Below are 56,464 nucleotides of genomic sequence, written 5' to 3'. Positions count from 1 at the left end.
CCAGGGCGAGCACGGCCAGGGCGAGCACGGCCAGGGCGAGCACGGCCAGGGCGAGCACGGCCAGGGCGAGCACGGCCAGGGCGAGCACGGCCAGGGCGAGCACGGCCAGGGTGATATGCCGATGCCGGGCCTTCCAGCCGCGCACCGGATACCCGCGCTCTTCACCAGGGCCATCAGCGGCCGCGCTGCGGTCGGTCCCGCCCAGATTCACCCGCCGGTTGCCCGCGATCGCCAGCACGTAGCTGATCCCGCGCTGCTCCAGCAGACCGCGCAGGCGCGGGGCTTGGCCGGAGACCTCATCACCGCTCACCCACTGCGCCGGCAGCCCGGCATCCAACGCAGCGTCGATCATCGCTGCGGCCAGGGCGGGTTTGGTGGCGAACGCGGCTCCCTCGGGCACACCTGCGCCACGGCGGGGTTCGGGTTCGGCCAGCCATGAATGCTCGGGCAGGTACAGCCGTCGGTCCACCACGCCGTTACCACGCAGGCCCAGGCGCCCTTGGGTGGACTTCGAAGGCCCGATCGAGATCAGGTGCTGGCCGCGAGCTGGGTGCCGACTACGGGGCCGGGCTGAACGACTGCACTACAGCGGGGCGTAGAGCGAGCTGGGTGTCCTGCGCACTGCCGGCGGTGCGCAGGATGGTGCTCGGTGACCGTCAGAACCGGTTGGCGGCGGGGCCTCAGGACTCCACGGTCCGGCGGCGGTAGACCGTGAGCAGGGTGCTGTCGCCGTACACCGTCGCCTCGCTGAGCGTCCACGCGGTCTTGTCCGGTGTCTGGGCCCAGAGCCGGCGGCCGTGGCCGAGGACGAGTGGTGAGGCCATCAGGTGGATCTCGTCGATGAGGTCGAGGGCCAGGAGGCTCTGGGCGAGCTGGATGCTTCCGGCCACGGAGATCTCACCGTCGACCTCCTGCTTGAGGCGCGTCACGTCCTCGGCCAGGTCGCCGCTCAGCACGGTGGTGTTCGACCATTTGGGGTCGGTGAGGGTGCGGGAGACGACGTACTTGGGCATGGTGTTGTACTTGTCGGCGAGTTCGCCCTCGTACTGGGGCCAGGCCGCGGCGAAGCCCTCGTAGGTCTTGCGTCCCAGCAGGAGCGCCGCGGCCTGGAGCGATTCGGTCTCCTTGTAGCGTTCGCCGTCGGGTCCGCGGTCGAACTCGAAGGTCCAGTTGGGGTATGTGAAGTCCTCTCCGCCGGGCGCCTCCACGATGCCGTCGATGGAGATGAACTCGGTGAGCACGATCTTTCCCATGTCAGTTCTCCCTGATGAAGGCGCGCAGGGCGGCGGCCAGCACGTCGGCGGTGGTGGAGTGCTGCTCACCGGGCACCGGCGCGAGGGTGGCGGTGGGCAGGTGGGCGGCGATGGCGCGGGAGCCGGCGGCCAGGGCCGGCCAGGTGTCGATCCCGTGCATCACCAGGACCGGGACGTCGATGCGCTTCCACAGTTCGGGGCGCAGCGGCCTGCCGGAGAGGGTGTCGCCGACCTGGCGGCCGTCGTAGGCGATCGTGGGCGCGATGGCCTCGAGCCCGGCCCAGAAGTCCTGCCCGCGCATCCCGGCGACTGCCTCTTCTGGCATCATCGCCGCGGCGGTCAGGAACAGGGCGACCGCGTCGCCAGGCCGTCCGGCGGCGATGGCCGCGTCGAGGCGCTCGACGTAGTCGCCGGGCAGCGGGGGGCGGGCGTCGTCGACGGCCGCGTTCGGCTCGAACAGCGCCAGGCGGGCGATCGGCACGCCGTCCTGGGCGGCGTTGAGCGCGAGATTGCCGCCGGAGGACCAGCCGAACACGGTCGCCGGACGCCCCTGTCCGACCTGCTCGATGATCGCCTCAAGGTCCTCGAACTCGCGCTCGACGACATAGGGCGGGGTGTCGCCGCTCTCGCCGCGACCGCGCCGGTCGTAGGTGATGACCAGGAACTCGTCCGCGAGCAGTTCCGCCGTCTCCTGGTCCAACGGGTTCGCGGCGCGGTAGGCGGTCGCGCCGTCGATGATGACGATCGGGTCGCCCGCACCCCACGCCGAGTAGGCGATGGTGGTGCCGTCAGCAGAGGTAACGATGCCTTCTGGCATGAGAATCGGCCCTTCATAGTGTGCGCGGTGGCGGTCACCGCACGCACACGACGTTAGGAGCCGGCCGGGTCGTCCGGCTTGTACAGAAGCGACAGGGGATCGGCGGCGGGATCCGGCTGCCGCAGTTGTGTGGCGGTCCGGCCGATGAACCGTTGCAGGGAACGGGCCAGGTGCGGCTGGTCGTAGAAGCCGAGCCTGTGCACGACGTCCAGGGCCGGGACCCCCGCCCCGAGCAGCACCGCCGCCTCCCGCGCGCGTTCGATCTGGCGGATCGCGCCCTGGGTGAGCCCGGTGGTGGCGGCCACGCGGCGCTGCACCGCCCGCGACCCGACCGGGGCGGCGCCGCCCCGCACCACCTCGTCCACCAGCGGATCACGTACCAGCACGCCGGCGCGCACGAGCTTGCCGACGAGCAGCTCCGCGTCGTCGAAGCCGGGGATCTGCCACTCCTCGCCGCGCAGGAGGAACGTCCGTTCGCTCACGTGCGGGCTGTCGCGGCCGCCGTCGACGAGCGGGCCGATCGGGAGGTGGGGCATGGAGGCGCCGTGCGCGAAGGTGATCCCGAACGACTCCGAATCGCCCACCGACTCGGCGATCGACGCCGTCGTCTCCGGGCCGCGCACGGCGGCGTGCATGACGCCTTGCTGCTCCCAGAAGACCAGCTCCCAGGTGGAGGTCGCGATCGAGGTCAGCTGGTCGACCCCGGAGGTACGGCCGCGCCAGACGCGTGCCACGTAGGGCGAGTCCGACGCGCGGTGGTCACTCTCGATCGGCATTGGTCCACCCCCGTGGCTGGTCGCCGTGCGCATGCGGTCGAAGGCCGCCCTCTCCGCGCGGGGCGTGTGCCTTCGCCGCCGTCGGCAGTGAGCGCTGTGCTCGTCCTGTACGAGGTCGATTCTGCCTCATGGGGCGAATGCCGTTCGCGGCCTCCGCGTTCTGGCGACGGTGGACGGCGGGTACGGCGAGCTCCGTGATCGTGACCAAGGGGCAGTTCCGGTCCCGCAACAGCCGACGTCCGGCATGCACGCCGCCGAACCCGCCGGCACGGCGATGCCCGTCACGTCATGACGAACTGCAACGCGGAGCCCGTCCGCGGCGATAGCCGTACAACAGCCCAAAACGGGGGGCACCATGTACGGCACGCGCCACATCGTCGCGAGCGTCATCACGTTGTCCGTGCTTTCCTGCGCGGCCGCCATCGCCATCGACCGGTCGATCCTTCCCGACGCCGAGTCCGGCATGCTCTGGCTGGGCATCATCCTGCTCATCCTGGTCCCGGGAGCCTGGCTCGTGCGCGGCCTGCTCCACCGCGCCGCCGGCTCCGCCCCGCCCAGCGAGTGGAGGGTCTCCGTCCGCATCGGCGTCAACCAGGCGGCCCGGGTGCCCTTCCTGGAGATGGTTCCTGTCGGGGAGCCCGAATCCTCCCGGTGGCAGCGGGTCATGTGGGCTCCCGCCTTCGCCGAGATCCCGCCCGGCACGGTCCTGACCGCCCGGGTGGGCGGCCCGCGCCCCTTCCGGCGCGCGGTCGTGGAACTGCCGGACGGCACTCGCCTGGCGCCCGCGGGCAAGCTGCGCCGGCGGATGTACACGGGTTTCGCCATCGAGCCGTACGTCCTGCGCCGGCCCAAGGGCTTTCCCCTGCCGCACCACCTGTACGTCGTCATTCCCGCGGGGCTGTGCGTGGTGAGCGCGTTCCTGCTCGAGGGAGACCTTTTGGCGGCGACGATCTTGCCCCTTCTGCTGTTCGGTTACCTCATCCACCTGTGGGGGTGGTACGGCGGGCTGCCCATCGGGGTCCTGGGCAAGGCGGCACCGGACTCGGAGGAGTAGCAGCGGTGGCTCGTCGGGTTCGCGTTCGAGCGTGTTCGAGGTTCTAGGGTTCGCTGTCAGGACGACGACACGGAACTGGATCATCACCGGATCCGCGCCCGTGTGGTCCAGTTCACACCCGCCCCGTGTCACAGCCGCCAGGTCACCGGCATCTCATGGTCGACCGGACACGAACGCGGACCACTGGAGCCCTTCATGAACGCACTCTTGGACATTCTTCGCCGTGACTTCGGCGGCGAGATCATCGAGCCCGGCGCCGACGGCTATGCCGACGCCGGCCGTACGATGCTGGTCGCGGGCAGCCCCGCCTGCGTCCTGCGTTCCGCCGGTGTGGCGGACGTGCGAGCCGCCGTGCGGTTCGCGGCCGAGGCCGGGCTGGTGTTGTCGGTGCGCGGCGGCGGGCACGCGTTCGCCGGCTTCGGCACCAACGACGGCGGCGTGGTGATCGACCTGGGACGGCTCGACGGCGTGGAGGTCCTTGACGGCGACGTCGTGCGGATCGGCGGCGGCGCCACGTGGGGTCAGGTCGCGGACGCCCTGGCCCCGCACGGGCTGGCGATCTCGTCGGGTGACACCAGGAGCGTCGGCGTCGGCGGGCTGACGCTGGGCGGCGGCATCGGGTGGAAGGTCAGGAAGTACGGCCTGGCCCTGGACAACCTGCTGGCCGCCGAGGTGGTGGTCGCCTCCGGCGAGGTGCTGCGGGCCGACGCGCGGGAGAATCCGGAGCTGTTCTGGGCGCTGCGGGGCGGCGGGGGCAACGTCGGTGTCGTGACCGCCTTCGAGTTCGCGGCGCACCCGACCACCCGTGTTTTTCATGGCACGATCGCCTTCCCCGCGGCCGAGCTGGCCGGGGTGCTGCAAGGGTGGGCGGCTCAGATGCGCGGGGCGCCGGAGGAGCTGACCTCCATTGTGAGCTTCGCCAACCCGTTCGCGGGCGGGCCCGTGGCGCCGGTGGAGATCCAGGTCGCCTTCGACGGTGACGACCCGGAGCTCGCGGCCAAGGCCGTCGACCCGATCCGCGCCCTGGGCACGGTGGTGAGCGACACCGTCGTGCTGCGGCCGTACGCGGACGTCCTCGTCGAGGGCGGCGCGGCGCCTGCCGGCATCCGGCTGCTCACCCGCAGCGCGTTTGTCGAGAGCGGATCGGTGCGCGAGGTCCTGGGCGTCCTGACCGAGGTCGGCTCGTCGCAGGGGTCGCCGTTCCTCGCGGTGCGCAGCGTCGGCGGCGCGGTCTCCCGGGTGCCCGTCGACGCCACGGCCTACGCCCACCGGCGGGCGGAGCTGATGGTGGTGACCACCGTCGCGGGTCCGGCCCCGGTCGTCGAGGCGGCGCGTGCGGGCCTGGAGGCGGTCTGGGCCAGGCTCGCTCCTCATGTCAGCGGCGCCTACGCCAACTTCCTCGCCTCGGCGTCGGAGGACGACATCGCCGCCGTCTACCCGCCGCGCACCCACCGGCGGCTCGCGGCGATCAAGCACAGGTACGACCCCGCCAACCTGTTCTCCCAGAACCACAACGTGCGACCGGCGGGAGCCGATCATGAGTGAGGGCACCGGCCGGATGGACGCGGCGACCCAGGGGTTCGTCGCCCACCGCAACCTGCTGTTCACCGTCGCCTACGAGATGCTCGGCTCGGCCGCCGACGCCGAGGACGTGCTGCAGGAGACGTGGCTGAAATGGGCCGGCGTCGATCTCGGCGCGGTGCGGGGCCAGCGCGCCTACCTGGTGCGGATGGTCACGCGTCAGTCTCTGATGCGCCTGCGCACGCTCGGGCGGCGCAAGGAGTCGTACGTCGGGCCCTGGCTGCCGGAGCCGCTGCTCACCTCGCCCGACGTGGCGGAGGACGTGGAGCTGGCCGACAGCGTCTCGATGGCGATGCTGCTGGTGCTGGAGACGCTGTCGCCGACCGAGCGGGCGGTGTTCGTGCTGCGTGACGTGTTCGACCTGCCGTACGACGAGATCGCCGAGGCGGTCGGCAAGAGCGCGGCGGCGGTGCGCCAGATCGCCCACCGGGCGCGGTCGCACGTCACGGCGCGCCGGCCGCGCGCGGGGGTCTCCCAGGACGAGATCCGCGGCGCGCTCGAGGCCTTCCAGCGGGCGGCGGAGACCGGCGATCTGCAGGGGCTGCTCGGCATCCTCGCGCCCGACGTCGTCTTCCTGGGCGACGGCGGCGGGGCCGTCCAGGCGGCGCTCACTCCCCTCGTGGGCGCCGGCCACGTCGCCTGGCTGGCGGCGCGGTTGTCCAGGTACGGCGTCGCGGCGTTGCGGCCCGCGCAGATCAACGGGCATCCGGCGCTGGTGCTGCGGGTCGGCGGTGAGGTCGACACCGTGTTCGCGGCCAGGGTGGAGGGCGGGCTCATCACGGGGCTGTACGCGGTGCGCAATCCCGCGAAGTTGTCACGCGTGGACCACGAGACGACGGTCAGCCGCAGGTGAGCCCCGCCCGGACGGTCCCGGGAAAACGAGTTGAGCCCGGCATCGTGTCCGGCGCACAATCCCGCCCATGGATCGAGCGCGGCCGGCCCGCTTCTCCGAGATCTCCACCGCCCTGCAGCTCATGAGCGACGACCGCCTCGCCAAGGCGCTGACCACGGCACCGGTCAACGGCCGGGGCATCGGCGGCGCCACGTTCGTCCTCGAGGTCGGGGCGGCGGAGGTCTTCGTCAAGAAGATCCCGCTCACCGACCTGGAACTGGCCCACCCGAGAAGCACGGCGAACCTCTTCGACCTGCCCACCTTCTACCAGTACGGCCTCGGCTCCACGGGCTTCGGCGCCTGGCGCGAGCTGGCCACGCACGTGATGACCACCAACTGGGCCCTGGCAGGCGACTATCCGGGCTTCCCTCTCGCCTACCACTGGCGGGTGCTGCCCGGCCCGGCGGGCGGCGACTACGAGGACATCGACGAGACCGTCGCCTACTGGGACGGCGACGAGCGCATCCGCCGCAGGCTCCAGGCGATCGAGGCCTCGGACACCAGCCTGGTGATCTTCCTGGAGCACTTCCCCGCCCTGGCGGACCGCACGGCGGAGCGGCAGTTGCTGGAAGGGGCCGCGTTCATGCGCAGCCGGGGGCTGGTGCACTTCGACGCCCACTTCCACAACATCATGTCCGACGGCGAGCAGGTCTACTTCACCGACTTCGGGCTGGCGCTCAGCGAACGCTTCGACCTGTCACCCGAGGAGCGGGACTTCCTCGGCCGGCACTGGGACTACGACCGGCTGACCGTCGTCGCCCAGGTCGATGAGCGGGGCGACACCGCCCTGTTCATGAAGGACTTCCATCGCAGGCTCATCAGGGAGAGCAAGCGCACGCCCTTCACACCGCCACCGGAAGCAGGCCGGGGCCGCGAAGGTTGATGCGGCCGTTCCACGTGACCTCGCCGTCGAGGGCCAGCGCGGGGAAACGCTCGACGAGCCGCCCGATGGCGACCCGGCCTTCCAGCCGGGCCAGGGCGGCGCCCAGGCAGTGGTGGGGCCCGGCGCCGAAGGACAGCTGGCTCCTGGCCTCGGGCCGGTCGATGCGCAGCCGGTCGGCGTCGGGGCCGAAGACCCGCTCGTCGCGGTTGGCCGAGGCCAGGGCGGCGATGACGAACGCGCCGACCGGGATCTCCCGCCCTCCGGCGGTGTACGGCTCGCGGGTGATGCGGCGGGTCTGCTGCACGGGGCTGTCGTAGCGCAGGAACTCCTCGATCGCGTTGCCCGCCACGGAGGGGTCCGAGCGCAGCAGGGCGAGCTGGTCCGGGTTGCGCAGCAGGGCGACGACCCCGTTGCCGATCAGGTTGACCGTGGTCTCGTGTCCGGCGACGTACAGCAGCACGACCTGGGCGACGAGCTCTTCGTCGGTGAGCCTGTCGCCGTCGTTCTCGGCCGAGATCAGGGCGGTGAGCAGGTCGTCGGCGGGATGGTCGCGTTTCCAGGCGATCAGCTCGCGGGTGAGGGCGGCCAGTTCGGCGCCCGCCTTGGCGATGGCCGCGAGGGTCTCGTCGTCGGCGACGATCTCCAGCGAGCGCACGAGCAGCCCGCTGAGCTCGCGGATGCGGGCGTGGTCGGTGGGCGGCATGCCGAGCATCTGGGAGATGACGGCGAAGGGCAGCGGGAAGGCGAGGGTCTCGACCAGGTCGACGCGCTTGCTCTCGGCGATCTCGTCCAGGGCGGCGTCGACGAGTGCGGTGACCTCGGGTTCGAGCGCGGCGACCTTGCGCGGGGTGAAGACCTTGGCCACCAGGGAGCGCAGCCGGGTGTGGTCGGGCGGGTCGCGGTCGAGCATCGACAGGCGCAGCACCCGGCTGCCGAGCTGGTCCATCTGCTCCTGCTGGTCGCGGACCAGGCCCCCGGCGACCAGGCTGTCGTCGACCGACAGACTGGCGCGCAGGATGTCCGACACGTCGCCGTGGCGGGTGAGCAGCCAGAAGCCGAACGGGTGCTCGTGCACGGGATCGAGTTCCCGCATGCGCGCGTAGGCCGGATACGGGTCGTCGGCGAACCCCGGCTCGAGCGGATTGAACAACAGCTCCACAACGCTCACCTACTCAGTGTTGGAAACATACGCTGTGTATGTCGTATGCTCCGCGCATGCCCCATGTCAAGAGCAGGCGCGAGCAGTACTCCGACGCGACCAGGGCCGCACTGCTGGAAGCCGCGACCCGGCGCTTCGCCGAGCGCGGCTTCGCCGGCACCTCGCTCGAGGACGTGGCGGCCGACATCCAGGCCACGCGTGGCGCGGTCTACCACCACTTCGGCAGCAAACCGGCGCTCTTCGAGGCGGTCGCCGAGGCGCTGGAGAGCCGGGTCATGCGGGAGGTGGCCGAGGCCGCGGAGGGCGCGCGCGATCCGTGGAGCGCGGCGATCGCCGCCACCGAGAAGTTCCTCGACTGGTGCTGCGATCCGGTCTACAGCCGTGTGGTGTGGCAGGAGGCGCCGCTCGCGCTGGGCTGGGTGCGCTGGAAGGAGCTGGAGAAGGAGTACTCCTGCGGCCTGATCGAGCAGTTCATCCAGCTGCTCATCGACGCCGGGGAGATGCCGCCGCTGCCGCTGGAGCCGATGACGCGCATCACCTTCCACATGCTGGGCGCGGCGGGCATGGCCATCTCCGAGGTGCCCGAGCAGGACCGGTTCCGGGTGCGGGCGGAGTACGCGGAGACGATCGCCCACCTGCTCAAGGGAGCCCGGCGCTGAGCGACTCCCCCGCCGCAAGCGTGCCCGCGACGCGCCTGCCGTTGACGGTGCGGATGTCCATGCCGCCCGCCGTACAGACCACGTGCACGGCGTCGGCGTCGCGCACGACCTGACCCCAGCCGGACGGCAGCAGCAGCGGCCAGCGGCCGGGCCGGCGCACGGTCAGCGCGCCGGAGCGCGCGTCCCACGCCAGGCCGCCGAGCGCCTCGGCCACCGACCACCCGGCCATGGCGCGCACGTAGTGGTCGCCGCACTCGATCTGGTTGTAGGGGTTGCGGCGGCTGCCGTCGTAGCGGGCCCAGAGGCCGTCGAGGATCCGCCAGGCCTCCTCCTCCAGCCCTTCCCACAGGCAGTGCGCCGCGACCTGGTACTCGCTGCCGGTCCACACCTCGTCGCAGTAGCGCGTGGGGACGGCGGGGCGTCCGCCGCGCGGCCAGGTGCACATCAGCAGCCCGGTGTCGTCGCCGTCGGCGAACACCCGGTAGGGGTGCTCGAAGCCGTGGAAACCCTTGCGCAGGTTGTGCCGCACGATCGCGCGCAGGGCCGAGCGCACGTGCCCGGCGGGCAGCAGGTGGCCCAGGTCGAGCTGGTGCGCCCACCACTGCCCGATGAGCTGGTCCGACAGGCAGCCCTGGCCCCACTGGAAGTCGATCGGCTCGTCGAGCACCTGGACGAAGTACTCCCCGTTGAACATGGCCTCGTCGTAGGCGGCGCTCCCCCGCTCGAACAGCTCCCGCAGCTCGTCCGAGCCGGTCAGCTCGCCCGTGGCTCGCAGGGCCGCCAGCCACAGGGTGCCCATGAAGGGGTTGACGCCCGTCAGGTCGATGTCGTGGGTGGAGGGCTGGACGCCGCGCAGCACGCCGGTGCCGTCGGGGTCCCAGGTGCGGCGGATGTGGGTGAGCAGCCGTTCGATCTGCGGCAGGTAGGAGCGGTCGCTGCCGTGCCGTACCTCCCGGTAGGTCTTGAGGATGGCGCCGAGCATGCCGTCGAGGGCGGGTTCGCCGGGGCCGCCGATGGGCACGTCCCAGAGCTGGCGCAGGTACGTGGGGACGATCACGCGGTGCGGGAGGTAGCCCTGCGGCGCCTGCATGATCTCGAACTCGGTCGCCCGCATGCTGCGTTCCAGCGACGGGAAGAGCCTGGCCACGGCCTGGGCGTAGTTCCACACGTGGGTGCAGTTCAGCGGGCAGGAGCCGCCGTGGTCGCCCGACCACATGGTGGTGGAGGCGCCGAGCACGCCCTCGAAGCCGAAGAAGGCGCCGTCGGCGCTCTGGAAGCAGGAGGGACTGCGCAGGATGGAGGCCTGGGCGGCCAGGTGTTCCGCGGCGTGCGCGGGCAGGCTGCTGTCGTGCAGCGTGGCGACCCAGTCGAGGCTGGCCGAGCGCAGCTCGTGCCAGCCGGTGCGCACGGCGTCGGCGACGTCGAGCGCGTCGGCGAAGCGGGTGGCGTAGGCGTTGCCGAGCCAGAACCTCGTCGGGCCCCACCGCGGGTCGGGCGGGCCGAACTGCACGAAGTCGGCGTAGCGGTTGGGGAAGTACCAGGCCAGGCAGAGCCTGATCGTGGCGCTCGCGCCGGGCTCCAGCATGACGGGTACGGCCAGGCCGCCGCACGGGCCGCCGGGCGGGGCCGTACCCGAGGGCTGGTGGTCGGCGACCCAGCCCGCCCTGCCGGGAGCGCCGAGGAAGACCGCGCGGCTGTCGAGGAACCGCAGGAACTGCGCGGGCTCGCTCCACGACGGGAACACCGAGGTCAGCGGCGAGTCGGCGGCGAGCACCGCCTGACCGTTGCCGGCGGCTGCCTCGTCGAGGCCCGGCTCGTCCATGACCAGCGACGTCCACCTGTGCCGCCTGCGGACCAGGTTGCGTCCGCCGACGGGGTTGCGTACGGCGGCCGCCAGCCACGCGTGCACCGGGAAGCGGCCCGGATTGCGCAGGGTGAAGGTGAACAGGCCGGCCGGGAGGGAGCTGCGCTCCACGTCGAGCGGGATGAGCGGGTTGAACACCTCCATGCCCACCTCGACCGGCAGCCCGGGATCGAGGAAGTCGAGCTCGGCGAAGGGATAGAGGCCCCGGAAGCGGGTGCGCTCGACACCGGGGAATCGCCGCAGCAGCTCGCGCTGCCACTCGGGCACGTGGTCGTCGTTGATCAGCGGCGTCCCGGTCGGCTCCGCGGGCGGTCCCTGAAGGATGCGGGTGGTGTTCGACGGCGGCTCCCACTGCGCGGCGCGCACCGCGAAGAAGGTGCCGGGCAGCTCGCCGCGGTGGTCGCCGGTGTTGGCCAGCTGCCACTGCCGCAGCCCGCCGTCGGCGCAGACGGCGAAGTTGCCGGTGCCGATGCCGCCCACCGGCATCGCGAGGTGGGCCGTCATTTCAGCCCCGACAGCCGCACGCCGGCGATGATCTGCCGCTGGAAGATCAGGAAGAGCACGATGACCGGCAGGGCGGCCAGCGTCGAGCCCGCCATGAGCAGCGCCATCTCCGAGGTGCGGTCGGATCGGAAGGTCGCCAGGTACTGCTGCACCTGGAAGAGCGAGGGGTCGGTGATGGTGAGCACCGGCCAGATGTAGGAGTTCCAGAAGGCCAGGAAGGAGGTCGCGCCGACCACGACGAAGGCCCCTTTCGACAGCGGCACGAAGATGCGCGTGAAGATCTTCCAGGGTCCCGCGCCGTCGAGCTGCGCGGCCTCCTCCAGGGCGGTGGGCAGGCCCAGGTAGTACTGCCGCAGGAAGAACACCTGCGCGCCCGAGGCTGCGCCGGGGATGACCAGGACGGTGAGGGAGTCGAGCATGCCGAGCTGGGTGACCACGATGAAGGAGGTCAGCATGATCGCGATGGCCGGGACGAACATCGTCGTCAGCACGATCACCCACAGGGTGCGTTTGAAGGCGAACTCCAGCCGGGCGAAGACGTAGGCGCCCAGCGAGTTGACGACCAGGCTGAGCGCGGCGAACAGCACCGCGCCCGCGAACGTCACGCCGAGCGAGCGCAGGAACGCCTCGTCGGCGAGCATCCGGCTGTAGTTGTCCCACTGCCAGACCTCGGGGAAGAACTGGAACGGGGTGGCCACGACCTCGGTCTTGGACTTGAAGCCGGCCACCGCCGTCCAGGCCAGCGGGAAGAGCGTGGCCACCACGAACAGCGCGGCCAGCGGGTATCTGAGCATCAGCCGTCCACCGCCTTCTCCGACCGCACCAGCCGGAAGATGATCGCCGAGATCGCCCCCAGCACCACGAAGAGCAGCAGCGCGGCGGCGATCGAGTAGCCCACGTACAGGTCGTTGGTGAAGTGGCGGAAGATGAACAGGTTGGGCAGCATCGTGGAGTCGAGCGGCCCGCCCTGGGTCATCACCAGCGGCACGACGAGGAACTGCAGCGACGCGGCGAAGCCGGTGACCAGCAGGAACAGGATGATGTTCTTCATCAGCGGCAGCGTGATCCTCGTCATCTTCGTCCAGGCGCCCGCCCCGTCGAGGGAGGCGCACTCGTAGTAGACCTCGGGGATGTCGAGCAGCCCGGCCAGCATGATCAGCGAGGCCAGGCCGGTCCCGATCCAGATGGCGGGCACGGCCACGGCCGGCAGCGCCGTCGCGGTCTCACCCAGCCAGGCGGTGTCCTCCCCCGCCCCGAGCAGCCCGAGGAACCAGTTGAGCAGCCCGCCCTTGTAGGCGTAGATGAGGCTGAAGACGATCGCCGCGATCACCTCGGAGACCACGACCGGGATGTAGATGGTCACCTTCAGCACGGTGGCCACCCGCCCGCTGACCGACTTGACCAGGTTGGCGAAGACGAACGCGATGACCACCTGCGTCGGCACCACCATCGCCGAGAAGGCCAGGCCGCGCATGACCGAGGCGGAGAACTCCTCGTCGGTCAGGACGTTGACGTAGTTCTCCAGCCCGACGAAGACGGGCGCCTCGTAGAAGCTCCAGGTGGAGAAGCTGATCCAGACGGCGTGCAGCAGCGGCCAGAGGACGAAGATCCCGAGCAGGACGAGCAGGGGGCCGAGCATGAGCAGCGCGACCCCCGTGTCACGTCTCCTTCTCACGAGCCCTGCCCCGCCAGGTTGTTCTTGGCGATGACCGACTTGATCTCGGCGTCGGCCTCGCTCAGCGCGGTGTCGATGTCCTTGCCCTGCAGCGCCTTCTCGATCGCCTTGCCGAAGGCCAGGCTGATGGCGAAGTCGTAGGTCGGCTCCGGCTTGGCGTAGGCGACGATCTTGTCCTCGATGGTCTTGGCCCATACGTTCTCGGCGGCGGCCGGGTCGTTCTTGACCGCCTGGGCGACCACGTCACGCGGGGAGTACTTGGAGAACCTGGTGGTCTTGAAGAAGTCGACCAGGAGCGTGGTGTCGCCGGCCAGCAGCCAGGAGACGAAGTCGGCGGCCGGCTGCGGGCTCTTGGACTTGGCGTCGACCACCAGGGTCCAGCCGCCCAGCGTGGCGGTCGGCTTGGTGGCGTCGCCGTCGAAGGAGGGCAGCGGGGCGGCGGCGATGTCGGCGACCATCTTCGGGTAGTCCGACAGCAGGACGCCGGCCGCCCAGGAGCCGCAGACCATCATCGCGGCCTTGCCCTGGCCCATGGGGTTGGCGTCGGCGTAGGGGGCGAGCGGCTGCTTGGGCATGATGCCCTCCTTGTAGAGGGTCTGGTAGGCCTGCAGCAGCTGCTTGTACTGGGGATCGGCGGCCTGGGGGGCCGACCAGTCGTCGCTGATCGGCAGGTGGCCGGCGGCGTTCCACTGCAGGCCCCAGGTCGACCACGCCATGTCCACCGCCACTCCGGCGGTCACCAGGCCCGACACGTCCTTGGTGGTCAGCCGCTTGCCGTACTGGACGAGCTCGTCCCACGTGGCGGGCGGCCGGTTCGGGTCGAGTCCGGCCTTGGCGAACAGGTCCTTGCGGTAGAAGAGCACCGCCGACGGCTCGACCAGCATGGGGTAGGCGTATTTGGCGCCCTTGTACTCCACCGATCCGAGCACCTCCTTCTGCAGCCCCGCCCACCTGTCGGCGGCGATGAGCTTGTCGAGGGGCTGGATCTGGCCGGTGCGGGCGAAGCCGGGCACCTTGTTGTAGTTGAGCGTGTAGATGTCGGGCGCCTTGCCCGCGGCCTGGGCGGCCTTCATCTTCTGCTCCCACGCGTCGGCGGGGACGATGGTGTGCTTGAGCACGACCTTGTCCTGCGAGGCGTTGAAGGCCGAGACGGCCTTCTTGTACCAGGCGTCCTCCTGGTCGGTGAACTTCTGCTGCCACAGCTGGATCTCGGCCTTGCCGGCCGGTTTCTGGGTGGGGGTGCCTCCGCAGCCTGCCACCAGGACGAGGGTCAGGACTATGGGCCAGGTCTTCACGTGAGCTCCTTCAGAAGATCGGTAACCGGGCGCTGACCTCGGGCAGGCCGAAGGGCTGGTGCGGCAGCTCCTGGTACCAATAGGCCACCGAGGACAGGTCGTCGCTGCGGCGGTTGGCGTGGCCGTGCTCGATGCTCACCCTGATCGAGGTGGTGAAGGGCACCGGGTCCTCGACGTGGAAGCGGTACATGGAGATCTGCCCGCTCCAGTTCTCGCCGCCGGGCAGGGTGAGCCCGTGGTACGGCGCGTGGTACGGCTGGCTGGGGCACCAGGCGGTGTTGAAGTAGTCCTCGGTGCCGGTGCCGTGCAGGCTCGGCGGGAAGGCCTCGCCGTCGATGAAGATCATGTCGTCGCCCTCGCCGTACCAGTTCCAGTCGCTGGTCCGGCGCAGGTTCGTGACGTTGAGCACGCAGCCGACGTAGTGGCCGCGCCCCTGGGCCTCGAGGATGACGTAGTTGCCGTCACCGTCGCGGTTAACTCCCCCGAACAGCCACTCGGAGTTCGACATCCCGTCCTGCGGCAGGCCGTCGGCGGGGCTCTGCCGGTTCCACCGGGCGTGGAAGCGTCCCAGGCCGTCGCCCAGTTCCTCGAACTGGTCGTAGTCGATGTAGTAGTAGAACCACAGCACCTCGCTGTCGCACTCGCTGGTCAGCTCGAAGCGGGCGCGGCTGGCGAAGGGCATGTGGAAGAAGCAGTTGAACGCCTTGCCGTCCTGCGGGCTCATCTGCAGCGGCGCCGAGACGAAGTTGGCCGTACGGCCGTGGCCGACGCCGAAGAAGTCGCCCAGCGGCACCAGCACGCTCGGGTGCTCGCTGTCGTCCCAGTAGACGCGCAGCACCAGCTTGCGCAGGAAGTCGCGGTCGGCCGTCTCCGGCGTGCCGGGGTCGCGCGGGGCCACCGTCATCCAGATGTGGTTGACCGATCCGGCGCCGTGGATGTCGGCCAGAGTCACGGTCTGTCCCGGTTCGACGGTGACGCGGTCGTCGTTGCCGCCGGTGCGGTCCCAGCTGGATTCGCGGCGCCGGCGGTGGGTGCGCAGCCGGGGCAGGTCGCGCAGGCTGCTGCCGAAGGGGCCATAGGTCACGGAGGGCCTCCTGTGAGAAATCGATTACTGATCGGGTCCTACTCCTGCCCCGGCGGCGTCGTCAAGGGGCGGCGCGGACGATCGCGATGTCGTCGGCCTGCAGCCACATGTCGCCGTTGTCGGTCCAGATCCCCGCGAAGACCTGCACCGAGCTGCGGTTCCCGCTGTTGAAGGCGACCGTGAACCGGGTCCAGGAACCGATCGCGCGGAAGTTGACCTCCCTGATCGGCGCGCCGCCCGGGTTGCGCACGCCGAAGAAGCCGTTGTCGTTGTTGGCCGAGGTGCGCAGGAAGCCGGTCAGCACGTAGTCGGTGTTCGGGCTGACGGCGACACTCTGGTGCAGGTCGTGCCAGCCGCGGTTGTAGCGCACGAAGCCGTTGTGGTCGGCGGTGAAGCTCCAGGTGGCGTTGTCGACGCCGCAGTTGCCCGTGCACGTCCACGCGCCCTGGTCGCGCTCGAAGCTCGGGTCGGTGACCAGGTTGGGGTTGACGATCGCCGCGTTGCGGTCGAGCTGGATCCTGATCAGGTAGACGTTGTAGGGCGTCCACTCCGACAACGCCAGATACAGGTCGGGCCCGCTCGACCAGGGATGCATGAAGCCGCCGTACAGGCCCGGATAGTCGGCGAAGCTCGCCACGACCCGCGGCGCGCTCCACGGCCCGGTGGGCGCCGCGGCCGAGCGCAGGACCAGGTCCTCGCCCATCAGGTAGGTCATCAGCCACCTGTCGGTGTAGGCGTTGAACTGCACCGACAGCTCGGCGACCGGGGCCTGCACGATGGGGACGGCCAGGGTGTCCTGGCCCTGCTGCCAGGCGCTGCCGGTCCAGTAGCGGTAGGAGGACTTCACCAGGATCTGGTCCTCGGGCACCCTGGCCAGGTAGGCGGCGCCGTTGCGGCCGTTCGGCGTGCCGTACAGGTAGACGAAGCCGTCGCGCCTGGCCATGGCCGCCATCTGGAAGTGGTCGCCGCCCGTGGGGTTGTCCCATCGCGGGGTGCCGGCGGTCGTCCAGTTCTGGCCGTTGTCGTCGGAGTAGGCGATGCCGGCGTAGTTGGTGTCCCACTGTCCGGGCGGTCCCCAGTGCCTGACCGACATGTAGGCCAGGTACTGCCGCGATCCGACGGACACGCCGGCCGTGGGGATCACGGTGATCTCGTCGCCGTCGATCTTCCTGCTGGGGATGAGCTCCTTGGCGTGGCCCGGGGTGTCGGTGGCGGCGCTGTCGAACGACATGCCGTCGGACAGGCTGCGGTCGCGGCTTCTGAGCAGCACCTGGCTGCGCCAGTCGTTGCCGTTGGCCCCCGGAGGGGCCCAGGTGTCACCGAAGGTGTCGCCGAAGGCGGCGAGGATCTCGCCGGCCCCGTTGTCCCACATGACGCCCAGGTCCGTCGCCTTCACCTTCCACCGGGTGGCGGTGGAGCTCACGGAGTCGGGGCCGGTCATCTTGCTCACCACCACCGCCGGGGATCTGGCGGTGGAGGCGCCTGCCTCGTACGTGACGGTCAGCAGGGCGGTGGTCATGAGAAGCGCTCCCGATAAGCGCGCTGCGGATTTCATCGTCCGGCACCTCTTCCGGAAATCGATTTCTCCGCATTCTCGGAGCAGTGGCGACTCCCGTCAAGACGGAAGCGGGCTCAGTCGAGAGTGGCGCCCAGCACGACATGGCGGGGAGGGAAACGTTCGCCGGCGATCCTGCGCAGCAGGAGTTCGCAGGCCTGGCGGCCGATCTCGTAGGTCGGCTGCGAGATGAGCGTCATCGTGTCACTCAGCCCGAGAGTCCAGCTCATGTCGTCGAAGGCGGCGAGCTTGATGTCGGAGGGGTAGCTCAGCCCGAGGTCGCGCAGGGTCATCACGGCCCCGAGCGTCATCAGGTTGTTGGAGACGAACAGGGCGTCGGGCCGGGGGTCGAGCCGCATCAGGGTCGCGGCGGCGGCGCGGCCGCCCTCGATGCGGTAGTCGCCGCGCACGACCAGCTCGCGGGAGAAGGGCAGCCCGGAGGCGCGCAGCCCGTGCTTGTAGCCGGACAGGCGGTCGGCGGCGGTGGTGACCTCGGCGGGACCGGCGATGAAGCCGATGCGGCGGCAGCCCTGGTCGACCAGGCGGATGACCGCCTCCTGGGCGGCGCGCACGTTGTTGACGCCGACCCGGTCGACCTTGGCGGTCTGCAGGCGGCGGTCGACGGTGACCACGGGGACGCCGCGTTCGAGCAGCAGCTCGATGGAGGTGCGGGTGGCCGAGGCGGGCGACAGGATGACGCCGGCCATGTTCTCGGCGGCGGCGACCTCGATGTAGCGCCGCTCCTTGTCGAGGTCCTCGTCGGTGTTGGCGAGCACGACGGAGTAGCCCGCCTTGCTCGCGGCGTCCTCGGCGCCGCGGACCATCGAGGTGAAGAACGGGTTGGTGATGTCGGAGATGATCAGCCCGAGCACGGTGGTCGCACGGGTGCGCAGGAAGCGGGCCTGGCTGTTGGGGCGGTAGCCGAGCTGGCGGATCGCGGCCATGACCCGGTCGCGCAGGTCCTCGGCGACGGTGGGGCCGTGGTTGAGAACCCGGGAGACCGTGGCGGGCGAGACGTCCGCCAGCTCGGCCACATCCTTGATCGTGATTCTCGACACCACGCCTCCAAGCGTGCCATTGACACCATGCCACCGGGAGCCTACTTTATCGGAAATCGATTTCTAGCAACCGATTTCTCAAGGAGCTCTCGTGGCACGAATCGGACTGCTGAACATGTCGGACGGGCGCGACTACGTCGCCCGGGACCTGGTGGAGCACATCGATCAGGCGACGGCCACGCTCGCGCAGGAGTTACGCCGCGCGGGCCACGAGGTCGTCGTCGCCCCCGAGATCGTCTGGACCAACGAGCTGGCCACCAGCCAGGCCCGCTGGGTGGCCGACCGGCGGCCCGACCTCACCGTCTTCAACTACGCCGTCTGGGCCTTCCCGCACTTCACGATGCTCGCCGCGGAGGCCACCACGGGCCCGCTGCTGCTGATGGCCAACATCGACCCGGCCCAGCCCGGCATGGTGGGCATGCTCGCCGGGGGCGGCGCGCTCGACCAGATCGGCCGCCGCCACTCGCGCGCCTGGGGCGACATCACCGACCCCGCGGTGCTCGGCCGGGTGCTCACCCAGGTCCGCGCGGCGCGCGCCGTCCAGGGACTGCGCGGTTCCACCTTCGGCCGCATCGGCGGCCGGCCGATGGGCATGAACACCGCCGTCGCCAACACCGACCAGTGGATGCGCCAGTTCGGGGTCGACGTCGAGGAGATCGACCAGTGGGAGATCGTCCGGCGCAGCGACAACGCCGACTCCACCCGGGTCAAGCAGGCCCGCGAGTGGCTGGAGCGGCACGGCAACGTGCACTACGACGGCAGGCAGCTCACCCCCGAGCTCTTCGAGCGGCAGATCCGCGCCTACTACGCGATGCGCGAGCTCATCGACGAGTGGAACCTCGACTTCTCCGGCATCAAGGGCCAGCCCGAGCTGACCACCCACTTCTGCACGATGGACGTGGCCGAGGCGTTCCTCAACGACCCCTACGACTGGGAGGGCCGGAAGGAGACGCACGTGTGCGCCACCGAGGCCGACATGGACGGCGCGCTGACCATGCAGATCCTCAAGCTGCTCAGCGGCGACCCGGTGCTCTTCGCCGACGTGCGTCACTACCACGCCGACCGTGACGTGTGGGACCTGTGCAACTCCGGCCAGCACGCCACCTGGTACGCAGCCCGCTCTGACGACCCGGCCGAGAACCTGGCCAGGACCCACTTCTACCCCGAGGTCTTCTTCTTCCCCGCCGGCGGGGCCAGCGTCCACCACCTGGCGGCGCCCGGCGAGGCCACCTTCGCCCGGCTGACCCGCAGGGAGGGCCGCTACCGCATGCACGTGGCGCGCGGCGCCTTCGAGCTCTACGACGACGCCACCAACGAGGCCATGGCCCGCCAGTCGACCTTCGAGTGGCCGCACGCCTTCACCCGGCTGCACACCCCCGCGACCACCTTCCTGGAGCGCTTCGGCGCCAACCACATCCACGCCGTGCCCGGCGACCACCTGGCCGAGCTGCAGGCGGTCTGCCTCCAGCTCGACGTGGACTTCGAGGCGCTGTAGATGCTGCTCGGCGTCGACATCGGCACCTCCAGCTCCAAGGGGGTCCTGCTCTCCCCCGACGGTGCCGTGCTGGCCACGGCCACCCGCGAGCACCGCACCTCCACGCCCGGGCCCGGCTGGTTCGAGCACGACGCGGAGCAGGTCTGGTGGCGCGACTTCGCGCACATCGTCGCCGAGCTGGGCCGTCCCGGCCTCGCCGCGGTCGCCGTCAGCGGCATCGGGCCGTGCGTGCTGCCGGCCACCGCCGACGGCACGCCGCTGCGGCCGGCCATCCTGTACGGCGTCGACACCCGCGCCACCGAGCAGATCGAGGCGCAGAACCGCCGATACCTCGAGATCCTGCAACGTTGCGGCTCGCCGCTGACCTCCCAGGCGGTCGGGCCCAAGCTGGAGTGGCTGCGCGAGCACGAGCCCGACACGTGGGCGCGCACCAGGCGGCTGTTCATGGCGCACTCGTGGATCGTGCACGAGCTGACCGGCGCCTACGTGCTCGACCACCACTCGGCCAGCCAGTGCGCCCCGCTCTACGAGCCGCACCGGTGGATCGAGGACTGGGCCGCCGAGATCGCCCCCGGGCTCGAACTGCCGCGCCTGCTGTGGAGCGGCGAGGTCGCGGGCACGGTCACGGCCGGCGCCGCCGCCAGGACCGGGCTCCCCGAGGGCCTTCCGGTGCTGGCCGGGACCATCGACGCCTGGGCCGAGGCGCACAGCGCGGGCGTGCGCGAGCCCGGCGACGTCATGCTGATGTACGGCACGACGATGTTCATCGTGCAGGTGCTCGCCTCCCGCGCCACGAGCCCGCACCTGTGGGGCACGGTGGGGCTGACGCCCGGCACCTTCAACCTGGCCGCGGGCACCGCCACCTCCGGCGCGGTCACCTCGTGGCTGAGCGACCTGACCGGAACGGGGTTCGCCGAGCTCACCGCCGAGGCCGCGGCGGTCCCGCCCGGCTGCGAGGGGCTGCTGATGCTGCCGTACTTCGCGGGCGAGCGCACCCCCCTGTTCGACCCCGACGCGCGCGGCGTCCTGATCGGCCTGACCCTGCGTCACGGGCGCGGCCACCTCTACCGCGCCGCCCTGGAGGCCACGGCGTTCGCGGTCCGCCACAACCTGGAGGTCATGCCCGCGCCGCGCCGGCTCGTCGCGGTGGGCGGCGGCACGCGGGGCGGGCTGTGGGCGCAGATCGTCTCCGACGTGCTCGGACTGCCCCAGGACCTGCCCGCCCACACGATCGGGGCGGCGTACGGCGACGCCATGCTGGCCGCGCAGGCCCTCGGCATCGACACCGGAGGGTGGAACCCGGTCGCTACCACGATCCGCCCGGACCCGGCGGCGTCCTACGACGAGCGCTACCGGCTCTACCGGCGGCTCCACGAGGCGACCGCGGAGATCGCCCACACGCTGGCGCGGTCCTGACGCCCCTATCGTGGGCACGGTGGACTACCCCGAGCACACCGTGCTCTCCGTGGTCGTCGGCTCGCGTGCCTACGGCCTGGAGACCGAAGCGTCCGACACCGACAGGCGCGGCGTCTTCGCCGTGCCCGCCGCCCTGTTCTGGCGCCTGGACAAGCCGCCCACCCATCTCGACGGGCCCGGGCCCGAGCAGTTCTCGTGGGAGGTGGAGCGGTTCTGCGTGCTGGCCCTGCAGGCCAATCCCACGGTGCTGGAATGCCTGTGGTCGCCGATCGTGGAGTTCGCCACGCCGGTCGGCCAGGAGTTGCGCGCGCTGCGCGGGGCGTTCGTCTCCCGTCGTGCCAGGGAGACGTTCGTGGAGTACGCCGAGGCGCAGTTCCGCCGCCTGAAGCCGGAGCGGCCCAACCACAAGCAGGCCATGCACATGATCAGGCTGCTGCTGTCGGGGCGCCACCTGCTGGAGCACGGCGAGCCGCTGGTCGAGGTGGGCGCCCACCGGGAGCGGCTGCTGGCCGTACGGCGGGGCGAGCTGCCGTATGCCGAGGTGGTCGGGTGGCGCCAGGAGCTGATCGACGGGCTCGGCGACCTGCCGGACGTGCTGCCCGAGCGGCCCGACCGGGGCGCGGTCGAGGAGTTCCTCGTGCGGGTGCGGAAGGCGAGCCTGTGAACCTGCCCGGATGGCTGCCGGAGGTGGTGCGCGGCGAGCGCCACCCGCTGGTGGAGGCCAAGCGGGGCCGAGCTGGTCAAGACTGGGCTGGGTTTCCATCAAACGATTGACTGACGTGACAAAGCGGACATAGCGTGGGCTCTTATGACATCCAGCCAGGTGGAGGCGATCGTCGCCTCCGCGACGCGCCTGTTCGCGGCGCTCGGCTACGACGGCACGTCGACCCGGCAGATCGCCGAGGCCGCCGGGTTCAACATCGCCACCGTGAACTACCACGTCGGGGCCAAGCGTGAGCTCTATCTCGCCGTCATGGAGCGGGCGCACCTGGCCGAACGGGCCGCGCTCGCGGGCGCGCTGGCCGAGGCGCCGCCCGCCGACGACCCGGTCCGCGCCATCCACGTGCTGATCGACCGCTACCTGGACTTCCTGCTCGAGCGGCCCGAGGTGTCGGCGTTGTGGATGCACCGCTGGTTGTCGGACGCCGACGACATCGCCGAGCTGGAGCTGCAGTATGTCCGCCCGCTGCTGGCGATGGTGATGGAGGGCTTCGAGGGCAGGCTGGAGGGCGACCTCGAGTCTGCCCTGTGGACCGTGATCTGGTGCGTCAACGGCTACGTCATGGGCGGCCAGATGGGCGACACCGGCAGGCGGCGCGCGGGCGAGGACCCCGCGGCGCTGCGACGTTTCCGGCGCCACCTGCACCGCCAGGCGCACATGACGCTGGGGCTGGCGGGCGAATGGCCTCGATAGGCAGGGCCCGGCTGCTCGGCTACGGGCTGGGCTCGGTCGGCACGGGCGTCTTCTCGGCCGTTCCCGGACTGCTGCTCCTCTACTACCTCACCGACGTGCTGGGCGTCTCGGCGGCGCTGGCCGGGGCCGTCCTGGTCGTGCCGAAGGCCTGGGACGTGCTGCTCAACCCGATCGTGGGCGCGGCCAGCGACCGGGAGGCGATCCGCACCGGCCGGCGCACCAGGTTGCTGGCGATCGGCGCGGCCACGTTGCCGATCGCCTTCGCCGCCATGTTCGCCGCCCCCGGCGCGTGGTGGGTGGCGCTCGCCTTCGTCGCGGCGGCCTCGGCGTTCGCCTGCTTCCAGGTGCCGTACGTGGCGCTGCCCGCGGAGATGTCGGACAGCACGGCCGAGCGCACCCGGATCATGGCCTGGCGGATCGTCTGCCTGACCGCCGGCATCCTCGTCGCGGGCGGCCTGGCCCCGGCCATCGTGGAGGCGGCGGGCAACGGCCGCGCCGGGTACGCCGCGATGGGCGTGGCGGTCGGCCTGGTCATGGCGGTGGTGCTGCTGGTCTCGACCCGCTCGGTGCGCTGGGTGCGCTCGCGCCCCGGCCCGGCGCCGCTCGGGCTGGTCGCCTCCTTCCGTACGGCACGCGGCAACCGGCCCTTCTTCGCCCTCCTGGCCGCCTTCGTGATCCAGGCGCTCGGCGTCTCGGTGATGCTCGCCGGAGCGCCCTACGTGGCCGCTTACCGCCTCGGCAACTATGGCCTGACCTCGGTGATGTTCGTCTGCATGGTCGGGCTGAGCGCGGTGGCCGTGCCCGTCTGGTCGTGGGCGGCGCGGCGCTTCGGCATGGTCACCTGCTATCTGGCGGCGACCGGCGGTTTCACGGTCGCGGCGCTGGCCCTCATCCCCGCCGTCGCCTCGGTGCCGTTCACCCTGGCGATCACCTCGCTCGTCGGCGTCTGCTACGCCGCCCTGCAACTGCTGCCGCTGTCGCTGCTGCCCGAGACCGTGCACGCCGACACCGCCCGCACCGGGCACGCCCAGGCCGGGGCGTTCACCGGGTTGTGGACCGCAGGAGAGACCGCCGGGATGGCGCTGGGTCCAGGCCTGTACGCCGCGGTGCTGGCGTTCACGTCGTTCGTCTCGGCGCCCTTCGACGCCCCCGCCGCCCAGCCGGACTCCGCCCTGACCGGGCTGACGCTGGGCTTCACCGCGCTGCCCGCCGCCCTGATGCTGGCCAGCCTCCCGTTCGTCGTCGCCTACCGCCGCCTGGCCACCAAGGAGTTGACTCCCGCATGACCCTGCCCGAGCACGGACGCTCCACCGAGGACCTGCTCGCCGAGATCGCCCGGCTGAAGGAGGCGGACCTGCCGGTGCGCGGCGGCAAGGTGACCGCCTACGTCTACGACACCGGCCGTCCCGAGGTGCACGAGGCCGCCGCGCGCGGCTACTTCGAGATGCTGGAGGTCAACTCCCTCGACCCGACCGCCTTCCCGAGCATCGTCGAGATGGAAAAGCAGGTGGTGGGCGCGGTGGCGGAGCTGCTGGGCGGCGGGCACGGCATCTTCACCAGCGGCGGAACGGAGTCGATCATGCTGGCGGTGAAGGCCGCCCGCGATGCCGCCGCCACGAGGGCTCCGGAGATGGTGGTGCCGGTCACCGCCCACCCGGCCTTCCACAAGGCCGCCCACTACCTCGGGGTGAAGGTCGTCGCCGTGCCGGTGGACCTGGAGACCTACCGCGTGGAGCCGTCGGCGGTCGAGGCGGCGATCACCGGCGACACCGTCCTGGTGGTGGTCTCGGCACCTTCCTATCCGCAGGGCGTGGTCGACCCGGTCGAGCGGGTCGCGGCGATCTGCGCGGAGCGTGGCGTGCTCTGCCACGTCGACGCCTGCGTGGGCGGCTGGCTGCTGCCGTGGCTGAGGGAGGCGGGGGCGCGGGTGCCGGCCTTCGACCTGTCGGTGCCCGGCGTCACCTCGATCTCCTGCGACCTGCACAAGTTCGGCTACGCGCCCAAGGGCGCCTCCGTGGTGCTCTTCCGCGATCCGGCGCTGCGGCGCAAGGCCTACTTCGCCTCGGCGGCCTGGCCCGGCTACACGATCATCAACGCCACCGTGCAGAGCTCGCGGTCCGCCGGTCCGCTCGGCGGGGCGTGGGCGACCATGCAGGCGCTGGGCCGCGACGGCTACGTCGAGCTGGGCCGCAGGTCGCTGGAGGCGGCCCGCCGGCTGCGCGAGGGCATCGGCGCGATCGACGGCCTGCGCGTGCTGGGCGAGCCAGACTCGACGCTGGTGGCCTTCGGTTCCACCGAGGTCGACGTGTTCGTCCTGGCCGACGAGGCGCGCAAGCTCGGCTGGTTCCTGCAGCCGCAGCTGTCGTACGCGGGCATCCCCGCCAACATCCACATCACCGTCACCGGCGCGACGCTGGCCGGGGTGGAGGCGATGCTGGAGGTGATCGCCCAGTCGGCCGAGGCCGCCCGGAAGCGGGGCCCTGCCACGCTTCCCGACGGGCTGATCGACCTGATCGCCGGGCTCGACCTCGACGCGCTCGACGACGCCACCTTCGCCGAGCTCGCCGCCTCGGTCGGCGTCGACCTGACCAGCCAGGCCCAGCCGGAGATGGCGGTGGTCAACGCCGTGCTGGACGGCCTGCCCGCCGACAAGCGGGAGGCCGTCCTGCTCAGGTTCCTCTCGGTGATCTACTCCTAGACCTGGATGTCGCGGCGGCGCAAGCCGTACAGGCCCGCCGCCGTCAGGGCCGCGGCGATCCCCGCCATGATCAGCAGGGGCGCGGCGCTCACGTCACCGCCCGGCAGCCGGGGCGAGTGGGTGAACGGCGACAGGTCCAGCAGCGCCCGCGGCAGCTCCAGCACCGCGCCGACCTGCCCGAAGAGCAGGAAGAGCAGGAGCACGCCCCAGGCCAGCGCGGTCAGCCTCGGCAGCAGGCCGAACAGGGCCAGGGCCAGCCCCGCCAGGGTCCAGGCGGCGGGCAGTTGGGACAGGGCCGCGCCGATCGTGCGCGGGAGCTGGGTGCCGACGTCGCCGCCGGCCAGGCCGTACGACAGACCGACGCCCGCGCCCGCGACGAGCAGCGCGATCGCGGGACCGGCGAAGGCGAAGAACACATGGCTGCCCGCCCAGCCGACGCGGCTGACCGCGGCGGCCAGCAGCGGCTCGGCCCTGCCCAGCGACTCCTCGCCGCGCGCCTTGAGCGCGGCCTGGATGGCGTAGCCCGCCACGCCGAGGCCGAAGACGCTGACGAGCATGGCGATGAACAGGTCGCCGACGCCGCCTGCGGCGCCCATGGCGGTGAGCATGCGCATCACGGTCTCGTTGCCCGCCAGGGCGTCGGAGGCGGCCTGGGCGGCGCTGCCGATCACCAGGCCGGCGAAGGCCATGCCGGCGCTCCAGCCGATCAGCGGTCCGCGGTGCATGCGCCAGGCCAGCGCCAGCGGGCTGCTCAGGCCGGGGGCGGCCTCGGCGGGACCGAGCGAGGGCGGCAGCAGGCCGGCGCCCACGTCGCGGCGGGCCGACAGCGCGTAGGCGGCGTAGGCGAGCACCACGAACCCGGCCACCAGCAGCAGGGCGGGCCACCACTCCTCGCCCGCGAAGGGCCGCAGCTTCTGCCCCCACGACAGCGGGGACAACCAGGACAGCCAGGTGGCCTCGCTGACGGTGGCCGCCATGCGCACCAGGAAGAAGACGCCCAGCGCCGACAGGCCGATCGCCCGTGCGGCCGAGGCGCTCTCGGTGAGCTGGGCGGCGACCGCGCCGACGGCGGCGAAGACCGCCCCGACCAGGAAGTAGCCCAGACCCGCCGCCGCCGCGCCCGCCACCGGGTAGGTGCCGGCGAAGGTCGCGAAGACGGTGAGGCCGAGCACGGCGGAGGCGCCGGAGGTCACGATCAGCGCGGCGCTGAGGGCGGCGTTGCGGCTGAGCACGGTGGAGCCGAGCAGCTCGCGGCGGCCGCTCTCCTCCTCGACCCTGGTATGCCTGATCACCATGAGGACGCTCGCCAGCGCGATGATCACGGGGATGAACCCGGCGCGCCAGATGCCGAGCGCGGGGGCGGTGGAGTCGAGCAGCGGGCCGTACAGCGCGGAGAAGGCGGGGGTCGCCCGCATCGAGGCGGCGAAGGCCTCCAGCTCCTGGGGAGTGGAATAGAGCCCGCGGATGCCGGAGGTCTGGCTGATCGGCAGCACGCCCAGGATGATCACCCAGAGCGGCAGCACGATCCGGTCCCGGCGCAGGATGAGCCGGACGAGGGAGAGGGTGCCGGTCATCGCGCGGCCCCCGTGTAGTGGCGCATGAAGAGCTCTTCGAGGGTCGGCGGCTGGCTGGTCAGCGACCGCACGCCGGAGGCGCTCAGCTGACGCAGGGCCTCGTCGAGGTCGCCCGAGTCGACCTGGAAGGTGACGCGGTTGCCGTCGACCTTCAGGCCGTGGACGCCCGACAGCCCGTTGGGGGCGCCGATGAGCTCGGCGGTGATCGTCGTGCGGGTCAGGTGGCGCAGCTCGGCCAGGGTGCCGGTCTCGACGACGCGGCCGTCGCGGATGATGCTCACCCGGTCGCAGAGCTTCTCGACCTCGGCCAGGATGTGGCTGGAGAGCAGGACGGTGCGGCCCCGCGCGCGCAGTTCGCCGACGCAGTCGGTGAAGACCGCCTCCATCAGCGGGTCCAGGCCGGAGGTGGGCTCGTCGAAGAGGTAGAGCTCGACGTCGGAGGCGAGCGCGGCGATCAGCGCGACCTTCTGCCTGTTGCCCTTGGAGTAGGCGCGGCCCTTCTTGCGCGGGTCGAGCTCGAAGCGCTCGATCAGGTCGGCCTTGCGGCTCTTGTCGAGCCCTCCGCGCAGGCGGCCGAGCAGGTCGATGACCTCGCCGCCCGACAGGTTCGGCCAGAGGGTGACGTCGCCGGGCACGTAGGCGAGGCGGCGGTGGAGCGCCACGGCGTCCTTCCAGGGGTCGCCATCGAGCATCCGCACGGTGCCGGCGTCGGCCCGCAGCAGGCCGAGCAGGACGCGGATCGTGGTGGACTTCCCGGCGCCGTTCGGGCCCAGGAAGCCGTGCACCTCGCCGGCGCTGACCTGGAGGTCCAGACCGTCGAGAGCTCGGGTCCGGCCGAAGGTCTTCGTCACGCCGGACATGGAGATGACGTTGTTCATGTTTTAGACTGTACACAAGTTTCACAAACTTCTGAAAGTTGTAAATACGGTAAACTACGCGTTCTTGACGCTGGGGGTGTTGATGCGGGACGAAGAAGGCGTTCGGATCTTCGTGGAGAAGCTGAGCCGGATGCTCAGCGACTGGGGCTTCCCGCCCATGGCCGGGCGGGTGCTGGTGACGCTGTCGGTGTCGGACGAAGACTCCCTCAGCGCCGCCGACCTGGCCGAAAGGCTGAGCGTGAGCCCGGCGGCGATCTCGGGGGCGGTGCGCTACCTGATCCAGCTGGGCATGGTCGCGCGCGAGCCGGTGCCGGGCTCGCGCCGCGACCTGTACCGGGTCGTCGAGAACAGCTGGTGGGAGGTCGCCCTCACCAAGGTCAGGCTCTACAAGGTGCTGGCCGACATGGTCGACGAGGGCATCGAGGTGCTGGGCGGCCAGGAGACGCACGGCGGGCGGACCATGACCGAGCTGCGCGACTTCTACCTGTTCATGTACGAACAGATGCCTCAGCTCCACGAGAAATGGCGGGAGCGTCATCGGGTAGAGGCCACCGAATGAGAGTCCTGTTAACCGGAGCGACCGGCACGATGGGCCGGGTCGTCACCCCTCACCTGGTCTCGAGCGGCTTCGAGGTTCGAGCGCTCAGCCGCGAGCCCCGCACCGACCCCGCGGTCGACTGGCGGCGGGCCGACCTGGCCACCGGCCGCGGCGTGCGCCAGGCGTTCGACGGGGTCGAGGCGGTCGTGCACATGGCGACCCTGGCCCACCGCGGGCGAAGGACCGCCACGGTCGACGTGTACGGCACGCGCGGCCTGCTGGAGTGCGCCCGCTCCGCCGGGGTCGGCCACGTCGTCTTCCCCTCGATCGTCGGGGTCGACCAGGCTCCCGTCGGCTACTTCGCCCACAAGCTGCGCGCCGAGAGGCTCGTGGCCGACAGCGGCCTGGGCTGGACGATCCTGCGCGCCACCCCGTTCCACCAGTGGCTCGACGGCCTGCTCGCCAGGGCGCCGTTCCTGCCGGCCGACCGCACGATCCCGTGGCAGCCGGTCGACGCCCGCGATGTGGCGGCCTTCCTGGTGGACCTGCTGACCGGCGGGCCGCGCAAGACGATCGAGAACTACGCCGGGCCCGAGGTGCTGGCCACCGACGAGCTGGCCGGGCAGTGGCGCAGGGCCCGCGGCAGACGCCTGCCGCTGCCGCCCGTGCGCTGGCCGGGCAGGACGGCGGCGGCTCAGCGGGCGGGCCTGCTCAACGGCCCCGCCCGCGGACGGATCACCTGGACCCGCTACCTGTCGCCGCTCGGCGCGAGCACCGAGGAGCCCGACATCGCCGCAGAGTACGGCGGGCCGTCGATCGAGATGCCCGACCGCCGCGGCGACGAGGGCTACGAGCCCCCGACCCGCGTCTAGAGCTTGGCGACCACGCCGATGGTGGTCGGCTTGGTGTAGTCGGGCGGGGTCGAGGTCCGCCACGACTTCACCGGCACCAGCTCCGGCTCCAGCAGTTCCATGCCCTCGAACAGGCCGCCGATCTGCTCGCGCGAGCGCGGGGTGAGCCCTCCGGCCGCCGACTTGGCGTAGACCTCCTGCACGCCCTGGACGGTGGCGTCGCCGGTGCGCTCGCCCGCGAAGGCGTGCGACATGACGATGTAGCTGCCGGGCGCCAGGTGGGCGCGCAGCTCCGTGATGATGCGGGACAGCTCGGCGTCGTCGGTGACGAAGTGCGCGATCGCCAGCATCAGCACGGCGACGGGCCTGTCGAAGTCGAGCCGGTCGGCGGCCTTGGCGACGATGCCGCCGGGGTCGTAGATGTCGCCTTCCACCACCCAGGCGTGCCCGGCGTCGCTGAGCAGCGCCCTGCCGTGGACGAGCACCATCGGGTCGTTGTCGACGTAGACGATGCTGGAGTCGGGCGCGGCTCCCAGGGCCACCTCGTGCACGTTCTCCTGGGTGGGCAGACCGCTGCCGATGTCGAGGAACTGGCGGATGCCGGCCTCGGCCAGCAGGGTGACCGTGCGCTTGAGGAAGGCACGGTTGTCGCGGCACATCTCGACGGCGTCGGGGACCAGCTTGGTCAGCTGATCGGCGGCGATGCGGTCGATCTCGAAGTTGTCCTTGCCGCCCAGCCAGTAGTCGTAGATGCGCGCCACGCTCGGCTTGGACGTATCGATCTGCATGGGCCGAATGTTATTCGATCATGTCCTGGTTTGAGAGGGTTTTCAACGTTCCCTTCTCCGGGCGACGGCCTCCCAGTCGACGCCCTCGAAGGGGTTGTAGTCGACCTCCAGCGGCTCCTGCGGCGGCCTCTGACCCTCCGGCACGTGCTGCAGGTTGACGCGGATGCGATACCAGATGCTGGAGCGCCCGCGCATGCCGTCGACCAGCACGTCGGCGGGCTGCAGGTGCTCGACCACGCCGGCATGGCGGCCCTTCCAGCGTTCCAGCGCCTCGAGCGCCTCCTCCTTGTGCTGGGCCCTGGCGATCTCGATCAGCGGGATGCTGCCCTTGGGCGGCTTCGGCGCGGGACCGAGGCTCTCCGACAACTCCAGCAGCTCGTCAAGGGAGCCGGCGTGCAGATCCATGTCCTCCCACGGGTCACCCCGCTCGGCCAGCCGCTTGGGCACGGTGTCGATCGTGAACGCCGCCGGATCGACGCCGGGCACCTCGTCCCAGGTCAGGGGCGTCGAGACCCGGGCGTCGGCGACGGCGCGCACCGAGTAGGCGCTGACCACGGTCCTGTCGTAGGCGTTCTGGTTGAAGTCGACGAAGACCCCGTGGCGCTCCTCCTTCCACCAGCGGGCGGTCGCGATGTCGGGGATGCGCCGCTCGACCTCGCGGGCGACCGCCTCGGCGGCCTTGCGCACCTTGGCGAACGGCCAGCGCCGCTCGATGCGGGCATAGACGTGGAAGCCACGCGAGCCCGAGGTCTTCGGCCACGGCGTCAGTCCGTGCTCCTCCAGCACCTCGCGGGCGCACTGGGCGGTGGCCAGGATGGCGGGCCAGGGCACGCCGGGCATCGGGTCGAGGTCGATGCGCAGCTCGTCGGGCTGAGCCAGGTCGTCGGAGCGGATCGGGTGCGGGTTGAGATCCACGCAGCCCAGGTTGACCACCCACAGCAGCTGGGCCAGGTCGGTGACGACGACCTCCTCGGCCGACAGACCCGAGCGGTACTTCAGCTCGGCGACCTCGATCCAGTCGGGGCGCTTCTTGGGCGCCCGCTTCTGGAAGAAGGCCTCCTCCTGGATGCCGTGCACGTAGCGCTTGAGGATCATCGGCCTGCCGCTGACGCCGCGCAGCGCGCCGTCCCCGACCGCCTGGTAGTAGCGGATCAGGTCGAGCTTGGTGTGCCCGCTGTCGGGAAAGACGACCTTGTCGGGACTGGTGACCGCGACCTGCCGCCCGGATACCTCGATGTCCGGCATAAGAACAGGTTACATTTCCCGCCATGATCGAGAATTTCCCCTTCCCCACCTGCCCGATGGGGCGGCCGCACGAGGCCTACGACCGCCGCCGGGCCGCCGAGCCCACCGGCAGGGTGCGCTTACCCAGCGGCGACGTCGTTGTGCTCACCACCCGCCACGACGACGCCGTCGCCGTGCTGAGCGATCCGCGCTTCAGCCGCGAGCTGTTCTACGAGGGCGCGCCCCGCATGTACGAGGGCTTCAGCTTCACCGACGTGCCAGGCCTGCTCATCAGCACCGACCCGCCCGCCCACACCCGCCTGCGCAAGCTGCTGGCGGGCACGTTCACGCCGCGCAAGATCGAGCTGTGGCGTCCCAGGGTGCGGGCCATCGCCACCGGGCTGCTGGAGGCCGCCGGTGACGAGTTCGACTTCGTCTCCTCCTTCGCCTTCCCGCTGCCCGTCCGCGTCATCTGCGACATCCTCGGCGTCGAGGTCGACACCGAGCGGGTGGCGCGCTGGTCCGACGCGCTGCTGACGTCGTCGGGCCTCAGCGTCGACGACAAGCTCCTGGCCGGCATGGAGTTCCACGCCTACGTGGCCGGCCTCGTCGCCCAGCACCGCGACGACCCGGGCGACGGGGTGCTCGCCTCGCTCATCCTGGCCCGCGACGAGGACGACAGGCTGTCGGAGGAGGAGCTGGTCCAGCAGGCGATGGGTCTGCTGCTGGCCGGCTACGAGACCACCGGCTCGATGCTCAGCCGGATCATCGTCCGGCTCCTCGACCAGGGCTGGGAAAGGCTGGTGGAGCGGCCCGAGCTGATCCCGCCGGCGGTGGAGGAGCTGCTGCGGGTGGAGTTCCCCGGCGACAGCACGCCGATCCGCGTGGCGCTGGAGGACGTCGAGCTGCCCTCGGGCGGGGTGGTCGCCAAGGGCGAGGGCGTGATCGTCTCCTACATCGGGGCCAACAACGACCCGTCGGTCTTCGACGAGCCGGGCCGGATGCGGCTCGACAGGGAGGGGCCGGTGCAGCACCTGGCCTTCAGCCGCGGCATCCACTACTGCCTGGGCGCGAATCTGGCCCGGATGGAGCTGCAGGAGGCGCTGGCCGTGCTCACGGAGCGGGCGCCCGGGCTCGGCCTGGCGGGCGAGGTGCCGTGGACGGACGGCAGCCAGATCTTCCGGCCCGCGCGGGTGCCGGTCCGGACCGGCTGAGCCGTACGGCGGGGCGGCGCCTGGTCCGCCGTCCCGCCGGTCGGAAGCCGTGCGACGCGGGTCAGCTCTTTCGGCCCACGCCGCCGATGTAGCCGCTGGTCTCGGGATTACCGGCGTACTGGTCGGGATGCGGGCGCCAGGTCTCGACGGGGACGACGCCGGGCTCCAGCATCTCCAGCCGCGCCATCATCGCCGCGATCTTGGCCGGGGGACGCTGCACGATGTCGCCGACGGAGGTCTTGCTGTAGACGTCGCGCGCCTCCTGCTCCCCCTCGGCGTCGCGCAGGGCCGCGTAGCCGTGGGAGACGGCCAGGTAGCCCCCGGAGGGCAGGCCGTCGATCAGCTGACCGACCAGGCCGTCCACGTAGTCGTCCTCGGGGAAGAAGTGCAGCAGCGCCAGCACGAGCACGGCGACCGGCCGGTCGAGGTCGAGGTGGGCGCGCACCTGCGGGTCGGCCAGGATCTTGGCGGGCTCGCGCAGGTCGCCGTGGACCACGATGGTCCGGGCGTTGTCCTCCAGCAGCGCGCGGGCGTGCACGAGCACGATGGGGTCGTTGTCGACGTAGACGACCTTCGCGTCGGGGGCGGCCTCGCGCACGATCTGGTGCACGTTCTCGCGGGTGGGCAGGCCCGTGCCGATGTCGAGGAACTGGCGCACCCCGGCCGCGGCCAGTTCGCGCACGACCCGGCCGAGGAAGGCGCGGTTGGCCCAGGCCGCCTCGCGGATGTCGTATCCCCGTGCGCGGGCCAGCGCCAGGATGTGCTCGGCCGCGGCGCGATCGGAGGCGAAGTTGTCCTTGCCGCCCAGGAAGTAGTCGTAGATCCGGGCCGCGCTCGGCACGGTGGGGTCGATACCGGCTGGGACGCTTTCCTCACTCACCCCTCTATATGACCATATTTTCGATCATGATGGGCCCAAAATCCGAACGGAGTTCAAACCCTGTTCACTCCCGCTCCCTACGGTCCGACATCATGAAGCGTCTCTCCATCGCGGTGCTCGCCCTGGCCGCGGGCCTGGCCGCGATGCCCGCCCACGGTGCCGCGGCCGACCGCGATCGTGCCTCCCTGGCGGGGTTCGCCTCCCTGCCCGCCGAGACCTACGTCCCGGGCAGCGAGCCGTCGGGTTCCCAGCTCGGCACCGCGCCCGTCAACGGCGTCACCCTCCCCCTGCCCGGACAGCCGATCCAGGGCTTCAGCGGCATCGCCCGCCGCCACGACGGCAGCTTCGACGTGCTGTCCGACAACGGCTTCGGCGCCAAGAACAACAGCGCCGACTTCCTGCTGCGCATCCACCGCATCCGGCCCGACTTCCAGCGCGGCACGATCGACGTGCTGGGCGGGGTGAACCTGCGCGACCCGCGCGGGCTGGTGCCCTTCGCGCTCACCCGCGCCGACCGGGTGCTGACCGGCGCCGACTTCGACGTGGAGTCGATCCAGCGCGCCGTCGACGGCACCTACTGGATCGGCGACGAGTTCGGCCCCTTCCTGCTGCACTTCTCCGGCCGCGGCGAGCTGCTCGACGCGCCGATCCCGCTGCCCGGCGTCAAGGCGCCGGACAACCCCTCCCTCGGATCCGAGCAGCCCAACCTGGGGCGCAGCAAGGGCTTCGAGGGACTGGCCCGCTCGGTCGACCAGCGCCGCCTCTACCCGCTGCTGGAGGGCACCGTCACCGGCGACGAGCCGGGCACGCTGCGCATGTACGAGTACGACCTGCGCAAGCGGCGCTACAGCGCCCGGCACTGGACCTACCGGCTCGACGACCCCTCGCACGCCATCGGCGACGCCATCGCCGTGGACCGCGACCGGTTCCTCGTCATCGAGCGCGACAACCTGCAGGGCGACGCGGCCAAGGTGAAGAAGATCTACCTGGCGGAGCGGCGCGGCACCGAGCTGGTCAAGACCCTCGTGGCCGACCTGCTCGACCTCTACGACCCGCGCGATCCCTCGACGCCCTTCCGTTTCCCGTTCCAGACGATCGAGGACGTGATCATCCTGGACGACCGCACGCTCGGCGTCCTCGACGACAACAACTTCCCGTTCTCCTCCGGGCGCACGGCAGGCAGGCCCGACCCCAGCGAGTTCATCAAGGTACGGCTGCCGCGGCGGCTGCACGCCGACCCGCGCGTGTACCTCTGAGCAGGTCCCGCATCCTGATGATCTCGGCCGTCTGGCCGCTGTCGATGTCGGCGGCCAGCCGCCTGATCCCCGGGTCCGACCCCTTCTCCAGCACGTCGGCGGCCATGCGCAGCGCGCCCTCGTGGTGCTCGATCATCTGGGCCAGGTAGGCGCGGTCGAACGCCGCCGCCCTGAGCCCGCGCAACGCCGTCAGGTCGTGGTCGTGCCCGTGCGGCGCCCGCCTGCCCAGGCGCGCCAGCCACCGGGTGAGCCAGCCGATCTCGGCCTCCTGCGAGACGCGCACCCGGGCCGCGGCCGCCACGATCGGCGGGGTGACGGTACGGCCGGGCACGAGGGCGGCCATCGCCAGGGCGGCCCGGTGGTGGCCGATCATCGCCTCGGCGAAGCGCACGTCGGCGGCGTTCGGCTGGGCGGCGCGCAGCAGGGTCTGGCCCGGGGTGGCGGTCGCTGCGGGCTCTCCCGGACGGCCGGGGACGATCACCGGGGCCGCGCCCGTGGGCACCACTCCCCCGGCAGGCCGCTCCGCCGTACAGCCGGTGGTTCCCAGCAGCGTCGCCACTGTCGCGGCGGCAAGCCACGCGTTACGGTTCATTTCCCACGAATCTATGGCGCGCGGGGGTCACTGTGCGACGGGGTCTGCTCTGCCTGCTGCTGGTGCTGACGGCCTGCTCGGCCGAGCCGCCGCGGGGCGCCGCCACCTACGGGGACGCCCCTCGGGCGTCCGCCTCCTCCGGCACCAGGATCGACGCCTCCGCGCTGCGGGAGTACGACGAGAGCGCGACGAGCGGCGGCCACCTGAAGCCGGTGACGAGCCTGGCCCGGCAGGCGCCACTCGACGTCGAGGAGGCGATCGGCTCCGACCTGGCCTTCACCGGCACCCACGCGATCGCGGGCAACTACCTCGGCTTCACCGTCTACGACATCGCCCGTCCCGAGCAGCCGCGCGTGGTGAGCCAGGTGCTGTGCCCGGGACCGCAGAACGACGTGACCGTCAGCGGGAACCTGCTGTTCCTCTCCGTCGACCTGCCCGTGCCCGACGAGAGCTGCCAGAACTCCGGGCAGTACACCCCCGGCGGATGGGAGGGGGTGCGGATCTTCGACATCGCCGACAAGGCCGCGCCCCGCTACGTCGGCGCGGTGGCCACGCCGTGCGGGTCGCACACCGCCACCCTCATCCCCTCGCCGACGCCGGAGAAGGTCTACCTGTTCGCCACCTCCTCGCCGAGCATGACCGGCTCGTCGGAGTGCGAGGCCGCCCACGGCATGATCGTGGTCGTGGAGGTGCCGGTGGCCGATCCCGCCTCCGCGAGGATCGCGGCCAGCCCGACGATCCTGGAGGGCGGCGCGTCGAGGATCGCCAACGACAACCTCAAGGTCGGCGGCTGCCACGACGTGACCGTGCACGCGCCGACCCGGCTGGCCGCCGCCTCGTGCATCGGCGACGGCGTGCTGCTCGACGTCTCCGACCCGCTCAAGCCGCGCGTGCTGGACCGGGTCCAGGACCCGCAGCACTTCGGCTACTGGCACTCGGCGGTCTTCAGCGCCGACGGCGACACGATCGTCTTCTCCGACGAGTTCGGCGGCGGGCAGTCGGTCGTGTGCGACCCCAAGACCGGCGGGGTGTGGGGAGCCAACGGCGTCTACAGCGTCTCGGCCGATCGCCGGCTCTCCTTCCGCGGGTACTTCAAGATCCCGCGGCCGGTCCTGGCGCCCCTGACCTGCAGCGCGCACAACGGCTCCCTGGTGCCCGTGACCGGGCGCGACGTCATGGTCCAGGGCTGGTACGAGGGCGGGGTGTCGCTCATCGACTTCACCGACCCCGCCCGCCCCCGGGAGATCGGCTTCCACCAGCGCGGCGGCGCGCCCTATCGCGACCCCGAGATGTCGGGCGGCTCCTGGTCGGCCTACTTCTACAACGGCTACGTCTACTCCAGCGACATGTTCAAGGGCCTGGACGTGCTCCGGGTCGAAGGGCTGCCGCTCGACGGCGCCACGCTGGCCGAGTTCAACCCGCAGACGCAGCCATGACGGGCAGTCTCGCCTCGACGACCGTGCCCCGGCCGCCGGAGGAGATGACGCACGCCCCGCCCAGCTCCGCCGCCCGCTCGCGCATGGAGGCCAGGCCCACACCCGGACGGTGCTCCGGCGCGATGCCCCGGCCGTCGTCGGTGATCGTCAGGCGCAGGCCCTCGTCGCGGGCCAGGTGGATGGCGATGGACTCGGCGCCCGCGTGCCGCCTGGCGTTGGTGAGCGCCTCCTGGGCGATGCGGTAGGCGGCGACCTCGACCGCGGCGGGCAGATCGGCCAGTTCGCCCTCGACGGTGACGGTGGTCGCCGGGTCGGCCCCCGCCAGCTCGCCGATCGCCCCGGCCAGGCCCAGCTCATCGAGCGCGGGCGGGCGCAGGCCGTACACCAGCTCCCTGAGGCCGCCGGTGACCGCGTCCATGCCGGTGCGCAGGTCGGCCAGGAGCACGTCGGCGTCGTCGGGCGAGCGGTGCAGGTTGATGCGGGCGATGTTGATCGTCATGGCCATGCCCGAAAGGGTCTGGCCGAGGCCGTCGTGCAGGTCGCGCCGCAGGCGGCGGCGCTCCTCCTCACGGGCGGCCAGGATGCGTTCGCGCGACCTCTGCAGGTCCGCGGCCATCCGTACGGCATGCGCCACGTCGGCCACGTACGGCAGCAGCGTGCGCACCACCCGCTCGTCGTGCGCGGCGGCGAACCTGCGCGCCCCCGGCCGGCCGATGTGCAGGCTGCCCACCGGCTCGCCGTGCCAGACGAGCGGGATGACCCTCGCCCCGGGTCCGGGGTCGCCGCTCTGGACGTGCGCGGGCAGCCCCTCGGGCACGTTCACCGCCACCCCGTCGACCGCCAGGCCGTCGCGCACGACCGACACCACGGCGGCCAGCGCGTCGGCCGGATCGGCGCGGCGCACCTCGTGTGTCAGCCGCTGGGCCAGGAGTCCTGGATCGCCGACGGGGCCGTACATCACCCGGTCGACCGCCCGCTGCAACGACCGGCGCAGCGGCTGGAAGAAGGCCCCGGCGAACAGTGCCGCCACCAGTCCGGCGATCTGGTGCTGCTCGGCCACGATGAGCCCGGCCAGCGCCCCCACGCCGAAGTAGACGGCGCTGATGATCGCCAGCAGGCCGGTGACGACCACCGCGCGGCTGATCACGGTGTCGATGCCGAACAGGCGGTAGCGCAGCACCGAGAAGACGATCGCCGCCGGGATGAGGCCCGTCCAGATCGTGGCGAACAGCCAGAAGTCCTCGCCCAGGAGCAGGAAGACCACGTAGATCGCGAAGGCGGCCAGCGGCCAGGCGATCTGGCGGCGGGTGACCGGGTCGGCCCCGCGCAGGCGCAGCGCCAGGGAGACCAGCGCCGCCACGACGCAGGCGTTGACCATCCAGATCAGGATGTCGCCGACGAGCCCGACGGCGGTGAACGAGCGGATCTGCAGGGCGTTGGGGATGACCTCGGGGAAGGCGTAGCCCGCCAGGGGCGGGTCGGGGCGGACCACGCGCACGATCGCCTGGGAGATCGCGACGGTCACACCCGCCACCACCAGCCACCGCCAGCGGGGAGAGGGCAGCCTGCCGGTCGGCGCGTAGACGGGCAGGATGATCGCCATCAGCGCGCCGCCGACCGACCAGCAGCAGACGCTGATCCAGCGCACCACCCCGGCCGCGTCGAGCGCGCCGTCCGCGGCCAGATGGAGCATGAGCGACTGGGTGAGCATCGCGAAGGCCGCGAGCAGCCCGCCCGCGCACATGAGCCAGCCGAGGTTGAGGTCGGGGCGGCGGTGGATGAGCAGGGCTCCGACGACCGGGAAGGCGAGCCCTGCCGGATGGTCCGGCGACAGCGGCGGATCCGGCGCCCAGTCGGCGGGCAGCCGGATCTGCAGGTACGCGGCCAGAAGGACGGCGGCGACGGCGGTGACCGCCATGGCGCCGGCGACGAGGGGAGGTCTTCTGTCCATGATGGAGGCGATTATGCCGTTTTCGCCGCCATCAGGCGCTAGAGGTCGCCGAAGGATCCGTGACGGCCCGCACCCGACGCGAAACGGGCGGCGCCGTCGACGGCCTCCCCCAGCGCGGTCATGCCGTGCCGCAACTCGTTGACCAAGGCCGCGTGCTCGGCCATGCCGTCCTGCTCCAGCGCCGACAGCCGGTCGCCGCGCATGCACAACTGGGGGAAGCGGGCCAGCTCCCTGGCCAGCGACTCGGCGGCCGCCCTGGCCGTGCCGTCAGGAACCAGGCGGTTGGCCAACCCCATGGCCAGCGCCTCAGGACCCGCGACGGGGCGGCCGGTGAGGATCATGTCCATCGCGCGCGACAGCCCGATCAGGCGCGGCAGCCGTACCGTGCCGCCGTCGATCAGGGGCACGCCCCAGCGGCGGCAGAAGACGCCGAACACGGCCGACTCCTCCGCCACCCGCAGGTCGCACCAGAGCGCCAGCTCCAGCCCACCGGCGACCGCGTGCCCCGAGACGGCGGCGACGACCGGCTTCGACAGGCGCATCCGCGTGGGACCCATCGGGCCCGTGCCCTCCTCGCCGACATGGTTGTCGAGCGCCTTCAGATCGGCTCCCGCGCAGAACGAGCCGCCCTCACCCCACAACACGGCGACGGACGCCGACGACTCCTCGAACGCCGTGAACGCCTCGGCCAGCGCGTCGGCCGTCTTGCGGTCGACGGCGTTGCGCACCTCCGGACGGGAGAGCACGACGGTCATGACGTCGCCGTCGCGTTCGATCCTCACGCTCATGTCGTCTCCTCCGTGGACGCCGAAGCGCCGAAGCGGATGCCGAAGTCGAGCATCTCCGGAGGCCATGATGAGCACAAGGGGGCTCACCCCGGGTCGTCGAGCGCCGCGGCCAGCGCGTCGCGGCCGGAGATGCCCAGCTTGACGTAGACGCGGCCCAGATGGTTGTTGACGGTGCGCAACGACAGGCCCAGGCGCACGGCGACCGACCTGCCCGGCATGCCCGCCGCGATCAGCTTGGCCACCTGCAGCTCACGCGGGGTGAGGGTGCGGCGGCTGCCGCTGAGGTCCGTCAGCGGCGTGCGGGCGCCGTCACACTCGGTCAGCAGTTCGCGGGCCATGGCCAGGGTGGGCTTGGCCTCCACCGGGCGTCCGGCGGCGGCATGGAGGCGGTAGGCGGTGGCGGCGCACTCGGCGGCGGGCAGCAGGTGGCCCAGCGCCCGCAACCGCTCGGCGGCACGGGCCAGGCGGGCGGCGTCCTGCTCGGCGAGCGCCGCCACCGCGCCCGCCAGCGCTTCCACCATCGGCCCGGCCTGGCGGCGCCCCGCGGTGTCGGGCGGGGTACCGGCGCGGCCTTCGGGGACGACGCCGTCCAGGACGCGGTGACCGGCGGCCAGCTCGGTGAGACGGTCGCGCACCTGCCCGGCGGCGCCGAAGCGGGCCGCGTCGGTCAGCGCCAGCACCTCCAGCATCGGGGCGCCGATCGTGCGCGCCGCCTTGGCCGCGGCCAGCGCGTGGGTCGCGGCCGTCGGCAGGTCGAGCAGGGACGCGGTCCAGGCGCGGTTGCGCTCGACCCACGCGTCGAACAACACGCCCGGAGGGGGCGGGCAGGCGTCGGCGCGGCGCAGCCAGCGCTCGGCCTGGAGGGTGTCGCCCGTCATCGCGTACGCCCCCGCCAGCTCGGCGAGCAGGACGCGGCGCAGGCGCAGCGGGTCGGGGCCGTCGAGCAGGACGACGGCCTCGCGGAGGGCGTGCTGGGCGATGTGCAGGCGGCCCTGGTGTTTGGCGACGATGCCCCAGACGGCCGACCAGGCGCCGACGACCGGCGGCGGCTCGTGGTCGGCGGCGTGCAGGGAGGCCGCCTCGGCGAGCGTGCCCGCCTCGTCGAGCGCTCCGGTCAGGAGCAACGCCAGACACCGCGCCCCACCGACCTGCACCGCCGCCCAGGGTGAGACGGTGTCGACGGGCGGGGCGGGGTGTGGCGCCGTGAAGGGCAGGGCGGCGGCCGGGGCGGAGTGCGGCGCGGTGGAGGGCGGCGCGGCGGCCGGGGTGGAGGCCGGGGTGGAGGCCGGGGTGGAGGCGCGGTCGGCCAGGGCGGTGTCACCGGCCAGGCCCGCGGCGATCGTCACGGCGGAGGCGGCCCACGCGCGTGCCGAGGCGGGCAGCGCGCCCATCAGCAGGCCCGGTCCGCTGCCGAGGGTCTGGCTCACCCGGCCTTCGAGCAGGATCGTCCACGTGCGTACGGCCTGCGCCGCCGCCGGGCCGTCGGGGTGGGCGGGCACGACGCCGCGCCACCAGTAGTCGAGGCGCTCGGCGAGCATCACCCGTCGCTCCTCCGCCTCCCCCGGCAGCCGCTCGGACGGCAGGGCGGCCGCCGCCTCGGCATGGCGCCCCTGCGCGGCCAGCGCCTCCGCGAGCGCCAGGTCAGCCTCCAGCAACCCGGCGACCTCGCGCCGCCCGCCTTCGACGCCCGCTGGCGTCCCCGCGACCTCGCACCGCCTTCCCTCGCCACCCGCCAACGTCCTAGCGACCTCGTCCGGCCCACCTCGGCCGCCCCCCGACGCCCCGGCTGCCTCGCGCGGCCCGCCTTCGACGCCCGCCGACGTCGTGGTGTGCCATGAGGCCCCGGCCTGGCCCTCCAGCCAGCGCGACAGGCGGGTGCGTTCCGCCGGGGCCTGCTGCCCGTACAGCTCGCGGGCGGCGCGGGCCAGTCGCTCGGCCGTCCCGGCGTCCAGGCGGCCGGCCGCGCACAGGGCGGCGGCGAGCAGGTGCGGCGCCGAGGACCCGAGGCCCGCGTGCTCCCTCCACGCGGCCCCCACGAGCGGGTCGCTCGCGAGGTGGCAGCCCGTCGCGGCGAGTCCCGCGTGGATCGCCCGCATCCGGGCGCGGGGCATGCGCTCACGGATGACCGCCGCGTGGCCCGGCACCGCGAACCCCACGAGCGCAGCGCGACCAGAGCCCGCGACGAACCCCGCGAGGGCCGGGCGGCCCGTGAACCCCGCGGGCCCGGCAGCCGCGCCCGCGAACCCCGCGCCCGCCTCCCGTACCGCCACCAGACCCGACCGTTCCGCGCGCACCACGGCGTCCGGGCTCGTGAGGGCCTCCACCGCCGTCTGGCACAGCGCCGCTCCCACCGGGACGGCGCACGCCAGGACCTCGAGCACGTCCAGCACCTCCGGATCCCCCGCCTCCACCAGGTCCCCCAGCCGCCCGGTGACCCGCAGGTCGCCCGCGAGGTGCCACAGCCCGTGGACGCGGCGCAACGTTCCGCTCTCCAGCCCGGCCTGCACGAGCTCGCGCAGGAACAGCGGGTTGCCTGCGGCGAGGCCGCGCAGGGTTCTGGAGGTGACGGCGTCCAGGGGGCCGGCGAGCCCGCGTTCCAGGAGGGCACGCACCTCGCCGTCGGTGAGCGGCCCGAGCTCGACTCTCCGTGCCACCCGTTCCTTCCACAGCGCGGTCACCGCGTCGGGCACCGTGGCGCCCCGCCGTACGGTGGCCAGGACGGCGGCGGGGCTGTGCACGGCGAGCTGGAGGAGCAGCGCGGCCGAGGCGCTGTCGAGCAGGTGGGCGTCGTCCACGACGAGCACGGCGCGGGCGGCGGACGGCTCGCAGAGCCTGGCGACGATCTCGCCGTGGTCGCGCCCGAGGTGGAGCAGCGCGCCGAGGGGTACGGCGGAGGCGGAGCGGGTGCCGGTGGCCCAGAAGACGGCGTGGCCGCCGGAGGCCAGCCGCTGGTGCGCCTCAACGGCCAGGCGGCTCCTGCCCGTACCTGGCGCGCCCAGGACGACGGCGCCGCCGAGGTCGGGTCGGAGCAGGGCTTCGGTCACGTCGCGCAGCGCGGAGCCGCGCCCTGCGAACGGCCAGCCGGAGCGTTCCCAGCGCGGGGTCATGTCTCCCTTTCATGATCTGCCCCCGGATGGTCGGAACCTCAGCGTGCGAGCAACTCGTCGGCGATGGCGAGCAGGCGTACGGCCGTCGCCTCGGCGGGCCGGGTGGTGGCCAGCCGGGCCCCGATGCGCTGCAGCAGCACGTACGGGTCGTCGGGCGGCTCCAGGCCGCGGCTCTGCCGTTCGCGCAGCAGGAACTCCAGCCCGCACGCCGCCTGGGTGGCGAACAGGCCGAGCAGTTCCATGTCGTCGAGCTCGCTGCGGGAGGCGGTGCGGTCGAGCACCTCCAGCACGCCGACGCACTCCTCGAAGCGGAACAGCGGCGCGGCCATGATGGTCGCGGGCACGTAGCCGGTGGAGGCGGCGGCGTCGTGGGCGAACTGGGTGGTGCCGGACAGGTCGTCGGCGACCATGGGCTGGCCGCTGGCGGCGACCCAGCCGGCGATGCCGGTGCCGGGCGGGAAGCGGGTGCCGACGAGTTCCTGCTCGCCCTTGCCTGAGACGGCCTCGAAGACGAGTTCGCCGCTCTCGGGGTCGAGGAGGAAAATCGAGGAGGCGGCGGCGCCGAACATGTGGCGGGCCACTTCCACGATGGACTGCAGGAGCCTGCGTTCGATGGCGTCAGGGGGCATGGGCTTCTCCGGTGTTGTCCGCTGCCAGGAAAAGGACGGTCTTGAGCTGGAACGGCGTCAGCCACGGGTGCTTGCTCAGGATGAGCGCGCAGATGCCGGTGATGTGCGGCGCGGCGAAGCTGTTGCCGGTGCTGCGGATCTCCCTGCCCCCTGGCCAGGCGACCGGCACCTTGACGCCGCGCGCGTAGAACTCGGCGGGTGGTGCGGGGTTGTAGTAGTAGCGCATCGAGTCGGGCTCGTCGTGGCTGGCGACCGAGACCACCGAGGAGAAGGTCCACGGGAAGCTCAGGACGGGCATGTTGTGGGCGGCGGCCACCAGCAGGCAGCGACGGAAGTAGGCGCGGTCGGCCAGCTCGTGCAGCGCTTCCCTGAAGTGGGAGCGCGTGGTCGACAGGCTCAGGTTGACCAGGTCGAAGCCCTCGTCGATGGCCCAGCGCAGGCCGGCCATGAGGGCGTCGCCGGTGCCCGACTTGCCGTCGGTCAGGACGCGGACCGACGACAGCGACACGCCGGGCGCCACCGACCGGATGACGCCCGCGCAGGCCGTACCGTGGCCCGCCGGGTCGACGGGCTCGCACGCGCTGACGGTGAGGGAGTCGGTGACGACGTAGGAGGCGTCGAGGCCGCCGACCCTGGGGTGGCCGCCCTCGACGCCGGTGTCGACCACGCACACGCGCACGCCCGTGCCGTCGGCGCCGCCGAGTGCCCAGTCCCTGCCCACCTCGCCGAGGGGGCTGACCTCGAACAGCTCGGGCGCCTGCCGGGTGGTGGCCAGGCTCCAGGCGGGCACGCCGGGGAAGTGGGTGCGTTCCTCCCGCCGCCAGGGTGGGGTGATGGTCACGGTTCTCCCATCCACTCGTCGACGGCGCGCACCGGCAGCGCGGCGCCCTTGCTCAGGTAGGCGGCGCGGGCGGCGAGCGCGGCGGGGGAAGGGTCGCGTCCGGCGGCCCGGTCGGTGCGGGCCACCTCGAAGAGCACGTCGCCGCGCAGGCAGGGGTCGTCGGTGGAGGCCAGCAGGTCGACGGCCCGGGTCAGGAGGCGGCGAGCTCGTTCGGAGTCGCGGGCTCGGGCGGCGTCGGTGCGTGGGGTGCCGGGGAGGCCGCCCGACGCCGCGATCGCCGCTTCGAGGGTGAGAGCCACCAGTTCCGCCCTGAGCTGCCTCGGCCCTTCCGGCGCCTGCTCCAGTGCCGCCGCCGCCTGCCGTGCCTTCCCCTGGTGGAAGGCCTCTCGGGCCGCGTACAGCTCCAGTGTCGCGGCCGGGGCGGCGTGCCCGGCGGCCCGCAGCGCGCGGGCCGCCTCGGTGAACCGCAGCTCGGCCTGCTCGTGCCGCCCGCCGAGTGCCTCCACCAGCCCGCGCACCTGCGTGACGGTGATCGCCGCCAGCCCGAGCCGCAGCTCCGCCGCGTATCCGTCCGCCACGCCCAGGGCCTGCCTCGCGGCGTCCAGGGAGCCGCCGAGCGCCAGCAGCCTGGCCCTGGTCACCAGCACCGGCACGAGCAGGGCGCGGTCGCCGGCGAAGCGCTCCATCAGCTCCCCGGCGATCTCCAGCCCCTGCGCCACCGGCGTGGGTGACCACTGGACCAGCTCGCACAGCCCGATGAGCAGCCGGTCCTCCTCGTAGCGGTCTCCCATGGCGCGGGCGCGTTCCAGCCCGTCGCGCAGCGCCCGCTCGGCGGCGCCGAGCCCGCCCGCCTCGATCCGCACGAGCGCTTCGAGCTGGTGGAAGCGGCACCAGCTCAGGTCGTCGCCGGGATCGTGGTCGAGGCGTTCGCGCAGCTCCACGAGCAGCGGGGCCCTGGCGCTGGAGCGCAGGGTGAGGATCTCCCGCTGGATCGCGCAGGTCAGCGCGTTGCGCGGATGCCCGGGCAGCAGTTCCTCCGCCCGGTCGAGCGCCGTCAGTGCTCGTGGCGCCTCGCCGCGCAGCATGCGGGCGTCGCTGATGCGTACGGCCAGCGAGCGGTGCTCGTCGCGGCCGGGCGGGAGCGTCTCGCGTCCCTGTTCCAGGAGCGCCAGGGCGGCGGGCAGGTCCTTCCTGTGCAGTGCCTGCCCGCCGTCGCTGATGAGGGAGGCGGCCGCCCGGTCGGTGAGCTCGGGCAGCAGCGGATCGCCTGGCCGTACCTCCCTCGTCAGCCGGCAGGCGGCCAGCAGGTGCATGCCGGCCTCCTGGGTGAGCCCGCCGGCGAGCGCGCGGTGCCAGTCGGCCCGTGACTCCTTGCGGGTCAGGCTGTAGACGATCTCCCTGGTGAGCGTCTGGGTGAACTCGAACCCGCCGGGCACCCGGCGGATCAGGCGTTCGCGCAGCAGGTCGCCGACCGCGGGCGCGGGGTCGTCGCCGAGCAGGGCGCGCAGCTGCCCGGCGGTGAAGGTCTGGCCGATGGTGGCCGCCCGTTCGAGGACCTCCCGCTCGGCCCCGCCGAGCAGGTCCAGGCGGGCGCCGAGGAGGGCCTGGATGGTGGGCGGCAGGTCGGCGCCGTCCTCTCCGGCCGTCTCCAGCATCAGCTCGGCGAACAGCGGGTTGCCGTCGGCCCTGGCCGCGACGTCCTCGTGCAGGGTGCCGAGGTCGTGGGCGGTGACGTCGGCACGGGCGGCGCACAGCTCGGCGACCAGGCGTTCCATCGCGGCGGGCGGCAGCGGGCCGAGTTCCAGCGTGGTGGAGCCGTCGCAGCGGGCGGGCAGCTCGGGCCTGGCCACGCACAGCAGCAGGACCGGGGCGCCGGTCAGCTCGCGCGCGCACTCCTCGACGAGGTCGAGCAGGGTCGGCTCGGCCCACTGCAGGTTGTCGAGGACCACGACGACCGGGGCGAGCCGCTCGAACAGGGCGCGTACGGCTCGCGCGATCTCCGCGGTGCCCGGCGTCTCCTGCCCGTCGGCCAGGGCGCGCAGGGTCGGGTCGTCGCCGTCGAGCGGCTCGATCATCTCGGTGATGGGCCGGTAGGTGGCGCCGATGCCGTACGAGGAGCAGCGGCCGGTCAGCACGGTCTCCTGCGCGGGCAGGCCCCGCAGGAACTCGCGGACCAGCCGCGACTTGCCGATGCCCGGCGCGCCCAGCACGGTCGCCACCCGGCAGCGCCGCTCCCGCGCGACCTGCTCGTGCAGGAGCGTGAGCCGGTCGAGGTCGGCCTCGCGTCCGATGAGCGGGATCGCGTCGCCCTCCGGCTGGTCGCGGTCGGGCTCGACGGCCACCAGCCGCCAGGCGCGCACCGGGTCGCGCTTGCCCTTCAGCCGCAGCGGCGGCACCTCGTCCGCGACGGCGTGGCGCCGTACCAGCCTGGCGGCGCCCTCGCCGAGCAGGATCTCGCCGTCGCCGGCCGCCGACTGCAGGCGCGCGGCGGTGTTGACGGTGTCGCCGATCACGCGCACGTCCGAGCCGGGTTCGGAGACGACCATGACCGCTCCGTAGGCGATGCCGCAGTGGGCGTCGAGCCTGACTCCCATACTGGGGGCGATCTCCTCGCTCAGGCGGTGCACCGAGTCCATGGCCTCGGTCGCGGCGAGCGCGGCGCGCAGCGCGTCGTCCTCGCGGGCGGCGGGGACGCCGAAGACCGCCATGATCGCGTCGCCGATGTACTTCTCCACGACCCCGCCCCTGGCCAGGATCGCGCCGCGGCAGGCGTCGTAGTAGCGCTCCAGGATCCGCAGGAGCAGCTCGGGATCGAGGCGCTCGGCCAGTTCCGTGGAGCCGACGATGTCGATGAACAGGACCACGACGTTTCGACGGGTGTGCCGCGGGCCCCGGCCACTCATACGATCTTGAGTTCCTGTCCTTCGACCTCGCCGGAGGCGTCGTCCAGCCGGGCCTTGATCGAGTTCAGCAGGTCCACCTCGGGTTCGGTGAGTCCGGCGAACACCCGTCGCTGCCCCTCGTTGAGCAGGTCGATGGGGTGCCCGGCCGCGCGTAACCGGTCCAGGGCGTCGAACGGGCCCGTTGGAGTCATAGACGCAGCCTGGAACGCTCCCTGGCCGATGACAAGAGTGGACGAAACCCACATTCGTGTGCTTCTACCCCACTTTTGTGGGGTTGTCCGGTACGGCGAGCGCCAGCCCATACTCAACCTGCAACGCGTCCCAAGACACAGAGAGGTGGAAGGCATGTCCTTCGATCCGAGGGAAGCACTGCGTGAAGCCGGCGTGCTGAACAGCCCGCTGGCTGCCGAGGTCGAGCAGGCGTTCGCCGGCTTGACCAGGGAGGAAGTGGACCTGCTCATCTCGCTCAAGAACCGGATCCCGGCCATCCCCGAGGTCCTGGCGCACAGCTGGAGCGCCCCCGAGGTCGAGGTGCACAGCGCCGAGGCCGAGGCCAAGTGCATGTGCGGAGCGTGGTCCGGTTCCGGGTCCGGCGCCGACTAAACACCGGCCCGTTGGTGCGGCCCCGGCCGCGTCGGCCGGGGCCGCAGCAGCCGTCCGCAGGACCGCAGGAAGCCGTCCGCAGAGGAAGCCGTCCAGAGGCAGCCATCAAGGGGAGCCCATGCCTGGCAAGCTCGCCCGCAGCCGCGGGCTGTTCGACGTGCCCGAAGACCTCACCTACTTCGTGCACGGTGACACCTACCTGGTGGTCAATCCGCAGGTGGGCGGCCGATGCCTGCTGTCGGCGCAGGAGTTCGCCGTGTTGCGCGCGCTCAGCCGTCCCGCCGAGCACCTGCCGGAGGGTGAGGGCACCGAGCGCGCCCTGGCCAAGCTGATCCTCAACTGGATCGTCTACTACGCCAGAAACCGCCCCAGCGTCGCCTTCTCCGAACCCTCGCTGCGGCAGGTCTACTACGCGATCACCGACGGCTGCAATCTGCGCTGCCCCTACTGCTACGCCTCGTCGGAGAAGTGCCTGCCCGGCGAGCTGACCACGGCCGAGTCGCTCGACCTGGTCGACCAGGTGGCCGCCGCCGGCGCCCGGCTGCTGGTCTTCACCGGCGGCGAGCCCATGCTGCGCAAGGACCTGTTCCAGATCGTGGAGCACTCCAACCGCAGCGGGCTGAAGTCGAACATCGTCACCAACGCCACGATGATCCGCACCCGCGCGCAGGCGGAGCGGTTCGCCGAGTTGTTCGGCGACGTGACCATCAGCGTCGACGGCGGCACCGCCGAGACCCACGACCGCACCCGCGGCGCCGGCGCGTTCGCCCGCACCCACCGCGCGCTCAAGCTGCTCAACGCCGCGGGCGTCAAGCCGAAGATCAACCACATCGTCACCTCGGAGAACGTCGACGGGCTCGAGGACTTCGCGCTCTTCATCGAGGGCCTGGAGGTGCACAGCATCCGGCTGATGTACCACAACAACCTGGGCAGGGGCGTCACCGACGAGTTCGACTTCGGCTGGGAGGACCACCTGAAGATCCAGCGCCTGGCCTGGACCTCACCGGTGGCGGGCAAGCTGCTGCCCGACGGGCCCAAGCCGGTCGGCGCGTGCGCCGTGCGGGCCAACTGCGGCATGGGCGGCAACGAGATCTACATCAACTCCCTCGGCGACGTGTACCCGTGCAAGCTCGTCACCGGCCGCTCGCACCTGGCGGGCAACCTGCGCAGGCAGCCGCTCTCGGAGATCTTCGCCGCGCCCGTCCTGTACGGCATGCGCAACAGCTCCGTCTTCGGCGGCGACTACCACGCCGACTGCGCCCGCTGCTACATCAAGGCCTCCTGCGGAGGCGGCTGCCGGGCCTCGCACATGGCCGAGTCGCTGGACCTTCGGCGCAACAGCCGCCACCAGTGCCGCATCCTGCGCCACGGCGTGGTCACCCAGCTGTGGCTGGAGTCGGGCACGCCCGCCTCGGCGCTCGCGGGCGACGAGGACATGACCACGCCCAGGATGCTGTCCACCGACGAGATCCATCCGGTCTTCGACGACTGGAAGACGTACGTGCCGCCCTCCCCCGCCGCCGTGCGGGTGGGCGAGCTGCTGCCCATCAGCCCGGTCTAGCTTCAGCGGAGGTCTGCCGTGTCACTGCGGATCAGCGAGTCGGTCATCTGGCAGGAGAGCGCGGAGGGCATCTCGCTCTACCACCTGGAAAGCGGCGACTTCCGCACGCTCAACGAGAGCGCGTCGCGGATCTGGACGCTGGTGGCCAGCGAGGGCGAGCGCGAGCCGATCGTGGAGAAGCTGGCGGCCGAGTTCAGCGGGGGAAGCATCGCGATCAGCGGGCAGATCCTGCTGGACGTGCGCCACTTCCTGGGCGACATGATCGCCGACGGCCTGATCGAAGAGCACCCGGCCACGTGACGTGCCCGCCCCACGGGCGCCTCACGTGACCCGCGCCGTCGTCCTGGGCGGCGGATTCGCGGGCGTGCTGGCCGCGAACGTGCTCGCCGGGGTTCCGGGGGTCGCCGACGAGGTCGTCGTCTTCGAGGGGGACCGCTATCCCGCCGCTCCCGGCCCTCGGCGTGGGCTGCCGCAGGCCCACCACAGCCACGTGCTCGTGGCCGGGGGCGCGCGGGCTCTGGCGGAGCTGTTGCCCGGCAGCCTGGAGGAGCTGGCCGCGCTCGGGGCGCGCCGCATCGGGCTGCCGGGCGACGCGCTCATCCTCACCGCCGAGGGGTGGTTCCGGCGCCTGGACACCGCCGCGTACCTGGTGTCGTGCAGCCGGGGGCTGCTCGACCACGTGATCCGGCCGCGGGCGCTGGCGTCCGCGGCGATCACGGTACGGCAGGGCGTCACGGTCACGGGGCTCACGGGCGACGCGAGCAGGGTCACCGGCGTCCGCGTGGCCGGGCGGGGGCGGGAGGAGGTGATCGGCGCCGATCTCGTCGTCGATGCCACCGGCCGCCGTTCAGGGGCGCCGCGGTGGCTGGCCGAGCTGGAGGTGGGCGAGATCCCCGAGCAGAGCGTCTCCTCCGGCCTCGCCTACGCCACCCGCGTCTACCGTGCCCCCGACGGCCTGGACTCCGGCATGCCCGCCGTGATGCTCCACCCGCGCCCCTCCCCCGGCGAGCCGGGCAGGGGCGCGACGGTCTACCCCGTCGAGGGCGGGCGCTGGGTCGTCACCCTGACCGGCACGGAGGGCGGCCGCCCGCCCGCCGACGAGCGGGGCTTCGAGGAGTTCGCCCGCGCACTCCACGACCCGATCGTGGCCGAGCTCATGGCCGCCGCGACCCCGCTGGGCCGGGTGCGCCCGTATCACGACACCGCCAACCGCCGGCGCTTCTTCGAGCGGGCGAGCGTGCCGGCCGGTTTCGTGGCGGTCGGCGACGCGGTGGTCGCGGTGAACCCGATCTACTCACACGGCATGTCCGTGGCCGTACTCAGCGCCCTGGCCATGCGCAGCGAGCTGACCGGAAGCGGACTCGACTGCGCCGAGGCGCTGCGCGCGGCCGTGGCGCAGGTGGCGGAGACGTCGTGGCGCATGGCCGTGGAGCAGGAACGCGGCCCCGAACCCGCCACGCCCTTCCAGCGTCAGGTCAGGCTCCGCCGTACCAGGGCGGCGCTGGCCAGCCCGGAGCTGGCCGGCGAGATGTTCGGCCGCCAGACCCTGCTGCCCGATCCGGGGGCCTCGCCGGATCGTTCGTGGTTGCTGCGCGTCATGAGCGAGCCTCCCGGCGCCCCGCTGACGACCCGGGAGGCGATCAGGCAGTTTCCCCGGCTGTCCGGCTGGTGGCCGGGGAGATGAAGCCCGACTCGTAGGCGATGCCGACCGCGTGGGCGCGGTTGGCTGCCGAGAGCTTGGCCAGGATGCGCGCCAGGTGGGAGCGGACCGTTCCAGCCCCGATGCCGAGCCGGGCGGCGATGCCGGCGTTGGACAGGCCGGTGGCGACCAGCGCGAGCACCTCGGCCTCGCGGCGGGTCAGGGCCTCGGGCCGCCGGTCCAGGCCGCAGACGGTGTGGGCGATGCGGTCGCGCAGCCGGGTGATCATCGAGGTGGAGATGTAGGTGTGCCCGGCCGCGACCAGCCGTACGGCCTGCACGATCTCCTCCATCAGCGTCTCCCGGTGCACGAAGCCGCCCACGCCCATGCGCAGCGCCCGGCCGAGCAGTTCCTCGTCGAGGGTCTCGGAGATGAGCAGCACCCGCAGCCGGTGGCGGGCGTGGCCGGCGACGGCGAGCGCGCACTCGGCGCCGTCGGGGCGCCGCAGCCCGGCGCTCACGACGGCGATCCTGGGCCGGTGCCTGACGATCAGGTCGTGCAGCCCGTGCGTGGCGCCCGCCTCGCCGACGACGTAGACGCCGTTGCCCATGTGCAGGACTCCTCTGAGCCTGGCCCGCGTCATCCTGTCGGGTTCGCCGACGACGATCCGCAGTGCGGGCATCGCCTCGCCCGACTCATCCGGTTGCGCCACCTGACCACCCGAGTTCGCTCGACCCGGACACTATGACCGCCTCGATGCCCGGCGGCCAGAGTAGGTGGGGTACTCAGGCCCGGCCCGCTCGCCGGGCCGTACTCAGGCGGGCTTGGCGATCAGGGCGCGGACCTGGGTGCCGCCCAGGGGCCGGCTGACGCCGCACAGCTCGAACCCGGCCTCGGACAGCAGCCGCCGGTACTCCCGCCCGTCGCGCTCCCGGCCGCCGGTGTAGACGAGCATGGCGATGTCGCTCATGACGGCCTGGCGCGAGGGCAGCACCGGTTCCAGGACGAGCAGGCGCCCGCCGGGTTCGATCGCGGTACGGCAGGCGCGCAGGATGAGGGCGCAGCGCTCGTCGTCCCAGTCGTGCAGGATGCCCTTGAGCGTCATCAGGTCGCCGGAGGGCACGGCGGTGAAGAAGTCGCCCGTCTCGACCGTGCACCGGTCCGCGACGCCTCGCAGGGTCCGGGCCGAGTCCGCCGCGCCTGCGGCGGTGTCGAGCAGGATGCCGTGTGCTCGCGGGAGGGCGGCGAGCAGGGCGGCCAGGAGCGTTCCGTCGCCGCCGCCGACGTCGACGACCGTGCGCGCGCCGGTCAGGTCGACCGCCGCGGCCAGGTCGGCGGCGACGGGCTCGGTTCCCTCGCGCATCGCGGTGTTGAAGATGCGGGCCAGGGCCGGGTCCGCGGCGAGGTGATCGAAGAGGGGCCTGCCGTGCACCTGGTCGAAGGCGGTGGCGCCGGTCCTGACGCTGTCGGCGAGCGTGCCCCAGGCCTGCCAGACGGCGCCGTCGCCGAGCAGGAGCAGGCCGGAGCGCATCGAGCGCGGGTGGTCGGCGCGCAGGGGCTGGCCCAGGTCGGTGAGGGTGTAGTGGCCGGGCCGCGGTTGCGCCGTGACGCCTAGCGCGGTGAGGGCCGCCAGGAGGCGGGCGAGCGTGCCCGGGTCGGCGCCGAGGTCGCGGGCGAGCCTGTCGAGCGGCGCCGGGGCGCAGCGCAGGGCCTCGGGCAGTCCGAGCCGGACGGCGGCGTGCAGGATCTGCGTGGTGACGGCGCCGAACGCCATCCGCGCCAGCTCGGCGTATCCGCTCATGCCGATTCCAGCAGCACCGGGAGGCGGCGTACTCCGTGCAGGAACAGGTCGGGTGTCCATTCCAGCTCCTCGGTGGCCTGGCTGATCCGGGGGAAACGGGCGAGCAGTTCGCCGATGGCCGCCTGGGCCTGCAGGCGGGCCAGGGCGGCGCCGAGGCAGAAGTGGGCGCCGTGGCCGAAGCCCAGGTGGCGGTTGGGGTCGCGGCCGATGTCGAAGACGTCGGGATCGGCGAAGGCGGCGGGGTCGCGGTTGGCGGCCAGCAGCACGGGGATCACGACGTCGCCCCGCTTGATCGTCTCGCCGCCCAGTTTGAGGTCGGCCATCGCGTGCAGCGGCCGGGAGTGGCCAACCGGGCCGTTGAAGCGCAGCATCTCCTCGACGGCGGTGGCGATGAGATCGGGGCGCTCGCGCAGGCGCCGCAGCTGGCCGGGGTGGCGCAGGAGTTCCAGGACGCCGTTGCCGATGAGGTTGACCGTCGTCTCGTCGCCGGCGAACAGGAGCTGGAACACCGACGACAGCAGCTCGTGGCGGGTGAGCTGCCCGGCCCGCTCGGCTCGCAGCAGCCGCGACAGCAGGTCGTTGCCGGTCTGGTCGCCGCGCTCGCGGATGCGTTCGCCCAGGTGGGCGAGGAAGGCGACCCCCGCGCGCCGTACCCTGGCCGGGTCGTCGGTGCGCAGCATCTCGTCGCTCCAGCGGCGCAGCCTGGCGCGGTCCTCCTGCGGCAGGCCGAGCAGCTCGGCCACGACCAGCAGCGGGAGGGGAAGGGCCAGGTCGGCGATCACGTCCGCCTCCCCTGTGGTCATGGCGTCGAGCAGGTCGCTCACGCGCTGCCTGACGAGCCGGCCGAGCACCGCGACGGTCCTGGCGCCGAAGCCGGGCGCCATGAGCCTCCGCAGCCGGGTGTGGTCGGGCGGGTCGAGGTTGAACACGTTGCGCCGCACCATCGCCAGCGGGTCGCCGCCCGGCGGCTCCACCTGGCGTCCCAGGGCGGGCTCCTGGAGGGCGTGGCGTACGTCGGCGTAGCGGGTCAGATACCAGGTGACCCGGCCCGACGGGGTGACGTCGCGCCGCACGGGGCAGCGTTCCCGCACGCGGTGGAAGTAGGTGTGCGGGTCGGCCGGGTCGAACCCCGCGGGTGCCGTCACCTGCGGGTCCGCACGTCGAGGGCGAAGAAGCGGCGCGCGGTGCGCCCGAGCTCCTCCAGGCCGAAGAATCCGCGCCTGGCCAGCTCGATCTCCCCCGACGCGCCGGGGCGTTGCCAGTGGCGCAGGAAGAGTTTCCCGCACACCTGCGGCGGGGGCAGGGCCAGGCGTCCGCGGGTCTGCTCGGTCAGCTCGTCGGCCTGAGCGACCAGCTCGCACCAGTGCGGCCAGCGCGGCGAGGCGCGCACCCGGTCGAGCACGGCGGGGCGCCAGTCGGCCGACTGCCAGACGGGCCAGACGCGTACCATGACCAGCCGCGCCTGCTCCACGGCGGGCAGCCCGGCGAGCTCGGCCGGCGTGAGCCACGCGGCCAGCTCCTGCGGCAGCGGGCCGCCGGCGTCGAGTCCGAGCCGTGCCCTGGCGAAGTGGTCGAGTCCTCCGGCTCCCGCGAAACCCTCCAGGAGGCCGGTGAGCACCTCTTCGTGCAGGTGCGCGTAGTCCGGGTCGAAGAGCCTGGCCGCGTTGAGCACGTCGAGGTCGCCCATCCACCGCCCCGGCGCGTACTCCCGCATGGAGCGCCACTTGAGCACCTCGTAGTGGGTGATCCCGGTCATCGCGTCCACCGGGGCGGGCGCGGCGGCCCCGACTCCGGCGCCGCGCAGCGCCTGGACGGCGTCGAGCCGCTTGAGGTCCCACTCGCCGGTGCCGATGGTCTTCTCCAGCGTCGTCAGGCCGTCGTGCGCCTGACGGCCGAGCCGTTCGCGCAGCTCGGGCCAGGTGCGGTGGCTGAAGGGCAGCTCCTTGGCGACGGCCACGACCCGCTCGGCGACCTCGGGCGCGATGAGGCCGCGCGCGACACCTTCGCGGCAGCCGTACCTGAGGTTGACCAGCGCGATCGTGCTCGGCGGGTAACCGCGCTCGGCGGGGCCGTGCAGGACCGCGACCTCGTCGTCGCCGTCGATCTCCCCGTCGGCGTACATGCGGTGGACCTCGCCCGCCCCCGCCATGCCGTACGGGCCGAGCTCGGCGGCGCGCAGCGCGCCCATGCTGGCGGCGCCGACGACGTGCACGCCCTGGCCGATGAGCCACAGGATCTCCTTGTGGCCGACCGACAGGCGCTCCCGGTAGTAGCCGTCGACGATGACCGCGGTGTCGCCGGGCTCCCAGGGATGGCTGAGCAGGTCGCCCCTGGCCACCGGCGGGCGCACCACGGCCGCGGGCACGACCTCGCGCACCTCCCCCGCCGGCAGGGTGGGTCCTGTGTAGACGACGGTGGTCACTAGAACACCTCCGGGCGGACGCGGCTGCCGGGCGCCACGACCCTGACGACGGGCACGCCGATCTCCGGCCTGGTCAGGTCGACGGCCAGCGGATCGTGGCGGAAGGCCGCGGCGGCCCGCCGCACGACCTCCTCCAGGTCCTCGGCGAGGCTGGGCCGGGCGGTCATGGCGGCGATCGGCTCGGCGGGCTCCGCCTGACCCGCCGAGGTGTCACGCCGCCGGGCGCCCGCGTCCTGGTGGGCGTCGGCGTGCAGGTCGTCGCGGGCGCCCGAGATGTAGGCCAGGCGGGCCTGCGCGGCCTCGGTGACGGCCCGCGTGAGGGCGATCTCGGAGCTCAGGTGGCAGCCGTAGCCCATGAACGAGATCGGGTAGTCGTCGCAGGAGACCCGCGCCAGCAGGCACGGCAGGCCGGTGGGCGAGGGCAGCCACCTGACCTCCAGGCGTACGGCCGCGCGCTCGATGAGCTCGCACAGCTCGTCGACGACGGGCGAGCCGAGCGTGGCCGGGTCGACCCGCGTCCCGCGCCCGCCCTCGGTGATCATCGTGGTGACGGCGTCGCGCTCGATGATCTCGTACAGGGCGTGCAGGGTGGCCTCGACGACCGTGTTGCCGCTGGCCAGGCCGTTGGTCGACGACATCAGGGCGGGCGCGCTCCAGCCGCTTCGCCGGACGAGGGTGAACTGGACCGTCTCCAGCGGCACCAGCGTCGAGGAGCCGTCGGTCAGGGACGTGGCCCGCGCCCACTCCATCGGCAGCCGGTCGTGCAGGAGGTTCGGGGTGAGCGACGGCAGGCTGCGCACGTCGTAGCCGGGGGCGACCGCGCACGGCGGGGCGATCGCGGCGGGGGCCATGGGCTGCTCGGCGTGCCACAGCTCGATGGCCTCCATCATGGCCGACAGCCGTGCCAGGTCGGCGGTGACGCCCTTGCCCTGGGAGACGGCCAGGGTGCGGGAGGCGGGCCTGATCGCCTGGAAGGTCGGGATGCCGATGGTGTCCAGGCGGGTGATGTCGGCGACGCGGGTGATGCCGACGTGGGGGGCGGCGGCGCGGGCCATGGCCAGGGTGGCGGCGGCGTCGCTGGCGCGGTCGGTGCCGGGAAGGCGGACCTTCGACCGGTCGGGGGTCAGGGCGCGCATCAGATGTTGCGCGCCCGGTTGAGCAGGCCGCGGCCCCCGATGGTGTACGCGACGGCGGCGATCGCGGCCAGGACGGCCAGGTCGCGCCAGGCGGCGCCGAGGCCGAACAGCGCGGCGTCGCGCATGCCGTTGATCGCGTAGGTGAGCGGGTTGATCGTCGCCACCCACTGGATCACCGTCGGCATGCTCTCCATCGTGTAGAGCGAGGGGGCGCTGAAGACCAGCACGGGGATGGACAGGTTCGACAGCACCATGAACGCCTGGTAGTCGGTGATCACGATGGCGACCGCCAGGTAGAGGCCGTTGAAGGCCAGGGCGGAGACGACCAGCGCGGCCAGCATGCCCAGCCAGCCCTCGGTGGTGAACGGGAACGAGAACAGCGCGACCGCAACGCCGAGGGCGAGCAGGGTCTGCGCCAGAACCAGGGACACCCCGGCGATCACCTTGCCGAGCAGGAAACGCGAGCGGCGCAGCGGGTAGGACCACAGCTGCGTGGCCACCCCGCTCATCTCCTCCTGGAACAGCGCCATGCTGGAGGTGCCGGCCGCGCTGACCACCGACATGGCCAGCGTCATGGGCAGCAGGAACGCCGCGAACCTCAGCTCCACGCCCTTGTAGGTGACCTCCTGGACGAGGTTGCTGAGCGAGGTGTTGACCAGCAGCAGGTAGATGAGCATCGGCGCGAGGCCGAGCACGAGGTAGACGCGGTTGCGGGCGAGC

At 72.3% G+C, this 56,464-nt stretch carries 50 protein-coding genes and 1 pseudogene (1 of these 51 cut by a window edge); 20 read left to right on the top strand and 31 right to left on the bottom strand.

The annotated features are described in order from the left end of the window. From HNR30_RS31505 to HNR30_RS31490, 4 genes and pseudogenes are all read right to left on the bottom strand, one after another. A pseudogene (locus HNR30_RS31505) lies at window positions 1-484 on the bottom strand (transposase); the annotation flags it as partial. A gap of 196 nt (window positions 485-680) precedes the next feature. Next, entirely contained in the window at window positions 681-1,253 is a 573-nt protein-coding gene (locus tag HNR30_RS31500) for a dihydrofolate reductase family protein (protein ID WP_181613675.1), read from the bottom strand. Window position 1,254: 1 nt separating this feature from the next. Then, complete coding sequence (locus HNR30_RS31495) at window positions 1,255-2,070, bottom strand: alpha/beta fold hydrolase (protein ID WP_181613674.1); 816 nt, start codon at window positions 2,068-2,070, stop codon at window positions 1,255-1,257. A 53-nt stretch (window positions 2,071-2,123) separates the two neighbouring features. Then, window positions 2,124-2,846, bottom strand: coding sequence for an AraC family transcriptional regulator (locus HNR30_RS31490; RefSeq protein WP_181613673.1), 723 nt, complete (start codon window positions 2,844-2,846; stop codon window positions 2,124-2,126). A 355-nt stretch (window positions 2,847-3,201) separates the two neighbouring features. Here HNR30_RS31490 and HNR30_RS31485 point away from each other — a divergent pair, with 355 nt between their 5' ends. The 4 genes from HNR30_RS31485 (at window position 3,202) to HNR30_RS31470 (ending at window position 7,256) form a co-directional block, all read left to right on the top strand. Continuing rightward, window positions 3,202-3,900 carry a hypothetical protein gene (locus tag HNR30_RS31485; RefSeq protein ID WP_181613672.1) on the top strand — a complete coding sequence of 233 codons (699 nt, stop codon included), beginning with the start codon at window positions 3,202-3,204 and terminating at the stop codon, window positions 3,898-3,900. Window positions 3,901-4,095: 195 nt separating this feature from the next. Then, a complete protein-coding gene (locus HNR30_RS31480; protein ID WP_181613671.1) occupies window positions 4,096-5,445 on the top strand; it encodes an FAD-binding oxidoreductase in 1,350 nt (449 codons plus the stop codon). Beyond that, window positions 5,438-6,334: an RNA polymerase sigma-70 factor gene (locus HNR30_RS31475; protein ID WP_181613670.1), complete on the top strand. Its 897-nt coding sequence runs from the start codon at window positions 5,438-5,440 to the stop codon at window positions 6,332-6,334. The genes HNR30_RS31480 and HNR30_RS31475 overlap by 8 nt, the downstream gene beginning before the upstream one ends. 67 nt (window positions 6,335-6,401) lie before the next feature. Continuing rightward, entirely contained in the window at window positions 6,402-7,256 is an 855-nt protein-coding gene (locus HNR30_RS31470; protein WP_181613669.1) for a protein kinase family protein, read from the top strand. Here the strand turns inward: HNR30_RS31470 and HNR30_RS31465 are convergent. After that, on the bottom strand, window positions 7,216-8,424 hold the full coding sequence (locus tag HNR30_RS31465; RefSeq protein ID WP_312894769.1) for a cytochrome P450: 1,209 nt from the start codon (window positions 8,422-8,424) through the stop codon (window positions 7,216-7,218). The two genes, HNR30_RS31470 and HNR30_RS31465, sit on opposite strands and share 41 nt — an antisense overlap. Before the next feature lie 47 nt (window positions 8,425-8,471). Here HNR30_RS31465 and HNR30_RS31460 point away from each other — a divergent pair, with 47 nt between their 5' ends. Then, window positions 8,472-9,074: a TetR/AcrR family transcriptional regulator gene (locus HNR30_RS31460; protein WP_181613668.1), complete on the top strand. Its 603-nt coding sequence runs from the start codon at window positions 8,472-8,474 to the stop codon at window positions 9,072-9,074. On the opposite strand, the gene HNR30_RS31455 is transcribed toward HNR30_RS31460, so the two are convergent. The 7 genes from HNR30_RS31455 to HNR30_RS31425 all read right to left on the bottom strand — a co-directional run bounded on the left by HNR30_RS31455 (window position 9,055) and on the right by HNR30_RS31425 (window position 18,112). Further along, entirely contained in the window at window positions 9,055-11,442 is a 2,388-nt protein-coding gene (locus tag HNR30_RS31455; RefSeq protein ID WP_181613667.1) for a GH116 family glycosyl-hydrolase, read from the bottom strand. The genes HNR30_RS31460 and HNR30_RS31455 overlap by 20 nt on opposite strands. Further along, on the bottom strand, window positions 11,439-12,236 hold the full coding sequence (locus tag HNR30_RS31450) for a carbohydrate ABC transporter permease (protein ID WP_181613666.1): 798 nt from the start codon (window positions 12,234-12,236) through the stop codon (window positions 11,439-11,441). Before HNR30_RS31450 ends, HNR30_RS31455 begins: the two co-directional genes overlap by 4 nt. Then, window positions 12,236-13,117 (bottom strand): carbohydrate ABC transporter permease, encoded by an 882-nt coding sequence (locus HNR30_RS31445; protein ID WP_220134169.1) that lies wholly within the window; start codon window positions 13,115-13,117, stop codon window positions 12,236-12,238. Before HNR30_RS31445 ends, HNR30_RS31450 begins: the two co-directional genes overlap by 1 nt. Continuing rightward, on the bottom strand, window positions 13,114-14,412 hold the full coding sequence (locus HNR30_RS31440; protein WP_181613665.1) for an ABC transporter substrate-binding protein: 1,299 nt from the start codon (window positions 14,410-14,412) through the stop codon (window positions 13,114-13,116). Before HNR30_RS31440 ends, HNR30_RS31445 begins: the two co-directional genes overlap by 4 nt. Before the next feature lie 10 nt (window positions 14,413-14,422). Further along, the gene (locus HNR30_RS31435) at window positions 14,423-15,496 is read right to left on the bottom strand and encodes a glycoside hydrolase family 172 protein (protein WP_181613664.1); all 1,074 of its coding nucleotides are present in this window, start codon (window positions 15,494-15,496) and stop codon (window positions 14,423-14,425) included. Window positions 15,497-15,557: 61 nt separating this feature from the next. Then, window positions 15,558-17,015, bottom strand: a complete 1,458-nt coding sequence (locus tag HNR30_RS31430; RefSeq protein WP_220134168.1) for a glycoside hydrolase family 183 protein — start codon at window positions 17,013-17,015, stop codon at window positions 15,558-15,560. Window positions 17,016-17,128: 113 nt separating this feature from the next. Then, window positions 17,129-18,112: a LacI family DNA-binding transcriptional regulator gene (locus HNR30_RS31425; RefSeq protein ID WP_220134167.1), complete on the bottom strand. Its 984-nt coding sequence runs from the start codon at window positions 18,110-18,112 to the stop codon at window positions 17,129-17,131. An 88-nt stretch (window positions 18,113-18,200) separates the two neighbouring features. Between HNR30_RS31425 and HNR30_RS31420 the strand changes: the two genes are divergently transcribed. The 6 genes from HNR30_RS31420 (at window position 18,201) to HNR30_RS31395 (ending at window position 25,132) form a co-directional block, all read left to right on the top strand. Continuing rightward, window positions 18,201-19,604 (top strand): L-fucose/L-arabinose isomerase family protein, encoded by a 1,404-nt coding sequence (locus HNR30_RS31420; RefSeq protein WP_181613662.1) that lies wholly within the window; start codon window positions 18,201-18,203, stop codon window positions 19,602-19,604. Further along, window positions 19,605-21,020, top strand: a complete 1,416-nt coding sequence (locus tag HNR30_RS31415; RefSeq protein ID WP_181613661.1) for an FGGY-family carbohydrate kinase — start codon at window positions 19,605-19,607, stop codon at window positions 21,018-21,020. A gap of 19 nt (window positions 21,021-21,039) precedes the next feature. Further along, entirely contained in the window at window positions 21,040-21,684 is a 645-nt protein-coding gene (locus HNR30_RS31410; RefSeq protein ID WP_181613660.1) for a nucleotidyltransferase domain-containing protein, read from the top strand. A gap of 144 nt (window positions 21,685-21,828) precedes the next feature. After that, window positions 21,829-22,434: a TetR/AcrR family transcriptional regulator gene (locus HNR30_RS31405; RefSeq protein WP_181613659.1), complete on the top strand. Its 606-nt coding sequence runs from the start codon at window positions 21,829-21,831 to the stop codon at window positions 22,432-22,434. Further along, on the top strand, window positions 22,422-23,720 hold the full coding sequence (locus tag HNR30_RS31400) for an MFS transporter (protein WP_181613658.1): 1,299 nt from the start codon (window positions 22,422-22,424) through the stop codon (window positions 23,718-23,720). Before HNR30_RS31405 ends, HNR30_RS31400 begins: the two co-directional genes overlap by 13 nt. Next, entirely contained in the window at window positions 23,717-25,132 is a 1,416-nt protein-coding gene (locus tag HNR30_RS31395; protein ID WP_181613657.1) for a pyridoxal phosphate-dependent decarboxylase family protein, read from the top strand. Before HNR30_RS31400 ends, HNR30_RS31395 begins: the two co-directional genes overlap by 4 nt. Here HNR30_RS31395 and HNR30_RS31390 read toward each other — a convergent pair. Together HNR30_RS31390 and HNR30_RS31385 are read right to left on the bottom strand one after the other, a co-directional pair. Beyond that, the gene (locus tag HNR30_RS31390) at window positions 25,129-26,706 is read right to left on the bottom strand and encodes an ABC transporter permease (RefSeq protein WP_181613656.1); all 1,578 of its coding nucleotides are present in this window, start codon (window positions 26,704-26,706) and stop codon (window positions 25,129-25,131) included. The genes HNR30_RS31395 and HNR30_RS31390 overlap by 4 nt on opposite strands. Further along, a complete protein-coding gene (locus HNR30_RS31385; RefSeq protein ID WP_181613655.1) occupies window positions 26,703-27,584 on the bottom strand; it encodes an ABC transporter ATP-binding protein in 882 nt (293 codons plus the stop codon). The genes HNR30_RS31390 and HNR30_RS31385 overlap by 4 nt, the downstream gene beginning before the upstream one ends. Before the next feature lie 82 nt (window positions 27,585-27,666). On the opposite strand from HNR30_RS31385, the gene HNR30_RS31380 reads away from it, so the two are divergent. Further along, window positions 27,667-28,143, top strand: a complete 477-nt coding sequence (locus tag HNR30_RS31380; RefSeq protein ID WP_181613654.1) for a GbsR/MarR family transcriptional regulator — start codon at window positions 27,667-27,669, stop codon at window positions 28,141-28,143. After that, window positions 28,140-28,994 carry an SDR family oxidoreductase gene (locus HNR30_RS31375; protein WP_181613653.1) on the top strand — a complete coding sequence of 285 codons (855 nt, stop codon included), beginning with the start codon at window positions 28,140-28,142 and terminating at the stop codon, window positions 28,992-28,994. The genes HNR30_RS31380 and HNR30_RS31375 overlap by 4 nt, the downstream gene beginning before the upstream one ends. Here HNR30_RS31375 and HNR30_RS31370 read toward each other — a convergent pair. Next, complete coding sequence (locus HNR30_RS31370; RefSeq protein ID WP_181613652.1) at window positions 28,991-29,761, bottom strand: SAM-dependent methyltransferase; 771 nt, start codon at window positions 29,759-29,761, stop codon at window positions 28,991-28,993. The two genes, HNR30_RS31375 and HNR30_RS31370, sit on opposite strands and share 4 nt — an antisense overlap. Window positions 29,762-29,803: 42 nt before the next feature. After that, complete coding sequence (gene ligD, locus HNR30_RS31365) at window positions 29,804-31,006, bottom strand: non-homologous end-joining DNA ligase (RefSeq protein ID WP_181613651.1); 1,203 nt, start codon at window positions 31,004-31,006, stop codon at window positions 29,804-29,806. 23 nt (window positions 31,007-31,029) lie between these two features. Between ligD and HNR30_RS31360 the strand changes: the two genes are divergently transcribed. Continuing rightward, the gene (locus tag HNR30_RS31360) at window positions 31,030-32,199 is read left to right on the top strand and encodes a cytochrome P450 (RefSeq protein WP_181613650.1); all 1,170 of its coding nucleotides are present in this window, start codon (window positions 31,030-31,032) and stop codon (window positions 32,197-32,199) included. A gap of 61 nt (window positions 32,200-32,260) precedes the next feature. On the opposite strand, the gene HNR30_RS31355 is transcribed toward HNR30_RS31360, so the two are convergent. Further along, complete coding sequence (locus HNR30_RS31355; protein WP_181613649.1) at window positions 32,261-33,079, bottom strand: SAM-dependent methyltransferase; 819 nt, start codon at window positions 33,077-33,079, stop codon at window positions 32,261-32,263. A 92-nt stretch (window positions 33,080-33,171) separates the two neighbouring features. On the opposite strand from HNR30_RS31355, the gene HNR30_RS31350 reads away from it, so the two are divergent. Further along, window positions 33,172-34,335 (top strand): esterase-like activity of phytase family protein, encoded by a 1,164-nt coding sequence (locus HNR30_RS31350; RefSeq protein ID WP_181613648.1) that lies wholly within the window; start codon window positions 33,172-33,174, stop codon window positions 34,333-34,335. Here HNR30_RS31350 and HNR30_RS31345 read toward each other — a convergent pair. Further along, window positions 34,283-34,927, bottom strand: a complete 645-nt coding sequence (locus HNR30_RS31345; protein ID WP_181613647.1) for a DUF305 domain-containing protein — start codon at window positions 34,925-34,927, stop codon at window positions 34,283-34,285. The two genes, HNR30_RS31350 and HNR30_RS31345, sit on opposite strands and share 53 nt — an antisense overlap. A gap of 32 nt (window positions 34,928-34,959) precedes the next feature. Here HNR30_RS31345 and HNR30_RS31340 point away from each other — a divergent pair, with 32 nt between their 5' ends. Next, the gene (locus HNR30_RS31340; protein WP_312894766.1) at window positions 34,960-36,363 is read left to right on the top strand and encodes an LVIVD repeat-containing protein; all 1,404 of its coding nucleotides are present in this window, start codon (window positions 34,960-34,962) and stop codon (window positions 36,361-36,363) included. Here the strand turns inward: HNR30_RS31340 and HNR30_RS31335 are convergent. The 7 genes from HNR30_RS31335 to HNR30_RS31305 all read right to left on the bottom strand — a co-directional run bounded on the left by HNR30_RS31335 (window position 36,341) and on the right by HNR30_RS31305 (window position 46,773). Then, window positions 36,341-38,314, bottom strand: coding sequence for a sensor histidine kinase (locus tag HNR30_RS31335; protein ID WP_181613646.1), 1,974 nt, complete (start codon window positions 38,312-38,314; stop codon window positions 36,341-36,343). The genes HNR30_RS31340 and HNR30_RS31335 overlap by 23 nt on opposite strands. A 38-nt stretch (window positions 38,315-38,352) precedes the next feature. Next, window positions 38,353-39,102 carry a crotonase/enoyl-CoA hydratase family protein gene (locus HNR30_RS31330; RefSeq protein WP_181613645.1) on the bottom strand — a complete coding sequence of 250 codons (750 nt, stop codon included), beginning with the start codon at window positions 39,100-39,102 and terminating at the stop codon, window positions 38,353-38,355. A gap of 83 nt (window positions 39,103-39,185) precedes the next feature. After that, window positions 39,186-42,209 carry a helix-turn-helix transcriptional regulator gene (locus tag HNR30_RS31325; protein WP_181613644.1) on the bottom strand — a complete coding sequence of 1,008 codons (3,024 nt, stop codon included), beginning with the start codon at window positions 42,207-42,209 and terminating at the stop codon, window positions 39,186-39,188. A 38-nt stretch (window positions 42,210-42,247) separates the two neighbouring features. After that, a complete protein-coding gene (locus HNR30_RS31320) occupies window positions 42,248-42,838 on the bottom strand; it encodes a GAF domain-containing protein (RefSeq protein ID WP_181613643.1) in 591 nt (196 codons plus the stop codon). After that, complete coding sequence (locus HNR30_RS31315) at window positions 42,828-43,679, bottom strand: S8 family serine peptidase (RefSeq protein ID WP_220134166.1); 852 nt, start codon at window positions 43,677-43,679, stop codon at window positions 42,828-42,830. The genes HNR30_RS31320 and HNR30_RS31315 overlap by 11 nt, the downstream gene beginning before the upstream one ends. Beyond that, complete coding sequence (locus HNR30_RS31310) at window positions 43,676-46,582, bottom strand: AAA family ATPase (RefSeq protein ID WP_181613642.1); 2,907 nt, start codon at window positions 46,580-46,582, stop codon at window positions 43,676-43,678. Before HNR30_RS31310 ends, HNR30_RS31315 begins: the two co-directional genes overlap by 4 nt. Continuing rightward, a complete protein-coding gene (locus HNR30_RS31305; protein WP_181613641.1) occupies window positions 46,579-46,773 on the bottom strand; it encodes an aroma-sacti cluster domain-containing protein in 195 nt (64 codons plus the stop codon). Before HNR30_RS31305 ends, HNR30_RS31310 begins: the two co-directional genes overlap by 4 nt. Window positions 46,774-46,927: 154 nt before the next feature. On the opposite strand from HNR30_RS31305, the gene HNR30_RS31300 reads away from it, so the two are divergent. The 4 genes from HNR30_RS31300 (at window position 46,928) to HNR30_RS31285 (ending at window position 50,430) form a co-directional block, all read left to right on the top strand. After that, window positions 46,928-47,185 carry a StsA-related sactipeptide RiPP gene (locus HNR30_RS31300; protein WP_181613640.1) on the top strand — a complete coding sequence of 86 codons (258 nt, stop codon included), beginning with the start codon at window positions 46,928-46,930 and terminating at the stop codon, window positions 47,183-47,185. Between the two features lie 118 nt (window positions 47,186-47,303). Then, window positions 47,304-48,746 (top strand): StsB family radical SAM/SPASM domain sactipeptide maturase, encoded by a 1,443-nt coding sequence (stsB, locus tag HNR30_RS31295; protein WP_181613639.1) that lies wholly within the window; start codon window positions 47,304-47,306, stop codon window positions 48,744-48,746. 18 nt (window positions 48,747-48,764) lie between these two features. Then, on the top strand, window positions 48,765-49,046 hold the full coding sequence (locus HNR30_RS31290) for a PqqD family protein (protein ID WP_181613638.1): 282 nt from the start codon (window positions 48,765-48,767) through the stop codon (window positions 49,044-49,046). 25 nt (window positions 49,047-49,071) lie between these two features. Continuing rightward, the gene (locus tag HNR30_RS31285) at window positions 49,072-50,430 is read left to right on the top strand and encodes an NAD(P)/FAD-dependent oxidoreductase (RefSeq protein WP_181613637.1); all 1,359 of its coding nucleotides are present in this window, start codon (window positions 49,072-49,074) and stop codon (window positions 50,428-50,430) included. On the opposite strand, the gene HNR30_RS50380 is transcribed toward HNR30_RS31285, so the two are convergent. The 6 genes from HNR30_RS50380 to HNR30_RS31255 all read right to left on the bottom strand — a co-directional run. Further along, complete coding sequence (locus HNR30_RS50380; protein ID WP_181613636.1) at window positions 50,387-51,097, bottom strand: response regulator transcription factor; 711 nt, start codon at window positions 51,095-51,097, stop codon at window positions 50,387-50,389. The genes HNR30_RS31285 and HNR30_RS50380 overlap by 44 nt on opposite strands. Window positions 51,098-51,199: 102 nt before the next feature. Next, window positions 51,200-52,186: a methyltransferase gene (locus HNR30_RS31275; RefSeq protein WP_181613635.1), complete on the bottom strand. Its 987-nt coding sequence runs from the start codon at window positions 52,184-52,186 to the stop codon at window positions 51,200-51,202. Next, window positions 52,183-53,331 carry a cytochrome P450 gene (locus HNR30_RS50375; RefSeq protein WP_181613634.1) on the bottom strand — a complete coding sequence of 383 codons (1,149 nt, stop codon included), beginning with the start codon at window positions 53,329-53,331 and terminating at the stop codon, window positions 52,183-52,185. The genes HNR30_RS31275 and HNR30_RS50375 overlap by 4 nt, the downstream gene beginning before the upstream one ends. After that, the gene (locus HNR30_RS31265) at window positions 53,328-54,608 is read right to left on the bottom strand and encodes a TfuA-like protein (RefSeq protein WP_181613633.1); all 1,281 of its coding nucleotides are present in this window, start codon (window positions 54,606-54,608) and stop codon (window positions 53,328-53,330) included. Before HNR30_RS31265 ends, HNR30_RS50375 begins: the two co-directional genes overlap by 4 nt. Further along, window positions 54,608-55,744: a YcaO-like family protein gene (locus HNR30_RS31260; RefSeq protein WP_181613632.1), complete on the bottom strand. Its 1,137-nt coding sequence runs from the start codon at window positions 55,742-55,744 to the stop codon at window positions 54,608-54,610. The genes HNR30_RS31265 and HNR30_RS31260 overlap by 1 nt, the downstream gene beginning before the upstream one ends. Then, window positions 55,744-56,464, bottom strand: partial view of an ABC transporter permease gene (locus HNR30_RS31255; RefSeq protein WP_181613631.1) — the 3' portion only. It continues 92 nt past the right edge of the window; the window shows 721 of its 813 coding nt (coding positions 93-813); its start codon lies beyond the right edge, outside the window; it ends in the stop codon at window positions 55,744-55,746. The genes HNR30_RS31260 and HNR30_RS31255 overlap by 1 nt, the downstream gene beginning before the upstream one ends.

Source organism: Nonomuraea soli (genome assembly GCF_013761175.1).
In the GTDB taxonomy this organism is placed as follows: domain Bacteria; phylum Actinomycetota; class Actinomycetes; order Streptosporangiales; family Streptosporangiaceae; genus Nonomuraea; species Nonomuraea soli.
The sequence above is the reverse complement of the archived record's forward strand: the minus strand, read 5'-3'. Positions and strand labels throughout refer to the sequence as shown.

Bases quoted from the DNA above. Each gene is read 5' to 3' on its own strand.
- HNR30_RS31500 (WP_181613675.1), bottom strand. From the start codon at position 1,253: ATGGGAAAGATCGTGCTCACCGAGTTCATCTCCATCGACGGCATCGTG.
- HNR30_RS31495 (WP_181613674.1), bottom strand. From the start codon at position 2,070: ATGCCAGAAGGCATCGTTACCTCTGCTGACGGCACCACCATCGCCTAC.
- HNR30_RS31490 (WP_181613673.1), bottom strand. From the start codon at position 2,846: ATGCCGATCGAGAGTGACCACCGCGCGTCGGACTCGCCCTACGTGGCA.
- HNR30_RS31485 (WP_181613672.1), top strand. From the start codon at position 3,202: ATGTACGGCACGCGCCACATCGTCGCGAGCGTCATCACGTTGTCCGTG.
- HNR30_RS31480 (WP_181613671.1), top strand. From the start codon at position 4,096: ATGAACGCACTCTTGGACATTCTTCGCCGTGACTTCGGCGGCGAGATC.
- HNR30_RS31475 (WP_181613670.1), top strand. From the start codon at position 5,438: ATGAGTGAGGGCACCGGCCGGATGGACGCGGCGACCCAGGGGTTCGTC.
- HNR30_RS31470 (WP_181613669.1), top strand. From the start codon at position 6,402: ATGGATCGAGCGCGGCCGGCCCGCTTCTCCGAGATCTCCACCGCCCTG.
- HNR30_RS31460 (WP_181613668.1), top strand. From the start codon at position 8,472: ATGCCCCATGTCAAGAGCAGGCGCGAGCAGTACTCCGACGCGACCAGG.
- HNR30_RS31455 (WP_181613667.1), bottom strand. From the start codon at position 11,442: ATGACGGCCCACCTCGCGATGCCGGTGGGCGGCATCGGCACCGGCAAC.
- HNR30_RS31450 (WP_181613666.1), bottom strand. From the start codon at position 12,236: ATGCTCAGATACCCGCTGGCCGCGCTGTTCGTGGTGGCCACGCTCTTC.
- HNR30_RS31430 (WP_220134168.1), bottom strand. From the start codon at position 17,015: ATGACCACCGCCCTGCTGACCGTCACGTACGAGGCAGGCGCCTCCACC.
- HNR30_RS31415 (WP_181613661.1), top strand. From the start codon at position 19,605: ATGCTGCTCGGCGTCGACATCGGCACCTCCAGCTCCAAGGGGGTCCTG.
- HNR30_RS31405 (WP_181613659.1), top strand. From the start codon at position 21,829: ATGACATCCAGCCAGGTGGAGGCGATCGTCGCCTCCGCGACGCGCCTG.
- HNR30_RS31400 (WP_181613658.1), top strand. From the start codon at position 22,422: ATGGCCTCGATAGGCAGGGCCCGGCTGCTCGGCTACGGGCTGGGCTCG.
- HNR30_RS31395 (WP_181613657.1), top strand. From the start codon at position 23,717: ATGACCCTGCCCGAGCACGGACGCTCCACCGAGGACCTGCTCGCCGAG.
- HNR30_RS31390 (WP_181613656.1), bottom strand. From the start codon at position 26,706: ATGACCGGCACCCTCTCCCTCGTCCGGCTCATCCTGCGCCGGGACCGG.
- HNR30_RS31385 (WP_181613655.1), bottom strand. From the start codon at position 27,584: ATGAACAACGTCATCTCCATGTCCGGCGTGACGAAGACCTTCGGCCGG.
- HNR30_RS31380 (WP_181613654.1), top strand. From the start codon at position 27,667: ATGCGGGACGAAGAAGGCGTTCGGATCTTCGTGGAGAAGCTGAGCCGG.
- HNR30_RS31375 (WP_181613653.1), top strand. From the start codon at position 28,140: ATGAGAGTCCTGTTAACCGGAGCGACCGGCACGATGGGCCGGGTCGTC.
- HNR30_RS31370 (WP_181613652.1), bottom strand. From the start codon at position 29,761: ATGCAGATCGATACGTCCAAGCCGAGCGTGGCGCGCATCTACGACTAC.
- ligD (WP_181613651.1), bottom strand. From the start codon at position 31,006: ATGCCGGACATCGAGGTATCCGGGCGGCAGGTCGCGGTCACCAGTCCC.
- HNR30_RS31360 (WP_181613650.1), top strand. From the start codon at position 31,030: ATGATCGAGAATTTCCCCTTCCCCACCTGCCCGATGGGGCGGCCGCAC.
- HNR30_RS31350 (WP_181613648.1), top strand. From the start codon at position 33,172: ATGAAGCGTCTCTCCATCGCGGTGCTCGCCCTGGCCGCGGGCCTGGCC.
- HNR30_RS31345 (WP_181613647.1), bottom strand. From the start codon at position 34,927: ATGAACCGTAACGCGTGGCTTGCCGCCGCGACAGTGGCGACGCTGCTG.
- HNR30_RS31335 (WP_181613646.1), bottom strand. From the start codon at position 38,314: ATGGACAGAAGACCTCCCCTCGTCGCCGGCGCCATGGCGGTCACCGCC.
- HNR30_RS31330 (WP_181613645.1), bottom strand. From the start codon at position 39,102: ATGAGCGTGAGGATCGAACGCGACGGCGACGTCATGACCGTCGTGCTC.
- HNR30_RS31325 (WP_181613644.1), bottom strand. From the start codon at position 42,209: ATGACCCCGCGCTGGGAACGCTCCGGCTGGCCGTTCGCAGGGCGCGGC.
- HNR30_RS31320 (WP_181613643.1), bottom strand. From the start codon at position 42,838: ATGCCCCCTGACGCCATCGAACGCAGGCTCCTGCAGTCCATCGTGGAA.
- HNR30_RS31310 (WP_181613642.1), bottom strand. From the start codon at position 46,582: ATGAGTGGCCGGGGCCCGCGGCACACCCGTCGAAACGTCGTGGTCCTG.
- HNR30_RS31305 (WP_181613641.1), bottom strand. From the start codon at position 46,773: ATGACTCCAACGGGCCCGTTCGACGCCCTGGACCGGTTACGCGCGGCC.
- HNR30_RS31300 (WP_181613640.1), top strand. From the start codon at position 46,928: ATGTCCTTCGATCCGAGGGAAGCACTGCGTGAAGCCGGCGTGCTGAAC.
- stsB (WP_181613639.1), top strand. From the start codon at position 47,304: ATGCCTGGCAAGCTCGCCCGCAGCCGCGGGCTGTTCGACGTGCCCGAA.
- HNR30_RS31275 (WP_181613635.1), bottom strand. From the start codon at position 52,186: ATGAGCGGATACGCCGAGCTGGCGCGGATGGCGTTCGGCGCCGTCACC.
- HNR30_RS31260 (WP_181613632.1), bottom strand. From the start codon at position 55,744: ATGCGCGCCCTGACCCCCGACCGGTCGAAGGTCCGCCTTCCCGGCACC.